Below are 57,671 nucleotides of genomic sequence, written 5' to 3' on the forward strand. Positions count from 1 at the left end.
AGTAGCTCCGCTACGAGGGCTTCCGCCCGGCACGCCGAGAGCACGCACCGAACGCCGCTCCTTCTCCCACGGAGATCCATCAGAAGGGCCCTAGCGGCCCGGTCCCGTGGGACGGCGGTCCGCCGGGAACCGGCGGGCCGCCGCGTTTCGTCACTCCAACGGACCGACGAGGAGGTGGGCGGGATGGGTGCCGGTGCGTGGCAGCCGCTGCCGGACGGGCTGCCGCCGGAGGTACGGAACTTCGTGGAGCGGCTGCGGCAGCTCAAGGACGGCACGGGCCTCAGTCTGGCCTCGCTCGGCGCCCGCACCGCGTACAGCAAGTCCTCCTGGCAGCGTTACCTCAACGCCGTCCAGCCCCCGCCCCTGCAGGCCGTCGCCGCGCTCTGCCAGGTGGCGGGCCTGACGGGCCCGGACGCCGAACGGCACGTCGTGCGCTGGGAACTGGCCGTCGAGGCCTGGCCGCGCCCGGCGGCGGCGACCCCGGGTGAGGGGTACGAGGACGACCCCACGGTCCCCTGGTGGGAGCGCCTGGACGACGAGCCCCCGCCGCGCCCCGCCGGGCGGCTCCTCCTCTACGCGGTCCTGCTGCTGCTCGTCCTGCTGCTGACGGCGGTCGGGGGCGCGGTCGCGTTCGGGTGACGGGTGGTTGACAGGCGGGGGATGTGTCCCGAATCGTCAGTACATCGGTGTGGGGGTACTGATGGGGGGATTTCATGCCTCGTTGGCGGGAGTTGCCGGACGGACTCGACCCGCAGGTGCGGGTGTTCGCCGAGCAGTTGCGCGAGGTGGTGGACCGCGCGGGGCTGAGCGTCGCCTCGGTGGCGGACCGCACGGGATACGGCAGGTCCTCCTGGGAGCGGTACCTCGACGGCCGGCTCCTCGCCCCCAGGAGCGCGGTCGTCGCCCTCGCCGAGATCACCGGCACCCCGGTGATCCGTCTGACGACGATGCGGGAGCTGGCCGAGGCCGCCTGGAGCCGCTCCGAGACCCAGCGTGCGGAGAGCGTGGCGGCGGCCGCGGCGCCCCTGGGGGAGTTCGGGCCGCCGCCGCTGCCCGCGGGGCAGGGGGCCGCGCGGCGCGGCGGGCCGCTGCGGGTGACGCTGTTCCTCGCCGGGGTCGCGGGTGTGGCGCTGGTCGCCGTGGGCGCCTTCGTGCTGACCGGCGGCCGGGACGCGCGGCAGACGACGGTGCGCGCGGGCACGTCACCCGCCGCACCGGCCGCCCCGAGCACGTCCCTCCCCGCGGGGGTGCGGTGCAGCGGGTCCGGCTGCACGGGAAAGGACGCGGAGGAGATGGGGTGCGGCGGCGACCTGGTCACCACGGCGAAGAGCGCGATGATCGGCACGACCCGGGTCGAGGTCCGCTACAGCAGAACGTGCGGAGCCGCCTGGGGCCGGATCACCCAGGCCGCGCCCGGGGACGAGGTCCGGGTGAAGGCCGGCTCCCTCCAGCGGACCGCGGCGCTCACGACCGCCGGCGGGACGATCGCGTACACCCCGATGATCGCGGTGGGCCGCGCCGACCAGGCGAGGGCGTGCGCGGTACTGGCGTCGGGGGCGGAGGGCTGCACGCGCTAGAGATCTTCGGGCCCTGGTCTCCAAGGCCCCGGCGGTGCCCGTGGCCCGGCGGGGTGCGACCGAAACACATGGTGTGACTGTGGGGTGAACTGCCGCTCACTTGATGTAATGTCCATGCCATGACTGCCATGGTGAGCAGGTCCCTGATCGGTTCTGCTCTGACCGCCGTCGTGATCCTTCTCGCGCCCACGGTGCAGCAGCCGCAGGCCGCCGAACGGCCCGCCCCTGCCGCCCTTGCCGCTCCCGCCGCTCCCGCCGCCGAACCGGCCGCCGCCTGGACTCCGCCGCTGAGCACCAGGGGGCGCTACATCGTCGACGCAACCGGCAACCGCTTCAAGCTGAAGTCCGGCAACTGGCATGGCGCCAGCGGCACTTGGAACGGATCGGGGAACGCCGACGACAACGCGTCCCACCACGCGGGCGAGAACTCGGGCCGGATGCCCCTCGGTCTGGATCGTGCCGCGATCACCGACATCGTCTCCGGCTTCCGGGAACTCGGTGTCAACAGCGTCAGGCTGCCCTTCTCCAACGAGATGGTGCACGATGCCCGACCGGTCACGGACGCCTCCGTGGCGGCCAACCCGGGCCTGCGGGGCCGTACTCCGCTTCAGGTCTACGACGCGGTGGTCGCGGCACTCACCGATGCCGGGCTTGCCGTCATCCTCAACAACCACACCAACACCACGCGTTGGTGCTGCGCCGTGGACGGCAACGAACGGTGGAACGCCTCCCAGACCACCGAGGCGTGGGAGAACGACTGGCTGTTCATGGCGCGTCGCTACCGGGACAACAAGCGTGTCGTCGGCGCCGACCTCTACAACGAGGTCCGCCGCAACATCCTGGACGACCCCAACTGGGGCCTCGGCGACGACCACGACTGGTTCGCGGCGTCCCAGCACCTGGGGGACCGCATCCTCCAGGAGGCCGATCCGGACCTGCTGATCATCGTCGAGGGCATCAACTGGACCGGAATCCCCGTCGACGGACTCCCGCACGCCCGCCCCACACTGGAGCCGGTGCAACGGCTCTCACACACGCTGGTGAGGTCCGGCAAGCTGGTGTATTCCGCGCACTTCTACGACTACACGGGCCCCAACCACAGCGGCGCGACCGGCACCGGCGAGACCAGTGACCCCCGCTACCGCGACTTCACCCCGGCAGAACTGCGTGATGTGCTGTACCGGCAGGCGTTCTACGTCGCCGACCAGCCGGACCGGCACTTCACCGCGCCCGTGTGGATCAGCGAGTTCGGCATCGGCGGCCGCGACGAGACCGGAGCGGCACAGCGGGCCTGGTTCGAGAACTTCGTCGACCAGCTCATCGCGACCGACGCCGACTTCGCCTACTGGCCGCTGGTCGGCTGGCACGAGAACCGCAAGGGCAACGGCTGGGCCCTCCTCAGCTGGGACGCGGCCGGCAACCGCATGGGCCTGTACGACGGCGACGACTGGCGGGCCGCGGCCTGGACCCGGCTCGTCACCGCGGCCGGCCGGACCGGCCCCGTCGCGCCGACGAGTCACTGGTCGATGCTCAGTCCCGACCACGCGGACTTCGACCAGTCCCTGCGGATGCGCGCGCTGCCCGACTGGGACGCCGGAGCCCGCAAGGCGGTCTGCCCGGACGGTGAGCGTCTGATCGGCCTCGGCCACACCGGCAACCGGGGCCTGTGCACCGACACCACCGCAGGGGACCTCTGGGGCGCTTCAGCCCCCTACGAGGCCGTCGCCGACGAACGGTACGTCACCGCGGGCAACGACTGGGCCTCCGGATACACCAAGCTCCAGTGCCCGCCGAACGCCTTCCTCATCGGATACAGCGTCCGAGGTGCAGCCGTCTCCCGGGCCCTGTGCGCCGCCTCGGGCACGCCCCTGGGCGCGACCGGCCGCACGGTGTGGTTCGACCGGGGCGACAACCGGCCGGCCACCGGTAGGGGAGGTGACTTCGCGTACGGCCAGTACAAAGGGCAGTGCGCGGACGACGAGTACGCCGCCGGCATCGCGTACACCGGCCGGGTGGGATCCTCCCGGACACCGGACGCCCTGTACTGCCGCACCCTGCGCTGACCACCAACGGCAGCCGCCCGGGCCGAGAGAAAAAAGCCGACGCACAGGAATACCCAACCCGGGGGTGGGCACGCGAACGTTACCCCCACGGGAGTCCGGCCACGACCCGGTACCCCCACCAGGCGGCCGCCAGGTTCCACCTCTCCCGGACCGGCGGCCGCCGTTTCCCGTTCTGCGGAGCGCGCCGCTGGCCCGGCTGTGGGGCGGGCCACACAACCCCGGACGTCCGGGATCCCGGATGCGCGATAGCCTGACCGCTGGTTGGATCTCTTGATACCAAGAGATCGATCAAATGTACGGTCTGTACGTCTGTACGTCTCATCCGGGGCAGGGACGCCCCACCGACAGCTGTCATACGGAGAACGCCATGACCCGCACTCCCGTGAACGTCACCGTCACCGGCGCGGCCGGCCAGATCGGTTACGCCCTGCTCTTCCGCATCGCCTCCGGCCAGCTGCTCGGCGCGGACGTGCCGGTCAAGCTGCGCCTGCTGGAGATCACCCCCGCGCTGAAGGCCGCCGAGGGCACCGCGATGGAGCTCGACGACTGCGCCTTCCCGCTCCTTCAGGGCATCGACATCACGGACGACCCGAACGTCGCCTTCGACGGCACCAACGTCGCCCTCCTCGTGGGCGCCCGCCCCCGCACCAAGGGCATGGAGCGCGGTGACCTGCTGTCCGCCAACGGCGGCATCTTCAAGCCGCAGGGCAAGGCCATCAACGACCACGCCGCGGACGACATCAAGGTCCTCGTCGTCGGCAACCCGGCCAACACCAACGCTCTGATCGCCCAGGCCGCGGCCCCGGACGTACCGGCCGAGCGCTTCACCGCGATGACCCGCCTCGACCACAACCGCGCGCTGACCCAGCTCGCGAAGAAGACGGGCACCACGGTCGCCGACATCAAGCGCCTGACCATCTGGGGCAACCACTCCGCCACCCAGTACCCCGACATCTTCCACGCCACGGTCGCCGGCAAGAACGCGGCGGAGGTCGTGAACGACGAGCAGTGGCTCGCCGACGACTTCATCCCGACCGTCGCCAAGCGCGGCGCGGCCATCATCGAGGCCCGCGGCGCGTCCTCGGCCGCCTCCGCCGCCAACGCCGCGATCGACCACGTCCACACCTGGGTCAACGGCACGGCGGACGGCGACTGGACCTCCATGGGCATCCCGTCGGACGGCTCCTACGGCGTCCCCGAGGGCCTCATCTCGTCCTTCCCGGTCACCACGAAGGACGGCGTGTACGAGATCGTCCAGGGCCTGGACATCAACGAGTTCTCCCGCGCCCGCATCGACGCGTCGGTGAAGGAGCTCGAGGAGGAGCGCGAGGCGGTCCGCGGCCTCGGCCTCATCTGACCGGCGAACGGAGGAGGACCCCGGCATCTCTGCCGGGGTCCTCTTGTGTCAGTGCTTCACGGCACCCACGAAGGCCGCCCAGGCGGCGGCGCCGATGAGGAGGGTCCCCCGGGCGGGGTCCTTGCTGTCGCGCACGGGGACGAGGGTGGGGATGTGGTCGGCGACTTCGAGGCAGTTGCCGCCGTCGGGGTTGCTGTGGCTGGACTTGCGCCAGGTTGCGTGGCTCAGGTCGATGGCTCGCACGGCAGGTCCTCCAAGATCCGCGTGATGAACTCCTGTGACTCGGCCGGGGAAAATGCCAGGTCACGCGTAGCATCGTACGCACGCTGCAGTCGTTCGACCGCTGCGTTTTCCTCGATCAGCTCACCTCTGTGCGCGGTCTCGACGTACGCGACGATCGAGTTGAGCGGCAGCCGCAGGAACATCGTGTCGGTGTTGACCAGGTCGTACAACCCGGCACGGTGCGGGAGCACTTGCAGGGAGACGTGGTAGCGCTCCGACATCGCCAGCAGATGCTCCACCTGCTTCCGCCACTCCAGGGTGTCCCTCAGCGGTGTGCGCAGCACCGCCTCGGCGAGGATGGCCCGGAACCGGGGTGCGCCGTCCACGTCCAGCAACTTCTGTCGGCCAAGGCGGGCTTCGACCTGCTGCTCCAGTGCCTTGTCCTTGAGGCCGCCCAGTGAGAGAACCGCGCGTGCGTAACCGGCGGTCTGGAGGAGGCCCGGAATCGTACTCACGGAGAACTGGTACAGACTCGCCGCCTCTGCCTCCAGCTCCATGTACCTGCGGTACTGCTCCTTGAACTGGCCGTTGTCCCCCAGCGCCAGTTCCCACAGGGCGAGCAACAGGCCCGTCGGCAGCCCGTAGTGCGTCTCCAGCGCCTCCACGACCTCGGGGCTGCCCAAGCTGACGCCACTCTCCATCTTGCCCAGGGTCGAAGTGTCCCAGCCGAGCCGATCGCTCAGCTCCCGCAGGGTCTCCCCGCTCCGGTTCCGGAGTAACCGCAACTCCTCCGCGAACCGTTTCCGAGGCTGCTGACTCCGTCCGGTGACCACTCGTCTCGCGGGCATGCTGTGCTCCTCCACGCGGCTCTGTGTAACTGCCCTGACACGAAGAGTAGTTCAGTCCTCAGTGACTCAACCCACTTTCGGCCATGGATTGCGCATGCAACCTGAGGTCGGGGGCAGATGGACGCCCATGCTCGACGGAAACCAGCACGCAGCCGACACCGTCCACGCCGGAGGCGAGTGGCACCCGGCTCTCTCCGGCGACACCCGCGAGGTCGTCGACCCCGCCGACGGCCGCCCCTTCGCCGTGGTCGCCGAGGGCGACGAGCGGGACGCCGACCGTGCGGTCGGGGCTGCCCGGCGCGCCTTCGACCAGGGGGACTGGCCGCGCATCCCGGCCCGCGAGCGGGCCGCCCTGCTGCACCGCGTCGCCGACCTGCTCATACGCGACCGCGAACGGCTCGGTCTGCTGGAGAGCCGTGACGCCGGCAAGACCCTCGAAGAGGGCCGGGTCGACATCGACTGTGTCGCGGACGCCTTCCGCTACTTCGCCGACCTGGTGGCGTCGGAGGCGCCCGGTCGGGTCGTGGACGCGGGTTCGGCCGACATCCACAGCGTCGTCGTCCACGAACCCCTCGGCGTCTGCGCGCTGATCACGCCCTGGAACTACCCGCTTCTCCAGGCCAGTTGGAAGATCGCTCCGGCGCTCGCCGCCGGCAACACCTTTGTCGTCAAACCGAGCGAGATCACCCCGCTGAGCACCGTCGCGTTCATCGAACTGCTGGTGGAGGCCGGTCTGCCGGCCGGGGTCGCGAACCTCGTCACCGGTCCCGGGCACTCGGCCGGAGCCCGGCTTGCCGAGCACCCCGACGTGGACCTCGTGTCCTTCACCGGCGGCCTGGTCAGTGGCACCAAGGTCGCCCAGGCGGCCGCCCCGACCGTGAAGAAGGTCGCCCTCGAACTGGGCGGCAAGAACCCCAACGTCGTCTTCGCCGACGCCTGCGCCACCGACGAGGGCTTCGACACCGCCGTCGACCAGGCCCTCAACGCGGCCTTCATCCACAGCGGCCAGGTCTGCTCGGCCGGCTCCCGGCTGATCGTCGAGGAGTCCGTGAGGGACCGTTTCGTCGCCGAACTCGCCCGCCGGGCCGGGCTGATCCGGCTCGGCCGGGGCACCGAGGACGGCGTCGAGTGCGGACCGCTGGTCTCCGAGCAGCAGCGTGCCAAGGTCGAGGCGTACGTCGACTCCGCGCTCGCCGAGGGCGCCGTCCTGCGCGGCGGCGGCAAGCGCCCGGCCCCCGCTCCCGAGCGTCCCGAGTCCGGCTACTTCTATGAGCCGACCGTCCTCGACCGCTGCCACCGCGGGATGAGGATCGTCCGGGAAGAGGTCTTCGGCCCGGTCCTCACCGTCGAGACGTTCCGCACCGAGGACGAGGCGGTCGAACTCGCCAACGACACCGAGTACGGTCTCGCCGGCGCCGTCTGGACCGCCGACGCCGGACGCGCCCGCCGGGTCGCGGGGCGGCTGCGGCACGGCACCGTCTGGATCAACGACTTCCACCCCTACCTCCCCCAGGCGGAGTGGGGCGGCTTCGGAAAGAGCGGCGTGGGCCGCGAACTCGGGCCCGCCGGGCTCGCCGAGTACCGCGAGACCAAGCACGTCTACCAGAACCTCGCGCCGAAGCCCGTCCGCTGGTTCGCCGGCTGACCCACGCCCTCCTCCGCAAGCCCCTCCTGGAGTACCTCCATGCCCCCCATGCCTGAAAACCCGTACGAGTACGACTATGTGGTCGTCGGAGGCGGAACCGCCGGTTCCGTCATCGCCTCCCGGCTCACCGAGAACCCCGACCTCACGGTCGCCGTCATCGAGGGCGGCCCCACCGACGTGGGCCGGGACGACGTCCTCACCCTGCGCCGCTGGACGGGCCTGCTCGGCGGCGAGCTGGACTACGACTACCCGACCACCGAGCAGCCGCGCGGCAACTCCCACATCCGGCACAGCCGCGCCCGGGTGCTGGGCGGCTGTTCGTCGCACAACACCCTCATCGCCTTCAAGCCGCTGCCGTCCGACTGGGACGAGTGGGAGGCGGCCGGCGCCAAGGGCTGGGGCGCGGTGCCGATGGAGGCGTACTACGCCCGGCTGCTGAACAACATCGTCCCCGTCGACGAGAAGGACCGGAACGTCATCGCCCGCGACTTCGTCGACGCGGCGCAGACGGCCCTCGGGGTGCCGCACGTGGACGGCTTCAACAAGAAGCCCTTCACCGAGGGCGTCGGCTTCTTCGACCTCGCCTACCACCCCGAGAACAACAAGCGGTCCAGCGCGTCCGTCGCCTATCTGCACCCCGTGATGGACGACCGGCCCAACCTGACCATCCTGCTGGAGACCTGGGCGTACCGGCTGGAGCTGGACGGGAGCCGCGCGCAGGGCGTGCACGTCCGCACGAAGGACGGCGAGGAGATCCTCGTCCGCGCCCGCCGCGAGGTCGTGCTGTGCGCGGGCGCGGTCGACTCGCCCCGCCTCCTCCTGCACTCCGGCATCGGCCCGCGGGCCGACCTCGAGGCGCTCGGCATCCCCGTCGCGCACGACCTTCCGGGCGTCGGCGAGAACCTCCTCGACCACCCGGAGTCGGTGATCGTCTGGGAGACGAACGGCCCGATACCGGAGAACTCCGCGATGGACTCCGACGCCGGCCTGTTCGTCCGCCGCGACCCCGGAGAACCCGGCCCCGACCTGATGTTCCACTTCTACCAGGTCCCCTTCACCGACAACCCGGAACGCCTCGGCTACGAACGCCCGCGGTACGGCGTCTCCATGACCCCCAACATCCCCAAGCCCCGCAGCCGCGGCCGCCTCTACCTGACCAGCGCCGACCCGTCGGTCAAACCGGCCCTGGACTTCCGTTACTTCACCGACGAGGACGACTACGACGGCCGCACCCTCGTCGACGGCATCAGGATCGCCCGCCGGATCGCGCGCACCGAGCCGCTGGCCGACTGGCTGAAACGCGAGGTGTGCCCGGGGCCCTCGGTCACCGGCGACGAGGAGCTCGGCGAGTACGCCCGCAAGGTCGCGCACACCGTGTACCACCCCGCGGGCACCTGCCGGATGGGCGCCGACGACGACCGGCTCGCCGTCGTCGACCCCGAGTTGCGGATCCGGGGCCTCGACGGCATCCGGATCGCCGACGCGTCCGTGTTCCCCACCATGACCGCGGTGAACCCGATGATCGGCGTGCTGATGGTCGGGGAACGAGCCGTTGACCTGATCGGAGGCGATGCCCGATGAGTACCCCCGTTTTCTCCGTCGAAGGGTTGTGGAAGGTCTTCGGTCCCAAGGCGGACCAAGTCCCCGGCGACGCCGACCTGACCGTCCTGCCGCCCGCCGAACTCCGCTCCCGCACCGGCTGCACCGCCGCCGTCCGGGACGTCTCCTTCGACGTCCGCAAGGGCGAGGTCTTCGTCGTCATGGGCCTGTCGGGGTCCGGCAAGTCCACCCTCGTCCGCTGCCTCACCCGGCTCATCGAGCCCACCGCGGGCAGCATCGCCATCGACGGCGAGGACGTCTGCGCCATGGACCGCACCCGGCTGCGCGAACTGCGCCGCCACCGCGCCGCGATGGTCTTCCAGCACTTCGGCCTCCTCCCGCACCGCACGGTCCTCGACAACGTGGCGTACGGCCTGGAGATCCAGGGCGTGGGCCGCGCCGAACGCCGCTCCCGGGCCCGGGAGGTCGTGGCCAAGGTCGGCCTGGACGGCATGGAGCAGCGCAGGCCCGGCCAGCTGTCCGGCGGCCAGCAGCAGCGCGTCGGGCTGGCGCGGGCGCTGGCCGTGGACCCCGAAGTCCTTCTTTTCGACGAGCCGTTCAGCGCGCTCGACCCGCTGATCCGGAGGGACATGCAGGAGGAGGTCGTCCGGCTGCACCGGGAGGAGGGCCGCACGATGGTCTTCATCACCCATGACCTCAGCGAGGCCCTCAAGCTCGGCGACCGCATCGCCCTGATGCGCGACGGGCAGGTCGTGCAGCTCGGCACCCCCGAGGAGATCGTCGGCAGTCCCGCCGACGACTACGTCCGCGAGTTCGTCAGGGACGTGCCGCGCGAGCAGGTCCTGACGGTACGCAGGGCCATGCGCCCGCCGACCGCGGGGGAGCAGGACAGCGGCCCGGCGCTCGTCCCGACGGCCACGGTCTCGGAGGCGATAGAGGCGGTGGCCCGCGCGGGCACGGCGGCGAGGGTGATGGACCAGGGCCGCTGTCTGGGGATCGTGGATCATGAACGGCTGATCGGAGTCGTGGCCGGGACGGAGCCGAGGATGCAGAAGGAGGCCGTCTGATGGCAACGGTCACCGCACTCACCCCCCGTCTGAGCCTCCCCGCGCCTCTCCGGCACCCCGCCGCCCGCAAGCTCGCCCTCCTCGCGCTCGCCGCCGCCGTCCTCGTCCCCCTCGCCAACGCCCTCTGGTCCAGCGGCAGTTGGCCGAAGGCGCTCACCGTCGACCTCACCAAACCGCTCACCTCCGCCGGCGACTGGATCATCGACAACCGGGACAGCCACCCCCTGTTCCTCTACTTCTTCGGCTACATCAGCAACGCGGTCGTCCTCTCCGTCCGCGCCGTCTACCTCGTCCTGCTGGCCGCGGGCTGGGCGGGCGTCACCGCGTTCGCCGCGCTGATCGCCTGGCGGACGGCCGGAGTCCGGCTCGCCGCCGGCACCGCCGCCGCGTTCCTCGCCTGCGGCCTGCTCGGCATGTGGGTGCCGACGATGCAGACCCTCGCGCTGATGGTCGTGGCCGTACTCGTCTCGGTGGTCGTGGGCGCCCTGCTGGGCCTCGCCGCCGGGCTCTCCGACCGGCTGGACCGCGCCCTGCGCCCGGTGCTGGACACCATGCAGGTGCTGCCCGCCTTCGCCTACCTCCTGCCCGTCGTCCTCGTCTTCGGCATCGGCGTCCCCGCGGCCGTCCTGGCCACCGTCGTCTATGCCGCGCCGCCCATGGCCCGCCTCACCTCGCTGGGCCTGCGCGGCGCGGACGGAGGCGTCCTGGAGGCCGTGGACTCGCTGGGCGCGACCGCGCGCCAGCGCCTGCTGACCGCCCGTATCCCCCTCGCCCGCAGGGAACTCCTCCTCGGCCTCAATCAGACGATCATGATGGCGCTGGGGATGGCGGTCATCGCGTCCGTCATCGGCGCGGGCGGCCTCGGCGACCGCGTCTACCAGGCGCTCGCCTCGGTCGACGTGGGCGCGGCCCTCGCCGCCGGCATCCCGATCGTGCTGCTCGCGGTCGTCCTGGACCGGGTCACCGGCGCGGCGGGCGGCGGTATGCCCCACATCCGCCCCGCGGTGTGGGGGTCCGTCCTCGCCGCCGCCCTGGCCGTCGCCGTCGCCGGACGGCTTGCGGGCCGCCAGGACTGGTCCGACGCCTGGACGCTGAACATCGCCGAGCCCGTCAACCGCGCCGTCGACTGGATGACCGACCACCTGTACTCGGGCGTCCCGGTGATCGGCGGCACCGCCGACTGGGCGGGCCACTTCACCACCTGGGTCCTGGACCCGGTCCGCGGCGGCCTGCAGTGGCTGCCCTGGTGGTCGCTGCTGCTCGTCGTCGCCGCCCTCGCCTGGGTGATCGGCACCTGGCGCACCGCGCTCACCGCCGTCCTCGCGATGGCCGCGACCGGCGTGCTGGGCGTGTGGACACCGGCCCTGGACACCCTCTCCCAGGTCCTCGCCGCCGTCGCCGTCACCCTCGTCCTGGGCTTCGCCACCGGCATCGCGGCGGCCCGCAGCGACCGGGTCGAGCGATGGCTGCGCCCCGTCCTCGACGTCTTCCAGACACTGCCGCAGTTCGTGTACCTGATCCCGGTCGTGGCGCTGTTCGGCGTGGGCCGCGCCCCGGCCGTCGCGGCGGCCGTCGTCTACGCCCTCCCCGCCGTCGTCCGCATCACCACCCAGGGCCTGCGCCAGGTCGACCCGGCCGCCCTGGAGTCGGCGCGCTCCCTCGGCGCCACCCCCGGCCAGCAACTGCGCCAGGTCCAGCTGCCGCTGGCCCGCCCCGCGCTGCTGCTCGCCGTCAACCAGGGGGTCGTCCTGGTCCTCGCCGTCGTCATCATCGGCGGTCTGGTCGGCGGCGGAGCGCTCGGCTACGACGCCGTCTTCGGCCTCGCGCAGGGCGATCTGGCCACCGGACTGGTCGCCGGTGCGGCCATCGTCTGCCTCGGTCTGATGCTCGACCGGGTGACCCAGCCGACCCAGCGCCGCGCGAGCAAGGGAGCCTGACATGCGACTCCGTACGACTGCCGCGGCCGGCGCCCTCCTGCTGCTCACCGGCTGCGGCGCCGCCGACATGACCAAACAGGCCTCGCCCTTCGCCAACGCGCAGGGCTCGAAGACCCTGACCCTGTCCATCCAGTCCTGGGTCGGCGCCCAGGCGAACGTGGCCGTCGCCCAGTACATCCTGGAACACGAGCTCCACTACCGCGTCGACACCGTCCAGGTCGACGAGGTCCCCGCCTGGGACGCGCTCAGCCAGGGCCGGGTCGACGCGATCCTGGAGGACTGGGGCCACCCCGACCAGGAGAAACGCTACGTCGACGACAAGAAGACCATCGCGCGCGGCGGCGACCTCGGCGTCACCGGGCACATCGGCTGGTTCGTCCCGACGTACCTCGTGAAGCAGCACCCGGACATCACGAACTGGAAGAACCTGAACAAGTACGCCTCCCTCTTCCGCACCCCGGAGAGCGGCGGCAAGGGCCAGCTGATGGACGGCTCCCCGTCCTACGTCACCAACGACAAGGCACTGGTGACGAACCTGCACCTGGACTACCAGGTGGTGTTCGCCGGCTCGGAGGCCGCGCAGATCACCCAGATCAGGCAGTTCGCCAAGGAGAAGAAGCCCTTCCTCACCTACTGGTACGCCCCCCAGTGGCTGTTCAAGAAGGTCCCGATGACCGAGGTGAAGCTGCCCGCCTACAAGGAGGGCTGCGACGCCGACCCGGCGAAGGTCGCCTGCGCCTACCCGCACACTCCCCTGAAGAAGTACCTCAACGCGGACTTCGCGAAGGACGGCGGCAAGGCGGCCGCGTTCCTGAAGAGGTTCAAGTGGACCACCGAGGACCAGAACGAGGTCTCCCTGATGATCGCCGACCAGAAGCTGTCCCCCGAGGACGCGGCGAAGAAGTGGGTGGACAGGCACCCCTCCACCTGGAAGGCGTGGCTGTCCTGACACGACTTCCGGTCACGACCCCTCCTCCTGAATTCGAATTCGCGGATATAGTCACCCCATGAGCAACAGCGATCAGATATCCCGTGTGGCCCTGAAGAAAATCACCCCCGACGTGTCCAAGGCGATGGGCTCCCTGCATGCCGCGGCCGTTTCCGCAGCGGCCGACGCCAAGGTCGACCCGGAGCTTCTCGAACTGGTCAGGATCCGCGCCTCCCAGCTCAACGGCTGCGCGTTCTGCCTCGACATGCACACCAAGGACGCCCGCGCCGAGGGCGAGACCGAACAGCGCATCTACGCGCTGAACGCCTGGCGGGAGACCCCGTTCTTCACCGAACGGGAGCGTGCCGCACTGGCGTTGACCGAGTCGGTGACCTTCGTCGCCGACGGCCATGTGCCGGACGACGTCTACGCCGAGGCCGCGGAGGTCTTCGACGAGCAGCAGGTGGCCGCGCTGATCTGGGCGGTGACCGTCATCAACGCGTACAACCGGATCGCCATTGCCACCCGCATGGCCCCCGGGGCCTACCAGCCCGCCAAGAAGTAATCAGGGAAACAATCGAAAAGTGCAGCAGAATTCGGGCATCGGCGTAATTCGCCGATGCCCGTCGTTTTATGTCTGCTATTGATTCGGCAGTGGCTCCGAAAGGTCCTCCAGCCAGTGCCGCCATTCGGCCGCCCGCACCGCGGGACCGGCATTCATCGCATCTCCCGTCCAGCCCGTCACCGGCCGGATCCCGTGCAGCGCGTTCACGAGCCACACCTCCCGCCCGGCCAGCTCCGCCACCGTCCGCTCCCGGTGGGCGACGGGGATCCCGGACCGCACGGCCCGCTCCTGGATCAGCCCGGCGGTGATCCCGGGAAGTACCGGCGACCCGGCCGGAGGCAGGCACAGACAGTCGTCCTCCCACCACAGCACGCTCGCCGTCGGCGACTCCAGCACCTTCCCCGCGGGGTCGACCAGGATCGCTTCCTGAGCGCCTTCCCCGACCGCCCGGCCGCGGACCCGGGCCAGCGTGTCCAGGTCCGGTCCCTTGCGGCGGGGCAGGGCCCGCGGGTCGGGCTGCCCGGCCGCCCACAGCCGTACCTCGGAGCCGAGCGGTGGCGCGTGCCGCAGCCGCAGCCGCAGTTCCAGCGATCCGGCCGCGAGTTCCACCCGGGGGAACCACTCACCCCTACGCGGAAGCACGGCCGTCATGTCGTGCCAGAACTCGACCAGCCGGCGCGGCCCCGGCCCGTCCGACTCGGCGCAGGCCCGCAGGAACCGCTCCCGGTGCCGCCCGTACCCGCGCACCCGGCCCTCGCTCACCAGCCACGAGTCCGCGACCAGCAGCGGACCGTCCGCCACCCGGTCCGCCCCCGGGGACAGCCCCCGGCTGGGTGTCCAGGCCAGCAGCCCTTCCTCGGCCGCCAGTTGTGCAGTCACCCGTACCTCCTCAGTACTTCCGGCCCGCCAGCGCCGGCGCCCCGTGCCGGGGACCGTACGGCGCGTGCTCCAGCCACGACCCGCACGACGGCAGCACCGGCGAGAGAGCGGCCGCCGCGCGCTGCCGGAGCCGTACGATCCGCCGCGTGGGCCGCAGATGGTCCAGGGCGACCCCGGCGGCCTCGCTGTTGAACAGGCCCGCGGCGCGCCGCACCTCCGCGAAGGCGTCCACCGCCTCCGGGGTGCCGGCGGCGACGGCCTCGGCGGCGGCCGCCGCGTCCGCGATCCCGCTGTTCATGCCCCGCGCGCCGAACGGCGGGAACAGATGCGCCGCCTCCCCGACGAGCAGCACCCGCCGGTGCGGGTCGGTGAAGGAGGCCGCGACCTTGCGCAGGAAACGGTACGTCGACACCCACAGGATCCGGTCGGCGTAGCCGTCGCCCACGACGCCGGGGAGCCAGCGCCGTACCGCCTCCTCGGTGCCGTAGGCCTCCTCCGCGTCGTCGTCCCGGCACTGCAGGTCCACCTGGAAGCCGCCGGTGAACGGCACCCGCATCACACTGCGGCCCCCGACACCCGGATGCTCGTAGTGGAAGACCCGCTCCAGCGGCAGTTCGGCGCCCGCCACGTCCGCCACGTCGACGACCACGTGGAAGCCCTCGCCCCGGGTCCCCTCCAGGGCGATGCCCAGCGCCTCCCGGACCGCCGAGCGGGCGCCGTCCGCGGCGACCACGTACGCGGCGTTCCACTCGCGCCCGTCCGCCCCGGTCAGCGACACCCCGGAGGCGGCGGTGCGGACCTCCGTGACGCGGGCGTCCCACACGAACTCCACGCCCTCCTGCTCGCAGGCGGCGCGCAGGAAGCGCTCGGTGTCCAGCTGGCGCAGGCTCGTGAACGGCGGCAGGCCCGACGGGGGCGGGAAGGTACGCGCGTACACCTCGCGGCCCCGGTAGAGAGTGCGCCGGGTGTGCCAGGTCCGGCCGTACGCCGTGATCTCGGCGGCCAGCCCCGGACACATCCCGTCCAGCAGCCGCAGGGTCTCCCGGTGCACGAACAGGGCCCGGCTGCCCGGCCGTTCGCGGTCCTCGGCGTCGGCCTCCAGCACCACCACCGGCAGCCCGCGCGCCCGCAGCCCGAGCGCCGCCGACAGACCGACCGGGCCGGCGCCGACGACCACGGCCGGCTTCACGCGCGGACGCCCTCGGCGAGCATGCGGGTGATCTCCACCCGCTTCACCTTCCAGGTCGCCGTCATCGGCAGCTCCTCGAACCGCCACTGCCGGGGCTCGGCCATCTCGGGCAGATCGGCCGTGGCCTCCCGCCACCTCTCCGGGTCCAGGGGCGCCTCGCCCCGTACGCACACCACCGGTACCGGCTCCCGGTCCGCCCCCGGCACGATGACCACCTCACGCAGCTCCTCGAGCCGGTCCATCAGCGTGTCCTCGACCTCCAGATTGCTGTGCACGGCGTCGATCTGGTCGATCTCCCGGTCGATCAGGTACAGCCCGCCGAGCCGGCTGCGGTAGCCCATGTCGCCCATCTGCCACCAGCCGTCGGTGAGCTGACGGTCGTACTGCTCCCGCGCGCCCAGGTAGGTGAGGATCCGGCCCCGGGTGCGGGCCTCGATCCGGCCGGGCGTGCCCGGCGCGAGCCGCTGTCCCTCCGGCCCGGTCACCCGCACCCGGGTGAAGCCGGGGATGCCGGTGCCGACCCGGCGGCCGTCCGCGCGGGCGGCCGAGCGCCGGGTGAACCACTGGAACGCCACAGGGCCGGTCTCGCTCTGCCCGTACAGCTGGATCAGCCAGGGCGTACGCCGCTTCGAGGCGTCGAGCAGCCGCCGGACCGTGCGCGGGTGGATCGCGTCGAACGTCGAGCCGTAGGACTTCACCCGCGACAGCGGCGCGCCGGGCGCGTCGGCCAACTCCTCCCACAGCACGAAGGTGTTGGGGTGGGTCTCGACGATGCCCGGGCGGTGGCGGACCAGAAGCGGGCCCACGGACGCCGGGTCCGGGTCGGTGATCAGCAGCAGCGGGCTGCCGAAGTGCAGCAGCACACCGAGCAGGTGGTAGAAGCGCGAGTGCACGAACGACATGTGCAGCGCCGCGACCTCGCCACGGGTCGGCCAGCCCATCGCCTTCTGCGGCACCAGCCGGTTCCACATGGTGTTCGCGCAGTGCACGGCCAGCTTGGGGATCCCCGTGGTGCCCGAGCTGTGGGTGATCAGGGCGGGCTCACGCGGATGCATCCGGACGGCCCTCGGCACCTCGGCGCCCGCGTACTTCTCCAGGGACTCGCCGCCCGGCGTGTCCGCCACGGTGAGGACCCGCCGTACGAGAGCGGAGTCCAGGCCGTCCAGCGGGCCGTCCAGCTTCGCCGAGTCGGTGACCAGCCAGGGCTGCTGGAGACGCTCGAGGAGCCGGACCACCACCGGGCCCGCCAGTGCCGGCGACAGCAGCACCGGCACCGCGCCGATCCGGGAGAGCGCACAGGTCAGCAGCACGATGTCGACGTTGTCCGTCTTGTGCACGACCACCTGTTCGGAGGGCCGCACCCCGGCCGCCCACAGGCGTCCCGACAGGTCCTCGACCACGTCGGCCAGGATCGCGTAGTTGAGCGCCGTGCCGAGGCCGGGATGGGTGTCCAGCGGCCGGTCCAGGGTGACGAACACGTTGCCGTGCCGGCCGGCGGCCTCCCGGAACATCGGCCCCAGGTAGAACCCGCGGTCGGCGAGGAGGGGTTGCTGTGACATGGGGGACTTCCTCTCGGACATGGTCACCACGCGCCCTGGCGGACCAGATGGCGGCGGAGCTTCCCGGTAGGGGTGCGGGGCAGGGACGGGACGAGACTGACGGTGCGGGGGACCTTGAACGCGGCCAGCCGCTCACGGGCGAGCCGCAGCAGGGACTCCTGGAGGCCGTCCGGGGCGGGCGCGGCGGTCGGGACGACGAAGGCACGCAGCCGGGCGGCGCCCCGCGCGTCGGTGACGGCGGCGACCGCGACCTCCTTCACCGCCGGATGGGTCCGCAGCACGGCCTCCACCTCCAGCGGGGAGACGGTGATCCCGCCGACCATCTCCATGTCGTCGGCGCGTCCCAGGTGCCGGTACGCGCCGTCCGGTTCGCGGACCGCCCGGTCGTGGGTGGCCAGCCAGCCGTCGACCAGCGTGCGGGCGGTGTCCTCCGGCCGGTTCAGGTAGCCGGGCGTCACCGTCGGTCCCCGCAGCCACAGTTCGCCCTCCGTGCCGTCCGGCACCGGCCGTCCGGCGCGGTCGCGCAGCTCCACCTCGAAGCCGGGCACGGGACGGCCGACGGTTCCGGGGTGGTCGTGGCCGAGGCTGTTGGCGCAGAAGGCGTGACCGGCCTCGGTGGAGCCGATCTGCTCGAGGACCGGAGCGCCCAGGAGTTCCGCGATCCGCCCGCCGAGCCCGTCCGGCATGCCCTCCCCGGCCGACACGGCGGCCCGCACGGAGGCGAAGCAGGCCTCGTGGCCGTTGCCCCGGTCGGCGACCAGCGCGGCGTAGGCGGACGGCACCGAGTACAGCAGCGTCACCCGGTGCCGGGCGACGAGCTCGTCCACGGCGGCCGGGGCCGGACGCCGGTCCACCAGGACGGCCGACGAACCGGAGAACAGGGGGAAGACGAAGGCGTTGCCGAAGCCGTAGGCGAAGTACAGCTTGGACACCGACAGGGTGACGTCGTCCTCGGTGACCCCGAGCAGCGGCCGCCCGATGAGCTCGTGGTACGCCCCCGGATCGGCGTGCGTGTGCACGACACCCTTGGGCCGGCCCGTCGTACCTGACGTGTACTGCACGTACAGCGGGGCCGTGGGGTCCACCGGGTGGGCGGGGGCCGGCTCGGTGGCGGAGGCGAGCGCGAGGAGCTGGTCCGCGCCGAGGCAGGCCCGGCCGGCGAACCGGCCGTCCTCGAGACCCGGGCCGGTCACGCACAGCACGGCGTCGGTGTCGGCGGCCATGAACGCGTGGTCGGCGGCGGGGAGTTCGGGGTTGACCAGGACGGCCACCGCGCCGAGCCGGGCGAGCCCCAGGAAGGCGGCCACCCAGGCGACCGAGTCGGGCAGCGCCAGCAGCACCCGGTCCCCGGCCCGCACCCCCTGCCCGGCCAGCACCCCGGCCGCCCGCGCCCCGAGGTCGTGCACCTCGCCGTGCGTCCAGGTCCGATGCCCCTGGTGGAACGCGGCCCGGCCGGTCCAGCCCCGCTCGACCGCGAGCTCGGCCAGGTGGGCGGCGAGGTTGGCGGTGAGGCCGGCGGGCGGTACCGGCGCGGTGGCCGGGACGGTCGCGGGCTCCGGGCTCGTGATCATCGGGCGCCCTCCTCGACGGCGCCCGGGAGCGCCACCGGCCCGGGTCGCAGGGCCCGCATCTGCGCGGCCGTCTTCAGCAGCATCTCGTCGTACTCGGCGACCGGATCGGAGTCCAGGACGATCGCCCCGCCCGCTCCCAGATGCATCCCGCCGTCGGCGAGCACGGCCGTACGGATCACGATGTTGAGGTCCGCGCCGCCGCTGCACCCCAGATAGCCCAGTGCGCCGGAGTACACGCCCCGCGCCTCGGTCTCCAGCCCGTCGATGATCTCCATCGTGCGCAGCTTCGGCGCCCCGGTCATCGAGCCGCCGGGGAAGCAGGCGCGCACGCAGTCCACCGCGTCGGTGTCGGCGCGCAGCCGTCCCTCCACGGTGGAGACCAGCTGGTGCACGGTCGCGTACGTCTCGGTGGCCATCAGCCGGGAGACCCGCACGCTGCCGGTCCGGCTGACCTGGCCGAGGTCGTTGCGGAGCAGGTCGACGATCATCAGGTTCTCCGCGCGGGTCTTGGCGTCCGCCGCCAGCTCGTCCCTGAGCCGGGCGTCCTCGGCCGGGCTGGTCCCGCGCGGCGCCGTGCCCTTGATCGGCTTGGCCTCGGCGACCCCGTCCCGGGTGATCCGCAGGAACCGCTCGGGCGAGGCGCCGGCCACGTCGAGGTCGCCGAACCGCAGGAACGCCGCGTACGGCGCCGGGTTGACGCGCCGCAGCTCCCGGTAGAAGGCGTAGCCGTCGGGCGGGGCGGGCAGCCGGGCCGCGTTGGTCAGACAGACCTCGTAGCTGGTGCCGGCCCGCAGCTCGCGCTGACAGGCCTCGATGTCCGCGAGATACGTGGCCCGGTCGCGCACCAGCCAGGGCTCGGCGGCGTCGATGCCGGGAGCGCCCGGTGCGGGCGGGGCCGTCTGGGTAGTGTCCGGAGCCACGAAGGTGAGCTGGGCGACCGTGCTCTCCAGCCAGTCGGCGGCCTCCCGCGCGGCCTGCGGGGTGTCCTCCGCCAGACAGACCGCGTAGGTGAAGTCCTCCTCGTGGTCCACCGCGATCAGCCGGTCGGCGAACAGCCAGCAGGCGTCGGGGGTGTCGGCGCGATGGCGGTTCGGGGAGCCGCAGTCGGCCTTGGTCTCGTACCCGAAGTAGCCGACGTACCCGCCGGTGAAGTCGAAGGGCAGCCCGGTCGCGTCGACCCGACGGCTGGTCAGCTGCCGCTTGAGATAGTCGAAGACACTCGCCGTGACCTTTCTCGGCGGCCGTCCGGCCCGCTCGATCTCACAGCGGCCGGCCTCGACGTCGTAGCGGACGAACTCGGCGAGCGGGCCGCTGTCGTCGCCGAGGAACGAGAAGCGCGACAACCCTCGCTCGACCCGTGAGCTGTCCAGCCAGAACGAGCGGGGGGAGGAGGCGAACATCCGGGTGAACGCGGCCTCGGTGTCCACCGCGCCGGCGATCCGGCGGGTGTGCAGCCGGTAGGCGGGCCGGTTGCCCTGCCGGGGCCGGGGAATCGCCGACCCCACGGCGGCCGCCGACGGGACCGCGGTGTTCTTCGTCCGTGGCCTGCGGGCGCGCTCGGCGGTGAGGTTGCGGAAGTTCATCAGCATGCGGTGGCCGTACTCGGTGAGCACCGACTCCGGGTGGAACTGCACGCCCCACAGCGGCCGTTCGCGGTGCCTGATCCCCATCAGGACGCCGTCCTCGGCCCAGGCGGTGGCCTCCAGGGTGTCGGGCAGCGGCTCGTGCACGGCGAGGGAGTGGTAGCGGACCGCGGTGAACTGCTGGGGGAGCCCCTGGAACAGGTCCCGCCCGTCGTGCCGGACCCGGGTGAGATGCCCGTGCCGGGGCTGCGGGGCCGGCTCCACCAGGCCGCCCGCGCCGAGCGCGATGCCCTGGTGGCCGAGGCAGACGCCCAGGACGGGCACGGTGGCCCCGGCGATCACGGCGGCACTGATACCGAAGTCACGCGGGGTCCCCGGGTGCCCGGGCCCCGGCGAGATCACCACATTGTCGAAACCGCTTAAATTGTCGAAACCGTCGGAACCATCGGAACCGTCGCGGCCCCTGAAAGCACCGAACGCCTCGAGAGTCCCGGCCCCCGTGTCGTTGCGGATCACCACCGGCTCCTCGCCGTTGACCTCGGCGATCAGCTGGAACAGGTTGTACGTGTACGAGTCATAATTGTCGATGAGCAGGGTCTTCACCCGCCCACCTCCTTCGTCGTTCACGAACCTAAACGGTCCGTCGTTTGTGCCGCCCACGCAGCGCCTGGAGCGGTGGATACAGCCATTTCTTGAAGAAACGCTGTAGGCGCGGCATGAGAATCCAGGTGACGAGAGCCGTCACACACAGGCAGAGCAACAGCGTACGAAGCAATGGATTGATGCCGCCGAGATAGGGCAGCACGATCAGATTGAACAGGAGCACCGGCGGAAACACCGCGCTCATATTCACGAACCACAGTTTCCATTTCGCCGGGGGGCTGGGCGGGGCCGGTGGGGGCGGGGGTGGCGGTGCGGGGGCCTGGGAGTCGAACCACTCCTTGGAACCCTCCACGCTCCTGCGGCCCGCCCGCTGGGCGATGCCCGCCGTCCGGACGTCCCACTGGGCCCAGGCGGCAGAGTCCTCCCAGGCCAGAGCCATGCCTTCGCTGGCGAAGCGATAGACGACATGCCACTCCGCCTCTCGGTCTACAAGGACGCCTCCCCCGAGGAAGCCCGGTTGCCGGGCACCGGCGCCCAGCATGGCCCACCCCCACGTGTGGAAGTCGGCCTCTCGGCCCGGCACCACGTGATAGGCCACGGTGACGGTGACGGGATTACTGGTCACGGGGTCAGATACGGAGCCCCGGAGCCCCCCGTTCAAAGATTCAATGAGATTTTTCGGGCTGTCCGGATCGTGACTCTTTATCTCCGTTTCGGGCTCTTGATGTCATCTGTCGGCGGATGGCCGCTGATACTCCGAGTAACTTTCCCCTAATTCCCGGAACCGCTTGCCGCAGTACCGAAAAAAGTTGGACGATCGTGATCCGAGAACGAAGGAGATTCATCATGCCCAGGTACGACTGGAATCTGACCGCAGAGGGAAACCAGGCAATCGATCGGGCGCGTTCCGTGATCGAATCCTCCCGGAAAGAGGTCACCTCCCACCCCATTTACCAGCGGATTTCCGGTCGGGAACACCTGGCGACGTTCATGACCCACCACGTGTTCGCGGTATGGGACTTCATGTCCCTGTTGAAATCGCTCCAACGGGAGCTGACCTGTGTCGACGTGCCCTGGGTGCCGCGCGGCTCGGCGGTGGCTCGGCGGCTCATCAACGACATCACGCTGGTCGAGGAGAGCGACGAGCTGAACGGCGGCTTCATCAGCCACTTCGAGCTGTACCGCGAGGCCATGGCCGAGGCGGGAGCGGACACGAACGGCATCGACACGTTCATCGACCTGCTCTCCGAGGGCCACGACGTCCCCGCCGCCCTCAAGGTGGCCCAGGTCCCGCCGGCGGCCGCCGAGTTCGTCCGCACCACCTTCGACATCATCGAGAACCGCCCGCTGCACTGCCGGGCCGCCGTCTTCGCCTTCTCCCGCGAGGACCTGATCCCGGACATGTTCGACCAGGTCATCCGCGAGGAGGGCACCGACCGCTTCCCCCTCTTCCGCGACTACCTCGCCCGCCACATCGAGGTCGACGGCGAGGAACACACCCCCATGGCCCTCCAGATGGTCGCCGACCTGTGCGGCACCAACGACGCGCACTGGCAGGAGGCGGTGGAGACGGTGAGGCTGGCGCTGGAGGCGCGATCACGCCTGTGGGACGGCATCGTGGCGCAGATGGACTGAGGCACGGGACTCAGAGGCGTCCCGCTTCCACCTCGACCTCCACCTCCGGCGCCTCCCCGAACCGGGCCAGGGCAAGCGCGCCCGCCACCGCGACGGCGAACCCCAGCACCGCGAGCCACGCCTGCCCCTCCCGCGTACGGTCGCCCAGCCACACCACGCCCACCACCGCCGGCCCGATGGTCTCCCCGATCACCATCCCGGCGGTGGCCGTCGTCACCGAACCCCGCTGCAGGGCGGAGGTGAGCGACAGAAACGCGGCGCCTCCCCCCATCACCAGCGCGTACACCGCCGGATCGGCGACCAGCCCCCCGGGCGCCGACGAGTCGACCAGCCGCACCGCCACCTCCACCACCCCGAACCCGAACCCCGCCCCCAACCCCAGCGCGAGCCCCCGCCCCCGCTCGGGCAGCCGCCCGCCCAGCAACCCCAGCACCAGCACCCCGACGGCCACCGCCACCATCACCCACGGCAGCACCGCCGGACCGGTCTCCTCCCCTTCCGTCCCCGAGGCCGCCCCCAGCATCGCGAGCCCCGCGCACACCACCCCCACGGCCGTCCACTCCGTCCGGCTCAACCGCACCCGCAGCAGCCGCGCCGCAACCACCGCGGTCACCGCGAGGGACGAGGCGAGCGCCGCCGCCACCGCGTAGATCGGAATCGACCGCAGCGCGGCGACCTGCAGCACGAACCCCAGCCCGTCCAGCCCCAGCCCCGCGAGGTACCGCCAGTGCCGCAACGCCCGCAGCAACAGCGCGGCCTCCTCACCACCCCCACCGGCCGCCGCCCGCGCGGCCACCGCCTGCAACACGGTCGCCACCCCGAAACACACGGCCGCCCCGAGCGCACACACCATTCCGAACAGCACAGACGGACTCTAGGGGGGAGACGTCCGGCGGGGGCGGGTGGGGTACTAACTTCCGGAGCGAGGAATGGCCGAAAGGATGTCGTCGATGCGGCCATTGGCCCGCTCGTATCCTTCTCCGCCGTCTTCCAGCAGCATGATCGCGCGTATCTCCTCCGGGCTGAGTCCGCGGTCGTGCAGGGCGATGACCTGATCCCGCCAGGCGATGGCGGCCGCGGCTCCCTCGATGGCGTAGTGCGCGCTCATGGCTCGTTCCGAGATGTCGGCGGCCTGTACGAGAGCCTGGTCGGCGCGACGGAGAGACAGAACCGCGACGATCACGGCGATCACGTTGCCGACTACGGCGGTGATGGTGGCGATTGCGTCCCAGGCGAGCTCGCTCAAGGGTCCCCCACGGCCTGATCCGAACGACAGTGATCAGAGTCTTTGGACGAGAGGCGCCGGGGGTACAGGCGATTTTCGGTCGCGTGGGGCTCCGTCTCATGGTCGCTCGCATGGTGGACGCGGAGTCCTCACGTTGTGGTCCGCCCGGTAGGCTCTGAGCGGGTCGTGACTGGCGCGCTGGGATGGGACGGACCATCGGGGAGCGGCCCTGGAGTGACAAGAGTGCCGTGCGCCTGGGCCGAACCGAACACGCCGAACGCCACGTCCGGAGGTCCCCGATGCCCGAGAATCTCTCCACCGAGTCCACCGCCTACCGTGCCGCCCTCGATGTGATTCGTGCCGTCGAGCCGCGGGTCGCCGATGCCATCGGGCAGGAGGTCGCCGATCAGCGCGAGATGCTCAAGCTGATCGCCTCCGAGAACTACGCCTCCCCGGCCACCCTTCTCGCGATGGGCAACTGGTTCAGCGACAAGTACGCCGAGGGCACCGTCGGCCGCCGCTTCTACGCCGGCTGCCGCAACGTCGACACCGTGGAGTCCCTCGCCGCCGAGCACGCCCGCGAGCTCTTCGGTGCCCGTCACGCCTACGTCCAGCCGCACTCCGGCATCGACGCCAACCTCGTCGCCTTCTGGGCCGTCCTCGCCGACCGGGTCGAGGTGCCCTTCCTGGAGAAGGCCGGCGCCCGCCAGGTCAACGACCTCTCCGAGGCCGACTGGGCGGAGCTGCGCCAGGCCTTCGGCAACCAGCGCATGCTCGGCATGTCCCTGGACGCCGGCGGCCACCTCACCCACGGCTTCCGCCCGAACATCTCCGGCAAGATGTTCGACCAGCGGTCGTACGGGACGGACCCCGCCACCGGTCTGATCGACTACGACGCGATGCGCGCCCAGGCCCGCGAGTTCAAGCCGCTGATCATCGTCGCGGGCTACTCGGCGTACCCCCGGCTGGTGAACTTCCGGATCGTCCGCGAGATCGCCGACGAGGTCGGGGCGACCCTGATGGTGGACATGGCGCACTTCGCGGGGCTCGTCGCCGGCAAGGTCCTCACCGGCGACTTCGACCCGGTCCCGCACGCCCAGATCGTCACGACCACCACCCACAAGTCCCTGCGCGGCCCGCGCGGCGGCATGGTCCTGTGCGACGACTCCCTCAAGGACCAGGTCGACCGCGGCTGCCCGATGGTCCTCGGCGGCCCCCTCCCGCACGTGATGGCCGCCAAGGCCGTCGCCCTCGCCGAGGCCCGGCAGCCCGCCTTCCAGGACTACGCCCAGCGCATCGTCGACAACTCGCGCGCGCTGGCCGAGGGCCTGATGAGCCGCGGCGCGACGCTCGTCACCGGCGGCACCGACAACCACCTCAACCTGATCGACGTCGCCTCGTCCTACGGCCTCACCGGCCGCCAGGCCGAGGCCGCCCTCCTCGACTCGGGCATCGTCACCAACCGCAACGCCATCCCCGCCGACCCGAACGGCGCCTGGTACACCTCCGGCATCCGCATCGGCACCCCGGCGCTCACCACCCGGGGCCTCGGCACGGCGGAGATGGACGAGGTGGCGTCCCTGATCGACCGGGTGCTGACGACCACCGAGCCCGGCACCACCAAGTCCGGCGCCCCGTCCAAGGCGGCCCACGTGCTGGACGCGAAGATCGCCGACGAGATCGCCCAGCGGGCGACGGACCTGGTCGCGGGCTTCCCGCTGTACCCGGAGATCGACCTCGGCTGACAGCCGCGCCCCCGGGCAGCCGCACGGCTGCCCGGGAGGCCGTTCCGGGCGGGCTCCGCGCTCTGAGACAATGATGAGCATGGCTTCTGACCGACCCCGCGTGCTCTCCGGAATCCAGCCCACGGCAGGCTCGTTCCACCTCGGCAACTACCTGGGCGCCGTCCGCCAGTGGGTGGCCCTGCAGGAGTCCCACGACGCCTTCTACATGGTCGTCGACCTGCACGCCCTCACGGTCCCGCAGGACCCGAAGGAGCTCACGGCCAACACCCGGCTCGCCGCGGCCCAGCTCTTCGCGGCCGGTCTCGACCCCGAGCGCTGCACCCTCTTCGTCCAGAGCCATGTCCCCGAGCACGCCCAGCTGGCGTGGGTCATGAACTGCCTCACCGGCTTCGGCGAGGCCAGCCGGATGACCCAGTTCAAGGACAAGTCCGCCAAGCAGGGCGCCGACCGCGCGAGCGTCGGCCTCTTCACGTACCCGATCCTCCAGGTCGCCGACATCCTGCTCTACCAGGCCGACGAGGTCCCGGTGGGCGAGGACCAGCGCCAGCACATCGAGCTGACCCGCGACCTCGCCGAGCGTTTCAACGGCCGTTTCGGCGACACCTTCACGGTCCCGAAGCCCTACATCCTGAAGGAGACGGGCAAGATCTACGACCTCCAGGACCCGTCGATCAAGATGAGCAAGTCGGCGTCCACGCCGAAGGGCCTCATCAATCTCCTCGACGACCCGAAGGCGACGGCCAAGAAGGTCAGGAGCGCGGTCACGGACACCGACACGGTCGTCCGCTACGACACCGAGAACAAGCCGGGTGTCAGCAACCTCCTCGGCATCTACTCCACGCTCACCGGCAGGAGCGTCCCGGAGCTGGAGCAGGCTTACGAGGGCAAGCTCTACGGCGCCCTCAAGACGGACCTCGCGGAGGTCGTCGTCGACTTCGTCACGCCGTTCCGGGACCGCACCCAGCAGTACCTGGACGACCCCGAGACGCTGGACTCGCTCCTGGCCAAGGGCGCGGAGAAGGCACGCGTGGTGGCCGCGGAGACCCTGGCCCAGGCGTACGAGAGGGTCGGCTTCCTGCCCGCGAAGCACTGAGCGGCGCCAAGAAGCACACAGGAGCGCCGACGCGCACCGACAGGCACCGACGAGCGCCGAGGGCGCACGCCGCACACATGTTCCACGCGGCAGAGCGCTGCACATCACTTCGCTTGCGCCTGCCCAGAGCACAGCCGTGGCCGTACAGTCGATAGCCGTACGTCTGAGTACGAACCCGGCACGACCCCGGCACGAACCCGGCGCGAAACCGCCACGACCCCGGTATGACACCGGCACGACGACAACGGATGAAAACAGAGGAGAAGACGTGGGGACCGTAACGATCGGCGTGTCGATCGCGGTCCCGGAGCCTCACGGCAGCCTGCTCCAGGAGCGGCGCGCGGGCTTCGGCGACGCCGCGGCTCACGGCATCCCCAGCCACGTCACGCTGCTGCCGCCGACCGAGATCGAGGTGAGCGCGCTGCCGGCCGTGGAAGCCCATCTCACCGAGGTCGCGGCGAGCGGCCGCCCCTTTCCGATGCGGCTGTCCGGCACCGGCACCTTCCGCCCGCTGTCGCCGGTGGTGTACGTGAAGGTCGTCGAGGGCGCCGGGGCCTGCGCCTGGCTCCAGCAGCGGGTCCGGGACTCCTCCGGTCCCCTCGTGCGCGAGCTGCAGTTCCCGTACCACCCGCATGTCACCGTCGCGCACGGCATCGACGAGGCGGCCATGGACCGGGCCTTCGAGGAACTCGCCGACTACGAGGCCGAGTGGTCCTGCACCGGCTTCTCCCTCCACGAGCAGGGCGCCGACGCCGTCTGGCGCAAACTCCGCGAGTACACCTTCGGCGGCTCGGTGGTCCCCCCGCAGGCGGCCCGCGTCGACCGCGGCACGCTGCCCACGCGCTGAGCAGGGCCCTACACCGGCAGCCTGCGGTACACCGCGCGCGGCAGGTGTCGTAGCGTCGCCGTCACCGTCCGCAGCAGTCCGGGCACCCACACCGTCTCCGAGCGCCGCCGCAGCCCCAGTTCGATCGCCGTCGCGACCGCCTCCGGCGTGGTGGCCAGGTGCGGTGTGCCCCGCCGGACGGCCGTCCCCCTGGTACGGACGAAGCCGGGGCGTACGACCATGACGTGCGCCCCGGTGCCGTGCAGCGCGTCGCCCAGGCCCTGGGCGAAGGTGTCGAGGCCGGCCTTGCTGGAGCCGTAGATGAAGTCCGAGCGGCGGGCACGCTCCCCGGCGACGGAGGAGAGGACGACCAGCGAGCCGTGGCCCTGCGCCTGGAGCGCGCGGGCGCTCACCAGCCCCGCCGACACCGCTCCGGTGTAGTTGGTCCGCGCGACGCGCACGGCGGCCGACGGGTCGCGTTCGTCGTACGCCTGGTCGCCGAGGACACCGAAGGCGAGCAGGACGACGTCGATGCCGCCCTCGGCGAAGACCTTGTCGAGGACCGTCTCGTGGGAGTCGGTGTCGAGCGCGTCGAAGGCGACCGTGCGGACCTCGGCGCCCAGCGCGCGCAGCCCGTCGGCGGCCTCCTCCAGGGCGGGGGAGGGACGGCCGGCCAGCCACACTTCGCGGGTGCGCCGGGCGATCAGCCGGCGCGCGGTGGCCAGCGCGATCTCCGACGTACCGCCGAGGACGAGAAGGGACCGGGGGAGGCCGGAGGCGTCAGCGGGCATGGAGACGACCGTATCGCCCGTATCACCCCGTTGTGTCGCGTCGCTTTCCTGACATTCGCCCGCTACCCGGAATGGGCGAGCGCTTCCGGGTACTCGCACATCCGCTTTCGGGTACTCGCACATCGGTCCATCACACGTGGGGCAGAGTCGGATCATGGACTGGCTGAAGAAGCTTCCCGGAATCGGGCCGGTGGTCGCCCGGCTCACGGCCACGCACGCGTGGCGGTCGTACGAGCGCCTCGACCGCGTCAAGTGGACCCGGCTCGCCGCCGCGATGACGTTCGTCAGCTTCGTCGCGCTGTTCCCGCTGATCACCCTCGCCGCCGCGATCGCCGCCGCCACCCTCAGCGAGTCCCAGCAGAACAACCTCCAGAACAAGATCACCGACCAGGTTCCCGGCATCTCCGACCAGCTCGACATCGACGGCCTCATCCAGAACGCCGGCACCGTCGGCCTCATCGCCGGCGCCGTCCTGCTGTTCACCGGCATGGGCTGGGTCGGTCAGATGCGGGACTGTCTGCGCGCGGTGTGGGAGCTGCCCGACAAGGACGACAACCCGGTCCTGGCCAAGGCCAAGGACGCGGGCATCCTCGTCGGCTTCGGCGGCGCCGTCCTGACCACCCTCGCCATCTCCACCGTCGCCTCCGCCCTGGTCGGCCGGATCGCCGACGGACTCGGCATCGACAAGGCGGGCTGGGGCGGCATCCTGCTGCGCGTCGCCGCCTTCGCCATCGCGGTTCTCGCCGACTTCCTGCTCCTGCTGTACGTCCTCACCCTGCTGCCCGGCGTCGAGCCGGCCCGCCGCCGCCTCTTCGTCGCCGCGCTGATCGGCGCGATCGGCTTCGAACTGCTGAAGCTGCTGCTGAGCGGCTACATGCAGGGTGTGGCGGCGAAGAGCATGTACGGCGCGTTCGGCGTGCCCATCGCCCTGCTGCTGTGGATCAACTTCACCTCGAAGCTGGTCCTGTACTGCGCCGCGTGGACCGCGACGGGCAGCGCCCCGGACACCGCCTTCGACGAGGACGTCAGCGGCGACGGCGCCAACGGCGACAGCGTCAGCGGCGGCGGCGTACCAGATCCGGCAGCGGCCAGCGGCGGTTGACGAGGAACGCGCCGGCGGCCAGCACCACCACCACCCCGCCGGCGATCCCGAGCGCCGTCCACATCCCGCGCGAGCCGTCCCGGCCGACCGCGCCGGCGACGGGCTGCTGCGAGGTGCCGCCCTGCCCGGCCTTCGCGCCGCTTCCCGACGAGGGGTCCGCCCCGGCCTGGGCGCTGGCCTGCGGGCTGGCCTGCGCGGCGCCCTTCGGGGCGACCAGCTCGCCCACGGGCGTCACCTTGCCGACCGCCTTGAAACCCCAGTCGAACAGCTTGGCGGTCTCCTTGTAGACCTCGTTGTGGTCGCTCTTCTCCGGGTTCATCACCGTGACGAGCAGCACCCGCCCGTTCCGCTCGGCGACGCCGGTGAAGGTGGCGCCCGCGTTGGTGGTGTTTCCGTTCTTTACGCCGGCGATGCCCGGGTACTGCGAGATGTCGTAGTCCCCGCTCAGCAGCCGGTTGGTGTTCTGGATCTCGAAGGACCCACGGACCTTCTTGCCCTTCTTGTTCTTCTTCGTCTCCCCGGGGAACTTGGCCGTGACGGTCGAGCAGTACTCCCGGAAGTCCTTCTTCTGCAGCCCCGAACGGGCGACCAGTGTCAGGTCGTACGCCGACGACACCTGGCCCGGGGCGTCGTAGCCGTCCGGGGAGACCACGTGCGTGTCGAGGGCCTGGAGCTCCTCGGCGTGCTCGTTCATCTCCGCGACCGTGTTGGCGACGCCCTCGTTCATCGCGGACAGCACGTGCACGGCGTCGTTGCCGGAGCGCAGGAAGACGCCGAGCCACAGGTCGTGGACGGTGTACGTCTCGCCCTCCTTTATCCCGACCAGGCTGGACCCCGAGCCCATGCCCTCCAGTTCCTTCGGCGCGACCTTGTGCGTGGTGGTCCGCGGGAACTTCGGCAGCACGGTGTCGGCGAACAGCATCTTCATCGTGCTCGCCGGGGGCAGCCGCCAGTGCGCGTTGTGCGAGGCCAGCACCTGGCCGGACTCGGCGTCCGCGACGATCCACGACCGGGCGGTGAGGTCCTTCGGCACCACCGGCGCGCCGCCCGCGAGCGCCACCTGCGTCCCGGCCTGGCCGAGCCGGGCACCGCCGACGGTGGACATGTTCGCCGGGGGAGTGGTCGACGGACTGCTCGACGGGCTGCCCGACGGCGACGGCGCCGCCGCCGAGACGGGCGCGGTCAGCGCGAGGGACGCGAGAGACGTGACGGAGGCTGCGGTGACCAGCAGGGATCGCCTGACGGTCTGTTTCATGGGTGCGGGCACGACGGAGAACGTACCCGGCAGGTGGCGGGAAGTCCCATCACCCTCCCCACCCCCGTCATTGAACCGGACACCCGACGGCGATACTGGGAACATGAAGCTCAGCCGCCCCCTCTCCTGGTTCCTGCTCGCCTTCGGGGTGTGGAGCTGGGTCATCTGGGTCACTTTCGTCAAAAACCTGGTCAAGGACAGCAGCGGGCTCGCCTTCGACGACGGCCACCCCACGGCGTACTTCTGGGTCCACCTGACGCTCGCCGTCGTTTCCTTCGTATTGGGGACGGCCATCGGGGCCATCGGGTTGCGTGGGCTGCGCGCACTGCGCCGGACGTCATAGCCCGGTGGTGATCCTCTTCGCACTGTTCGCGCCGGCGATCCTGGTCGCGGCCAACTGGTACCTGTGGCGGCGCCTGTTCCGCGACACGACGCGGGGCCCCGGCCGGGCCCGCCGCGGCGGCGCCGTACTGATCGCGGGCGGCTGGGTCCTGGCGATCGGCGCCCTCGTCACCGAGCGCGCCGGTGCCCCCTTCTGGCTCCAGCGCACCCTGGCCTGGCCGGGCTTCCTGTGGCTGGCCCTGTCGATCTACCTGCTGCTCGGGGTGGTGGCGGGCGAGGCCGTACGGCCCCTGCTGCGGCGGTTCCTGGACAGACGCACACCGGCCGAGCGGCCCGCTCCGCGGCCGGAGCCGGTCCCGGCGGGAGCATCGCGCCCGGGGGAGGCGGTCACGCCCCCGAGCTCGTCCGAAAAGCAGCCCCCCTCACGCCGTCTCTTCGTCTCCCGGGTCGTCGGCGGCGCTGCCGCCGCGGCTGCCGTCGGCACGGTCGGCTACGGCACCTACGGCGTGCTGCGCGGCCCGAGGGTCAAGCGGGTGACCGTCCCACTCGCGAAGCTGCCGCGGGCCGCCCACGGGTACCGGATCGCCGTCGTCAGCGACATCCACCTCGGCCCGGTCCTCGGCAGGGACTTCGCGCGGAAGGTCGTCGACACGATCAACGCGACCCAGCCCGACCTGATCGCCCTCGTCGGCGACCTGGTCGACGGCAGCGTGAAGGACCTCGGCCCCGCCGCCGCGCCGCTCTCCCGACTCCGCGCCCGCCACGGCAGCTTCTTCGTCACCGGCAACCACGAGTACTTCTCCGGCGCCGGACAATGGGTCGAAGAAGTGCGGCGGCTCGGCCTCGACCCCCTGGAGAACGCCCGTACCGAACTCCCCTGGTTCGACCTCGCCGGTGTCAACGACCTCGCGGGCGAGAGCGAGGGCCAGGGCCCCGACTTCTCCCGCGCCCTCGGCGACCGCGACACCACACGCGCGTGCGTGCTCCTCGCCCACCAGCCGGTCCAGATCCACGACGCCGTACGCCACGGCGTCGACCTCCAGCTCTCCGGTCACACGCACGGCGGCCAGCTCTGGCCCGGCAGCCTGATCGCCGAGGCCGCGAACCCGACCGTGGCCGGCCTGGAGCGCTACGGGGACACCCAGTTGTACGTCTCCCGGGGCGCCGGCGCCTGGGGCCCTCCCACGCGCGTGGGAGCCCCGTCGGACATCACGGTGATCGAGCTGGAGTCAGGCGCGGCCTGACGCGGAGAAACCGCGGAAAATACCTGTGCGCGAGATGTGAAACCCGGCAGAAACGTTGCGTCAGGTAAGGAGCGGTAAGTTCTTTCTCATCTACCCAGAATCCTCTTCCGCCACGAGAAACACGTGTGATTAGGTGAGCCCGCCACACAAGGGGAGTGGCTTTCTGTGTATTACTGGGCTCTTCAGTGTGCCCGGGGAGGGCAGGACATCACCATGCGATCAGTTCGCATGCGGATCCTCGTGACGCTGCTGGTTCTCGCGGTCATCGGGGTGGGCGGCTGGCAGTTGCTGCCGTCGGATCATGACAGCGAGGCGACCATCACGGTCGGCACGACGGACACCATCACCTCACTCGACCCGGCGGGCGCCTACGACGCCGGTTCCTGGGCGCTGTTCAGCAACGTCTACCAGTCGCTGCTGACCTACGCACCCGGCGGGGTCGCACCCGTCCCGGACGCCGCCAAGAGCTGCTCCTTCGCCAAGGGCGGCCTGACGACGTACACCTGCGAACTCCGCGACGACCTCACCTTTCCCAGCGGCCGCAAGGTGACCGCCGAGGACGTGAAGTTCTCCTTCGACCGCGTCAAGAAGATCAACTCCGATGTCGGTCCGTCCTCACTGCTCTCCACCCTGAAGTCGGTGGACGCCAAGGACCTCAAGGTCACCTTCCACCTGACCACACCGGACGCCACCTTCCCGTTCAAGGTGGCCACCGGCGCCGGCTCGATCGTGGACGACACCCGTTATCCCGCGGACGGCCTGCGCAGCGGCAACTCCGTCGACGGCACCGGCCCGTACACGCTGAAGTCGTACACGAAGGGCAAGCGGGTCGACCTGGAGCCCAACTCGCGCTACAAGGGCGCGGTGAAGTCCGGTGCGCCGATCGCGCTGCGCTACTACGCAGACCCCGACGCCCTGGAGAAGGCCTGGGAGGGCAAGCAGGTCGACGTGGCCACCCGTCAGCTGCCGCCGACGGTCCTGTCCTCCCTCAACGCAAGTGACCCCGACCAGCGGGTCAGCGAGGCCGACAGCTCCGATACCCGCAACCTGTACTTCAACACCCGTGCCTCCTCGCCGCTGCACCTGACCGCCGTCCGCAAGGCGATGGCCTGGCTGATCGACCGCGAGCAACTGGCCACGAAGGTGTACGACGGCACCGTCGACCCGCTGTACTCGCTCATCCCGGCGGGCCTCACCGGCCACACCACCTCCTTCTTCGACAACTACCCGGACCAGAACTCCGAGAAGGCCCGCAAGCTCCTGGAGGGGGCCGGCGTCAGCATCCCGGTCAAGTTCACCTACGGCTACGGCATCGGCAGCGGCGCCGCCGCGGACGAGGCGAAGGAGCTCAAGCGGCAACTGGAGGCCAGCGGACTGTTCCAGGTGAACGTCAAGGGTTACGAGTGGACCGACTTCCAGAAGCGCTGGGCCGGCGGCAAGCTCGACGCGTACGCCGTCGGCTGGGTCGCCGACTACCCCGACCCCGACACCTTCGCGGGACCGCTCGTCGGCACCGACTCCACGATGAACACCGGCTTCAGCAGCAAGCGCGTCGACGGGTACATCAAGGAGAGCCAGCAGTACGCCGACCGCAGCCAGGTCACCGACGACTTCAAGAACCTCCAGCAGGTCATCGCCGAGGACGTGCCGGTGATCCCGCTGTGGCAGCGCAAGGAGTACGTCGTCACCACGTCGGACGTCGGCGGCGGCCAGTACCTGGCGGATGGCAACGGTGTCTTCCGGCTGTGGTCGCTGAACTGGATCTGACCGACCCGCGTCGGTCCACCGAACCGGTTCCGAGCCATCCAGGACCCGGCCGACGGGCTTGATCCCGTCGGTCGGGCATGCGCCCCCGTGCCACCGGGCAGGCACCCGACGCGCCACCATGTGGCGGCGGTGTGCACGGGGTGAGGAGCAGACGTGCTGAGACGCAACTCCTTCCGGCTGCCCCGGCACCCGGCATCCGTCGGCCTGGCCCGGCGCCGGGTCCGGGACCATCTGGCCGAGTGGGGCCACGCCCCGGACGATCCGGCGCTGGCCGACGCCTGCCTCCTGGTGTCCGAGCTCGCCACCAACGTCATCCGCCACAGCCCGCCCCAGGAGCGGGAGTTCGAGGTGGCGGTCACCGCGCTCGCGGACGGCTCCTGTCTCGTCGAGGTCTCCGACGAGGGCCGGCAGGAGCCCCTGCCCCGGTCGGTCACCGAGTGGGACGAACAGGGCCGCGGCCTGCACCTCGTGGAACACATCGCGACCGCATGGGGCGTGTGGAGCAGGGGCCGGCACGGCAAGACCGTCTGGGCCCTGGTGGTGGCCGGCCGTTCCTGACCGGTGAGCAGGAACGAGGCATCGTGTGCGCGAAGCCCGCGCTCCTCCCCGGCGATGCCCTACCGCCCTCCGGGCCTCGGACGCGGGCTTCAGACGCAGGCCTTCGGCCGGGGCGGCAGTTCCACCGTCACCTCGAGCCCCTCGCCCGGTGCCGTCCGCACACCCACCTCGCCGCCGTGCGCCCGCACCACCCCCTGCACGATCGCCAGGCCCAGCCCGCTGCCCGCGCCGCCGCCCGCGCGGAAGAACCGGTCGAAGACCCGCGCCGACTCCTCCTTCCCGAGCCCCGGCCCCTCGTCCGCCACCGACAGCCGTACGACGTCGTCGGAGCGCGACACGGCGAGCCGGACCGGGACCTCGGCGGGCGTGTGCGTCCGCACGTTGGCCACCAGGTTCCCCAGCACCTGCCGCAGCCCCGACTCGTCCGCCCACACCAGCAGCGACCCCGCCGCGTCCACCGTGACCGGCCGCCCGGGCTGCTGCGCCCGCAGGTCCTCGGCGGCGTCCCGCACCAGCCGGCTCACGTCCACGTTCCGCAGCCGCAGTTCGGGCCGCTGGTCGAGACGGGCCAGGGTGAGCAGCTCGTCGACCAGCCGGCCCATGCGGTCCACCTCGCCGTTCATCCGGTCCCAGGCCCGCTTGCGCTCCTCCGGCTCCCGCAGCATCCCCTGGTCGTACAGCTGGAGATAGCCGCGGATCGCGGACAGCGGGGTGCGCAGCTCGTGCGAGGCGTCCGCGACGAACCGGCGCAGCTGGGCCGCGCTGTCCTCGCGAGTCCGGTACGCGGTCTCCACCTGGTGGAGCATGGAGTTCAGGGCCAGCCGCAGCTGTTCGACCTCCAGCGTGGCCTCCCGGCTGGAGGGCACCCGCCGGGTCAGGTCGCCCTCGGCTATCGCCGACGACGTCTCCACCATGTCCTCCAGCGGCCGCATCCGCCGCCGCACACTGAACAGCGTGAGACAGGCCAGCAGCGCCAGCAGCAGGGTGCCCACGGCGAGATCGAGCCGGAGGGCCTTGGCTATGCCCCGGTGCAGGGCCTCGGTGGAGGTGGCGAGCAGTACATAGGGTCCGTCGGCGAGCCGTGTCGCGGTCACCCGGTACGCCGCCCCGTGCACCGTCACATCGCGTGGTGCGGGGGCGGCGGCGAGGGCCCGTGGGTCGGCCACCGCCTTCGCGAGGGCGCGTTGGGCCGCGGTGGGTTCGACGTCGAAGAGGGTGAGGGCCGTGCCGCGGGCGTCGACGGCGGTGAAGATCGAGTCCGGGGCCGGCCGGTCGTCCGGGCCGTTCGGCGCGATCCGGTCGCGGACCACGCCCAGCACGCTCAGCGAGTCGATGTCCCGCAGCGTGAGCCGCGAACTGCCCAGAGAGTCACGCATCTTGGTCAGCTCGGTGTCGATCTGGCCGACCAGGTAGTGCCGCATCCCCATCAGGCTGACGGCGGTCGCCGCGACCACGCCGATGGCGAGCAACGCCACATTGGCCAGCGTCAGCTTCACGCGCAGGGAATGCAGCCCCCGGCCACGGTGCGGGAACCTCACACCAGCCCGTATCCCACGCCGCGCCGCGTGGTGATCACCGGCGCTCCCAGAGCGTCCAGCTTGCGGCGCAGATAGCTGATGTAGGTCTCGACGACGGTGGACTCCGGCGGGGTGTGCTCGTACTGCCACACGTGGCGCAGGAGTTGCTCCTTGGGCACGATCCGGCCGCCGTTGCGCACCAGGAAGCGCAGCAGCGCGTACTCCGTGGGGGTCAGCTCGACCGTGCGGCCCGCGCGGTGCACGCTGTACGTCGTCTCGTCCAGCTCCATGTCGGCGTAGCGCAGGGGCGGACGCTGCGGCAGGACGTCCGCCGTGGGGGTGTCCCCGCGCGAGCCGGTGCGAGCCTGGGGGAGGGTGCGGCGCAGGACCGCGGTGATCCTGGCGACGACCACGTCGATGTCGAACGGCTTGGTGATGTAGTCGTCGCCGAAGCCGAGCGCGCCGACGATCTCCCCGGGCGCGTCCCGCGCGGTGAGGAACACCACCGCCAGTTCCGGTCTGCGCGCGCGCAGTTCCCGCCCGAGCGCCCGCCCGTCGCCGTCCGGCAGCATGACGTCGAGCAGCGCGACGTCGGGCCGGGTGCGGCCGGCGAGGGCGAGGGCGTCACGGACCGTGCCCGCGGTCATGACCTCGAAGCGGTGGTAGCGCAGCGCGATGGCGAGGACGTCCGCGATGCTCGGCTCGTCCTCCACGACCAGCACGGTGCCGGGAGCCGTCGACATGCACCCAGTATCGGCGGCCCCACTGACAATCGGTCCGGTCCGCGCTTTGGAGTTCCTTGAGAGTCATGGAACTTCGGGCCCACGCACGCGTGCCGCCGTCGATGCTGTTGCCCAGGACCTGGGGGGACCGACCGATTCGGCGTGAGGAGTTTGATCGTGGCGGCATTGGCACGCTGGTGCTACCGGCACCGGCTGGTGGTCCTGTTGGTGTGGTTGGGGGCACTGTTCGGACTGGGATTCTCGGCCTCGTCGGCCGGAACGGACTACGCGAACGTCTTCTCCCTCCCCGACACGGACTCCAAGAAGGCATACGACCTGATGGAGAAGGCGTTCCCCGCGCGCGCGGGTGACACCGACACGGTCGTCTGGAAGGTCGACGAGGGCACGGTCCGGGACCAGGCGGTACGGGCCCGCATCCAGCCCGCACTGGACGAGATAGCGGGCATGAAGGGCGTCGGCGGGGTGACCAGCCCCTACGCGGGCGAGCAGGGCGCGGGGCAGATCAGCCCGGACGGCTCGATCGCGTACGCCCAGATCACCTTCGCCGACCAGGCGAACGCCGTACCCAAGGAACTCGTGCAGGACGTGGTCGACACCGCGCGGGACGCCGGACGCGACGGCCTGGAGGTCGAACTCGGCGGCCAGGCCATCCAGCGAGTACAGGAGCCGCCCACCGGGCTCGCCGAGATGGTCGGCCTCGCCGCCGCCGCGGTCGTCCTGTTCCTGGCCTTCGGCTCGCTCTTCGCGATGCTGCTGCCGCTCGCCGTGGCGGTCTTCGGCGTCGGCATGGGCCTGTTCGGCACCCAGCTGCTCAGCCATGTCACCGACATCCCCGACCTGGCGCCGCTGCTGTCCTCCCTGATCGGCCTGGGCGTCGGCATCGACTACGCCCTGTTCATCGTCACCCGGCACCGCAAGGGCATCCTGCGCGGCGCCGACCCCGAGGAGTCCGCGGTCACCGCCCTCAACACCTCCGGCCGGGCCGTGCTGTTCGCGGGCGGCACGGTCTGCATCGCCCTCGCCGGCATGCTGGTGACCAACCTGCGCTTCCTGGACGGCGTCGTCATCGGCACCTCCCTGACGGTCGTCCTGAGCGTCCTCGCCGCCACCACCCTGCTGCCCGCCCTGCTGGGCTTCCTCGGCACGCGCGTGCTCAGCCGCAGGCAGCGCCGGCGGCTGGCCGCCGAGGGACCCGAGGAGGAGAAGACGAGCGGCCCGGCGGCCCGCTGGTCGGCGGGCGTGCAGCGGCGTCCCCGCACGATCGCGGCGCTCGCGCTGGCCGTCATGGCCGTCCTCGCGATCCCCGTGCTGTCGCTGCACCTGGGCGCCACCGACCAGGGCAACGACGACGCCTCCACCACCACCCGCAAGGCCTACGACCTGCTCGCCGAGGGCTTCGGGCCGGGCTTCAACGGCCCCCTCCAGGTCGTGGTCCAGGGCGGTGACACCAACGCCCTGGTCAAGGGCATCGAGGACACCTCCGGCGTGGCCCGGGCCACCGCGCTGCCGCCCGCCGGTGGCGTCACCGTCATCCAGGTGGTCCCCACGACCTCGCCCCAGTCCGAACAGACGGACACCCTCATCGACCGGCTGCGTGACGACGTCATCCCCGGGGCGGGAGCCGAGGCGCACGTCGGCGGGGTCACCGCGGTCTCCAAGGACTTCGCCACGGTCACCGGCGACCGCCTCCCCCTCTTCATCGCGACGATCATCGGCCTGGGCTTCCTGCTCCTGCTGATCGCCTTCCGCTCCCTGGTGGTGCCGCTGACGGCCGCCGTGATGAACCTGGTCGCGGCCGCCGCCTCCTTCGGCGTCCTCGTCGCCGTATTCCAGTGGGGCTGGGGCCTGAACCTGCTCGGCCTCGGCAAGGAGGGCCCGATCAACGCCTTCCTGCCCGTCATCATGCTCTCGCTCCTCTTCGGCCTGTCCATGGACTACCAGGTGTTCCTGGTCAGCCGGATGCACGAGGAATGGGTGCACACGAGGGACAACGCGCGCGCGGTGCGCGTCGGTCTGGCGGAGACCAGCCGGGTCATCAACTCCGCGGCTCTGATCATGGTCTGTGTGTTCCTCGCGTTCGTCCTGAGCGGCAACTCCGGCGGTGCGATGGCGGGCGTGGGCCTCGCGGCGGCGGTCGCGCTGGACGCGTTCATCCTGCGCACCGCACTGGTACCGGCCGCGATGCACCTCCTGGGCGCCTCCAACTGGTGGCTGCCGGTCTGGCTGGAGAAGCGGCTGCCGCACCTGGCGGTGGAGCCGAAGGAGGAGGCGGCGGCGGTGGCCGAGCGGGACACGGTCACCGCGGGCGACGGTTCCTCCACGGTCGTCCACGGCCTGGTTCGGGACACGTCCGGCGACCCGGTGGAGGGCGCCTCGGTCACCCTTCTGACCACGGGCGGCCGGCAGTTGGACCGCGTCACCTCCCTGGCCGACGGCTCCTACATCCTCTCCGTCCCGGCACCGGGCACCTATCTCCTGTCGACGACGGCATCGTCGTATGCCGCGCATGCCCGCCAGGTGACGGTGGACGGCGAGCCGCTGGTGTACGACGTGGAGCTGCCGGAGGTGTCCGAGGTGAACTGAGGGCCCCGGAAGAAGAGGGCGGGAGTCGTTCTCGCCGACTCCCGCCCTCTCTCGTCGTCTCTCGCCGCTCGTGCGGTGCCGATCAGTTCGGGCGCTGCACGCGCCGCCGCCACCACGCCAGACCCATGCCGATCAGCAGGATCCCCACCGCGCCCGAGGCCGCCGACGCGGCGATCAGGCCGGTGTTGCGCATGCCGTCGGCGGAGCCGGCCGGCTGCAGGGCGTCGCCCACCTGGTTGAGGACGTCGTTGCCACCGGTCGTGCCCTTCGCGAGCGGGCCTCGCGAACCCGCCACGGGCTCGGCCAGGTAGGGGAAGGAGTCGCCGAACCGCTGGTCGTTGGCGTCGACCGCGTCACCCAGGTCGTTCTCGGAACCGACCAGCTCGCCCTCGACGACCTGCAGCGCGATGTCCACGACGTCATCGGTGAGCCGGCGCCCGTTCGGGAAGCCCGCCTTGTCGCCGTCGAGCACACCGAGCCGTTTCGGCTCGGCGGCCGGCTTGATCGAGGTGTTCAGGCGCAGCATCTCCGCCGGTCGCACGTTCGGCGGCCGGTTGAGGCCCTTGACGCCCTTGAGGAAGACGTCGACGAGATCGTTGCGCGGTTCCGCGGGCGCCTTGATCTTGTAGACGGCCTCGATGAGCTTCGGCAGCTCGGGGTTGGTCACGTTCTTCAGGAACTGGCCGTCGTTCCACGGCGAGGACGCGTTGAACGTGTCCTTGTCCTTCAGCGGGTTGACGACTTCGTTGACCAGCGGGTTGCCCAGGCGCGAGACCTGCTCGTAGTAGCCCTGGGCGTTCTTTCGCTGGGTGGTCGACCAGATGCCGACGACCGGCTGGTGCGCCGACTCGGTGATCATGTCGGTGGGCAGTTGCAGGGCGACCGAGTTGACGTTGTAGCCCTTGAGGGTGTCGTTGCCGACCTCGGAGAGGTCCCCGCCGTACAGCAGGTCGAACACGCGCAGGTCCAGGAAGAACGGGTCGTCTGCCTGGCCGGCGAACGTCCGGGCGCCGTCGGCGAGCCTACGGACGGCCTGCCGGCGCAGCGTGCCGTAGTCCGGCATCGACGCCTTGCCGACGTTCGACGGTGCCACCGGGATGTCGTCGGCGAGCTTCGTCTTCGACACGACACTCTGGTTGTGCAGCTTGAACAGCTCGATGTCGTAGGTCTGCGTGACGTTCAGGTCCGGGTCGTCCAGGCTGGTGACCGGGCCCGTGTTGTACAGGAACGTCTTCTTCGACTTCGTGTGCGTCTTGAAGGTGTAGCGCAGCAGCAGTTCGCCCTGCGCGTCACCGTTGTTGTCGATGTGGATGTCGTACTGGGCGTCGTCCGCGAACGTGTAGAAGTTCGGGCCGCCCGCCGGGTCCTCGAAGGGGATCCAGTTCGCGATGATCGTCGTCGTCTTCGGACTGTCCGGACTCACGAAGGCGTACACGTCCGTGTTGTCGTACCGGGGTTGTCCCGAGATCAGCGGGGCCTCCCGGTGACTGGAGGCGTAGGCCGCCCCCGGTTCCAGCGTGGCCACACCGGCGGCTGCGAGTCCCCCGGCGGCCAGTGCACCTGCGATGAGGGTCGCGAGGCCCCTGCGCCCCGTACCGCTCCTGGAGATAGGTGTCATACCGTCCGTCCTCCATGCCAACTTCCCTGACGCTGGAGGATTCGGAACGGTCGTCCCTGCGGATTGGTGAATATTGACTGATCTGACCGACCTATCGGTGGATCTGTCGATTGATCTCGACCAGGCCTGCCCTTAGGGCAGACGACGCTACTTTCGAAACACGCCCTAGGTCCGCTTCTTCTTCGGGTCCGGAAGGGCGTTGGTCATGCCGGGCAGGAAGTCCGTGAACAGCTCGTGGACCTCCAGGACGAGGGGGCGCAGCACGCGGAACCGGGACAGCGCCACACCCCGCGCGGTGAGGCGCGCGCCCCGGTCCGCGAGCCGGTAGCTGCGCTCGCGGCCCTCCGTACGGTCGTAGATCCAGTACATGACGAGACCCATCTGCGAGAGCCACATCAACTCGGGCAGCACCTCGCGCAGTTCCTCCGGCACCTTCGCCTTCGAACCCGCGAGCACCTCCTTGTGGACGGCGATCGCCTCCAGGCGCGCGTGCTCCGACTCCGCCGAGAAGGGACTGAGGGGGCTGTCCGGGTCGGCGGCGTTCTTGAAGAACTGCACCGCGAACTCGTGGTACGGCTCCGCCACGTCCAGCCAGGTCCGCAGGACGCCCGACAGCCGGGCCTCCAAGCCGGTCTCCCGCGCCAGGATGCCGCGGACCGCCTCCCGGTGCTCGGCGGCGAGGCGGTCGTAGAAGCCCTGGATCAGCCACTCCTTGCCGGCGAAGTAGTAGTAGGCGTTCCCTACCGAGACCCCGGCCTCCTTCGCGATGGCCCGCATCGTCGTCTTGTCGTACCCGCGCTCCTGGAACAGCCGCATCGCCGTCTCCAGGATCAGGGCGCGGGTCTGCTCGGACTTGGAGACGGGCGACGCGTGCGACGCGGGGTGCGGCTCGGCGGGGCCCCTGGTGCCGGGGCTCTCGCCGCCGGGCGACTCGTCGTCGGCGGGCTGCTCGTTGGCGGTGTTGGCGGACACGGACGAGAGCCTAGTCAGTGGCGCAGGCGCCGTCGGCACAGGAGGGCGGGGTGAACGTCCAGCCGTGGTGCGGGTCGAAGGACCACCCGTCCGCCGCGTGGTACGCGCCTCCGCCCCACCCGGGGCCGCCGCCCCGCTGCGCCCCGCGCCACCTCGCGGCGGCCAGCACCGCGCCCCTGGCGAGTTTCGCCCCGGCGGGGGTGCTGAGGCGGTGGGCGAGGGGCCGGTGTTCGCGCAGCGCCCACAGGGTGACGATCCAGGCGGCGGGGCCCCGGTAGACCTGGCCGCCGTCCCCCACGACGGTGATCTCCTCGAGGGTGGCGCGGTGGTCGAGCCCGGGAAACCGCGCGCCGGCCTCCTCGGACCCGGCCGCGACCAGATCCAGCGGCACCAGCTGCGGCTGCCGCTCCAGCCAGTCCCGTACGAAGCCGCACAGCGCGCAGCCGGCGTCGTAGAGGACGGTGAGCCGGCGAACCGGGACGCGGACGGCGTCCCGGTCGACGGTCTTCGGTGCGTGGGCCATGCCGGTCACGCGCCGGCCGAAGGGGCGGTCCAGGCCTGCGGGGCGACCGGCGGGACCTGCTCCCGCTCCATGACACCGCGCCGCCGGATCTTGTTGAGCAGGTACACGTTGCCCAGGTGCATCACGCCGAGGACGAGCAGCACCACGCCCAGCTTGGTCGACAGGGCCTCGAAGACGCCGCGGGTGTCCTCGAGGTGGTCGTCGCCGCTCAGGTAGAGGGCGACGAAACCGAGGTTGACGAGGTAGAAGCCGACCACCAGGAGGTGGTTGACGGCGTCGGCGAGCTTCTCGTTCCCTCGCAGCACGTCGGAGAGGAAGACCCGTCCGTTGTGGCTGAGCGTGCGGGCGACCCAGATGGTCAGTCCGATGCTGACGATCAGGTAGATGACGTAGGCGATGACCGTGAGGTCCATGTTCCCACCCCTTTTGAACGCGTTCAAAAGCTGACGGGAGTGACTGTAGCCCCTGCTTTTGAACGTGTTCAACTCACCGGCGTGGGAGGTGCGTCACGTCCTCCGCCCGAGCTCCGGCCGCTTGGTGTAGTCCGTGAAGCCGAGCACGTTCCCCCACGGGTCCGCGACCTCGACCGTCCATCCGGTCGTGACGGAGGACGGCGGATCGAGCGGCGCGATCCCGGCGGCGGCCAGCCGCCGGGCCGCCACGCGCGCGTCCGGCACCTCCAGCCACACCCGGGGCGAAGCCCACGGCGGCGGCCGATGCCCGAGCGCCTCCTCCCGGCGGAGCAGGATCCCCGGCGTCTCGCCCCCGACCTTCAGCAGCGCGATCCCGCCCTCGTCGAAGCGGAACGCCACCGCGAACCCGGCCCGCTCGTAGAAGCTCACGGCCTCGGCGAGGTCACCCACGGGCAGCAGCACGTTGTCGAACCCGAGCAGTTCGTAGGACTCGTCATCTGACATACCGTCAGAATAGGTGCTCGGCGGACGCGAGCCGGTGATTGTCGGCGGCGGCTCGTACGGTTGGCGCAGGAGGTTGCGCGGGGGCAGAAAAACATGCCAAACCCACCCTGGCTTCACCAGGGCCGGTTTTCTGCTGCAAGATGACTTGCACTCGTCCTGCAAGCCGCTCATCCGCTCATCCGAAACGAACCGATACGGGGAGAACTCGCCTTGTCCGAACAGCCGCAGCAGCCCCAGCAGCCGCCCCAGCCCGGGTACGGCTACCCCAACGCCGGCGGCCCCGGCCCGTACGGCGGTCAGCCGGGCGGCCAGGCCGGCCCCTACGGCTACCCCCAGCAGGGTCAGCAGCCCCCGCCGCAGGGCGGCTACCCGCAGGGCGGCTACGCCGCTCCCGGTTACGCCCCGCCCGGCACCTACACCGGCGACCCCAACGCCCCGTACGGCTACGACCCCTACGGGCGCCCCTACTCCGACAAGTCCAAGATCGTCGCCGGCATCCTGCAGCTGACCCTGGGCACCCTGGGCGTCGGCCGGTTCTACATCGGCAACGTCGGCATCGGCCTCGCCCAGCTGTTCACCTGCGGCGGCCTCGGCATCTGGGCGCTGATCGACGGGATCATGCTCCTGACCGGCAACAACACGACCGACGGCAACGGCCGGATCCTGCGTGGCTGAAGCGGCCCGCCCGTTCACACCGCGGCACCCGGCGGCGGCACCCCTCGCGGTGCTCGCCGCCGGGGCGGCGGGCTCCGCCTACCTCTACGTCACCAACCCGCACGACGGCGGCCACATCCTGCCCCAGTGCCCGTTCCGCCTGGTGACCGGCCTGCTCTGCCCGGCCTGCGGCGGCACCCGCATGGCGTACGACCTGATGCACGGCGACTTCGCCCAGGCCTGGCTGGACAACCGCGTCCTGCTCCTGGCCTCCCCGTACGCGCTCGCACTCCTGGCCCGTTGGATCTGGGAGGGCCTGCACGGCCGCAGCTGGCACCCGAAGCTCAGCCGACGGGGCCTGGCGGTCGTCCTCGGCATCGCGGTCACCTGGACGGCAGTGCGCAACGTCTTCTAGCGGCCCCGGGTTTACACCCCATCCCCGGACGTCTCGAACGAAGCGGGAGTTGGCGGATTTTGATCACGGAACAGGAACGATCAGTCCCAGCTACTCCCTTTTGCCTCACCGGTCTCCCTAGGCTCTCGGACCACAGGGGGGAAGTCCGCGCGTGGTCGACGCCATGCACGGGCTTGCGCGTCGACGTCGATCGACGCAGGTGAACATCGCGTCGCATCCCTCCTGGACTCCCCGTCCGGAGCAAGCCGGCTCCGGTCTCTCGAAGTCACCCAGGAGCAGTTCTCATGACCGTCCCCACCCCCGAGGCCCCCTACGGCGTCGACCCGCTGGGCCGCCCGTACTCCGACAAGTCCAAGATCGTGGCCGGTATCCTCCAGATCTTCCTGGGCGGCCTCGGCATCGGACGCTTCTACGTCGGTTCGGTCGGCGTGGGCATCGCCCAGCTGTTCACCTGCGGCGGCCTCGGCCTCTGGTCCCTGATCGACGGCATCCTGTTCCTCACGAGCAACGACCGCACGGACAAGCAGGGCCGCATCCTGCGCGGCTGACACCGCCACGCCTTCCACGGCGAGGGCCCCTCTCCTCCAGGACCACCTCCTGGGAGCGGGGCCCTCGCCGTACCCGTACACGTGCACCGGCCGGAACGGACCATCCCCCCATGAGCGAAGACATCCTCTCCGTCATCCCCACGGACCCGCACTGGCAGCCCACCCAGCAGGCGGCCGACCGCACGGTGACCCTCGCCCGGCAGCTGAGCCACGAGGACCCGGACGGCCTCGCCCCCGGCAACGCCCCCGCCCCCGACCCCGACCTCCAGATCGATGTCGACTGGTACGACGCCCCCACCCCCGTCGACGCGGGCGACAACCTGGAACGCATCACCTGCCCCCACTGCGCCGCGCAGATCCCCGTCACCTGGTTCCTGGACCTCCTCGAGACCCACTGCGAAACAGGCTTCCCCACCCTCGCCACCGTCGTCCCCTGCTGCGACACGGCCACCACCCTGGACGCCCTCCACTACGACTGGCCCTGCGGCTTCGCCCGCTTCGAGATAGCCGTGTGGAACCCGGAACACGTGTGGTTCACCGACGAGCAACTGACCGCCCTGGGCGCCGTCCTCGGACACCCGGTACGCCAGATCAGGGCACACATCTGACCGGACCACGCCGCAGGGGCCCGCACTCCAGCGGAGTCCGGGCCCCTGCACGGTGTGTTGCGCCGCTGCGCCACGTCAGCCGATGGCGATGCGCTTCTGCCAGTAGTCGTTCACACCGATGATCTCCGACCCGGATCCGGACAGCGCCGTCCTGCTGCCGGCGTACAGGCGGACCGACCCGTCGGACCGTACGGTCCAGACGTCGGGGATGCCGTCGTCGGTGACGTCGGGCGTGCCCATGAGGAACGGAATGTCGCTGCTGGCCCAGCCGGACGTGCCGTACACGGTGTCCGCACCGCCCGAGGAGTTCGCCGCGGCGGCCAGCGAGTTGAGATCGACACCGCCGCCGCTCGCGGCGATGCCCTTGCGCAGCAGCAGCCGTCCGGAGTCGTCGGACCGGTAGACGATGTCGGCGACCTTGTCACCGCTGAGGTCCATGACGGTGACGAGGTCCCGGTTCGCCCAGGGGGTGGTGGTCAGGCGGACGGCCTGGTCGACGGTGGCCCCGTGGTAGCCGGTGAACGCCCACAGCGCATCCCCGACGGTGGCGAGGAAGTCGGTGCGACCGTCGCCCGTGATGTCGCCGGCGGCGACGATCTGGGTGAAGGTGTCCGGGCTAGGGGCGTTGGACGGCAGCAGGATCTGCTGGCGCCTGTCGATGTCGACCGCGCCGTACCCGTCGCCCGGATACACCCACAGCTTGTCCTTGAGGCGCACGACGAGGTCCTGGAGGCCGTCGCCGCCGTAGATGTCGCCGTTGTGGGTGATCAGGGCGCCGTTGAAGTGCCCCTTGGGTGCCGGAACGTACGGCGGCAGGTCGTCACCGTTGGGATCCTTGTCGGGGTTGGCCTGGTAGGCGCCCGCCATGGAGTAGTCCAGGTCCCCGATGCCCTTGTCAGGATCGTCCTTGTCCGCCTGCGACGGGTACAGCGCGAGCATCCCGGCGTCGGTGACCGCCATCATGTCCGGCAGGCCGTCACCGGTGAAGTCCCCGGCGCTGTCGGCCTGGTCGCGCGGGGTGACGTAGAAGAAGTACTTGGTGGCCTCGGAGACGTTGCCCGCGCTGTCGACGGTCCGGACGTAGAGCACGTTGGGGCCGGCGGTCGGCGGCTTGGCGTTGGTGACGGTGCCCTTGACGGTGACCGCCGCCCCGTTGGTGCGGGCCAGACTGCCGGTGTACGTGGCGGAGTTGAACCCGTACTCGTAGCGGACGACGTCGACGTCGAGGGCGCGGAAGGTGAAGGAGCCGGGGGTGCCGAACTTCTTGGTGGACCACTGGCTGTCGTCGGTGCCCACGCCGAAGCCGTTGTGTTCGCTGTCCGCGTCGGGGTAATCCGCGGACTCGACCACCGGCGACTTGGGAGCGGTGGTGTCGAGGACGAACCGGCAGGGAGTCTTCGGGTACCAAGGCGAGGTCACGCCTGCGTCGTCCACGGCGCGGACACGCCACGAGTAGGTGGTTCCGGCCTTGAGACTGCTGGTGGAGAATTTTTGGGTGGTCCGCAGAGCGACACCGCCGTCCGCCCCGGTCGACACCTTGCCGGTGGTCTTCAGCAGGTCACCGGTAGTGTCCCACTTGCCGGTGGGCCACAGGTCGAAGTCGAAGTAGTTGAGGTTGCCGTCCTTGTCGGTGGCCTTCGAGGTGAAGGTCAGATCGCCGGAGCCCATGCGGACGTACGGTGTGCTGGTGGTGCACCTGCCGTCCGGATCGAGGTCGAGGGAGTTGCTGACGATCACCGGGGCGCGGTTGTAGACCAGTTGCAGGTAGGGCGGGTAGTCACCGTTGGCCTGGAACTTCTTCCATGCGTACTGCGACTTCTCGTCGCGGGCCCGCAGGCCGAAGGTGATCGTGTCCTGGCCCTTGTCGACGGCCTTCTGGGCGCCGCTCTTGACGTCGAAACTCTCGTAGGCGTTCTGGCAGCTGGACTTGTAGCCGTGCGCGAAGCTCTTGGTGACCAGCTTGTTGCCGTCGTGCAGCTTGGGCGCGTTCTTCCAGTTGGTGTGGCTGTTGATGGCGCCGGTGAGGTGCACGCTCATCGAGCGGTCCTGGCAGGACCAGGAGTAGGTCTCCAGCATGTACAGCTTGGCGCTGGTGATCTTGGTGCCCTTGAGGTCCTTGTCGAAGTCGATGTTGAAGAAGGACCGGGAGGTGCCCCAGGTGTCGGACTCGAAGCCGACGCGGGCCTCCTGGGTTCCGCCCTTGTTGAAGCCCTTGCCGTTGTAGAAGGTGGCGTTGGGGTGCCGGTCGTAGGCGGTGGTCCAGTTCTGGACGTGCTTCTTGACCGACGGGTCGACGAAGACGGGGTAGGTGGTCGCCGGGTCGTTCAGGAAATCCTGATCGGGAGTGAGGGCCCACTGCCCCGAGGACAGATCGGCCTCGACCAACTCGCCACGGGAGTCGGGCGACGGGCCGTTCAGCGACGGCAGGGACAGGGTCGCGGCCGATCCGGTCTGCGAGGGCGCCGGTGTGGGTGCCGCGGGAGCGGACGGCAGCGGCGACTCCGACACGGTCACGGGATCGTCGGTGGCCGGGGGGAGACTCTCCTCGTCGCCGTCACTCTGCTCGTCCGATTCGGGCACCTCTTCCTCGGACGCGCTGGGAGTGGCGGAAGCCGATGTCCCTGCGGTGACGGTCGGCTCCGGAGATTCCGGGGCGGTCGGCTGGGCGCTCGCGCCCACCCCGCCGTCGGTGACGGCGGGTGCGCCGCTGCTGTCCCACATCAGGGGAGTCGGTGAGAGCGCGACCTCGTCGCCGTCCGCGTCCAGGGCGCTGACCACACCCGTCAGCGGATCCAGCCGGAACGTCAGATCGGCGGAGTGCAGACCGTAGACGAGCTGCCGCACATGCGGATCCGCGGCCGCCTGACGGTTCTTCAGCACGACCACCTGGCCGAACCCGTCGTCATCAGCCGTCAGCACCAGGTCGCCGCCCGGGAACACCTCGGGGTACAGGATCCGCTCACCGTCGACGATCGGGGTCGGCACCGGGCCGGGCCAGGTCAGCTGGATCGCGGCGCCGCCGTCGACGTACAGCGTGACCAGCGGAGTTCCGGAGTCCGCGGCCGCGGACTTCACCAGGGAGACGCGCTGCACACCCGAGCGCGAGGCCCGAGCCTCGGACGACTCCCCGCCGCTCCTGCCGGAGCCGGCCGAGAACACCATCCGGGTGTTGGTGGCCTTCGGCTCCCAGCCGTCCTTCGTCCGCTGCAGGGTGGAGTCGATGGGCTTCCACTCGCCGTCGACCCTGGCGCGGACCGGGGAGGAGTACAGCCGCTTCTCCATCTGGGCGTCAGGCCGGGCCCATGTCGTGGAGTTGGCTGTGCGAGCGGCCGTCACCTCGACCTTCCGGCCGGTCCGGGCGGCCTGTGCGAGCGCGGCGGTCTCGGTGACCGTCTTCGGGCCCCGGCCGGCCGCCTCGTGTGGCCCATCGTCGTCCAGCCGGAACCCGGCATAGACGATTCCCGTCGTGGCGACCGCGGTCGCGAGCAGGGTCGCAGTGGCCCGTCGGCCGGGTCTGCGACGCCAGGTGCGCGTCATCGGGCGAGTTCCCCTTCCCCCATCCAGGCAGCCGATGATGACTTATGAAGGTCCTGTCGTCACCCTGTGATGAACATGCGGCGGTTACCGGACGTACTTGAACGGGGGCAGCAGTGAATCACCGGGAAACGACGCCAAATGGCCCAAGTCGCCGGAGACTTTGCCTAGTTGAAGGTAAGAAACGCATAAGAAGCCTCACCTGCGGGATATTGGGCCGTTACGTACAGTGACGATGATCACATGAGTACTCGTAACCTGGCGTTCGTTCACAGATCGACCACAGAATCTGCGCTGTTCAGTAACTCAACGCGCGTGGTCCGTCACCGGTCCCGCTTGGACGGTCCGGGGGGACCCCGTCGTGTTCGGTCGACTGCCGCAGGCCCATCGCCACCGTCGTCGCGTCGCACGCACCGTCGTGCCGACCGTGGCGGCCGCGCTGCTGGTCGCGTTGCTGCCCGCCCAGGCGCTGGCGGTGCCACCCGACCCCGACCCCTCCCACGAGGAGACCGGCCGCGAGACGGTCCAGCTGGAGCCGCTGGAGACCGAAGAGCCCCTGCCGGGCACGGTGTTCTCCCCCGACCTCGACACCCTGAAGCAGGAGGACCCCGCGCCGCAGGACGTGGCGCCGTCGGGCACCACACCTGCGTCGGCCGGCACGGCCCCGGTGAACTTCGGCACGACCACCACGCCCGCCGCCCTGCGCACCGGCACCTCCGCCGTCCAGGCGGCCATGCTGCCGGCGGGTTCCCTCCCCGTCAGCCTCGGCCAGGCCCCCGACCAGGCCCAGCCGACCGGCACCTGGCAGGTCACGGTCTCGGACCGCACCTCCTCCGTCGGCCAGGGCGTCGACGGCGCGGTCGTCAAGGTCCAGGCACCCACGACCGGCGCGGTCCCCGTCTCCGTCAAGCTCGACTACACCAGGTTCGAGAGCCTCTACGGCGCCGACTGGGCCTCCCGTCTGCGCTTCGTGCAGTTCCCCGACTGCTACCTGGACACTCCGGACGACGAGGCGTGCCAGACGTACGAGGAACTTCAGACCACGAACGACGTCGACGGCAACTCCATCACCGCGACGGTCGACCCGGCCGCCGGCGACACGGTGACACCGGCCTCGGCGAAGAGCGACGCGAACGTCGTACAGGCCGCTTACCGCACCTCGGCCTCCGCCGCCCCGGCCGCCGCCTCCGGCAGCACGGCCGTCGTCGGCGCGGTCGACTCGGGCGCCGGCAAGGGCGGCGACTTCAAGGCGACCCCGCTCGCCTCCGACGGCAAGTGGGAGGCGGGCGGCTCGTCCGGCGCCTTCACCTGGTCGTATCCGCTGACCGTGCCGTCCCCGCCCGCGGGCCCCGCCCCCCAGATCACCTTCGGCTACAACTCCCAGACGGTGGACGGCCGCACCGCCGTCTCCTCCCCGCAGGCCTCCTGGATCGGCGAGGGCTGGAGCTACGACCCGGGCTACATCGAGCGCCGGTACCGCTCCTGCCAGGACGACCGCAAGAAACTCGACGCGGGCACGCCGAACAACACCGCCAAGAAGGACAAGACGTCCGACCTGTGCTGGGTGTCGTACAACGCGGTGATGTCCCTGGGCGGCAAGACCGTCGAACTGGTCCGGGACGCCGCCGCCGGCAGCGACCCGGAGAAGGACACCGAGCGCTACCGCCCCGTGCAGGACGACGGCACCCGCGTCGAGCACAAGGTCGGCGCGGACAACGACGACGACAACGGCGAGTACTGGCTCGTCACGACCCGGGACGGCACCAAGTACTACTACGGCCTGAACAAGGTCGAAGGCGGCCACGCGAACACCGGCTCCGTCTCCACCGTCCCCGTCTTCGGCAACCACCCCGGCGAACCCTGCCACGCCGACGCCTTCGCCGACTCGCGCTGCGGCTCGGGCAAGCAGCAGGCCTGGCGCTGGGGCCTGGACAAGATCGCCGACGTCAACGGCAACACGATGATCGTCAACTGGAAGCAGGAGACGAACAACTACGCCGTCCGCAAGAAGTTCAAGACGCCCGAGCAGTACGACCGTTACGCGTACCCGACGTCCATCGAGTACGGCATGCGCAGCGAGTCGACCGGCTTCACGGCGCCCTCCGCGACCGTCGAGTTCGGCGTCAAGGAACGCTGCACGGAATCGACGACCGCCTGCGACGCCGCCAACTTCGCCAAGACCGACGACCCCGGTGCCTACCGCGTCTGGTGGGACACCCCCGGCAACCTCAACTGCAAGTCCACGTCGAAACTGTGCCCGGCCTTCCCCTCCTTCTGGACGCAGAAGCGCCTGGAGACGGTGACGACCAAGGCGGCGCGCGCAGGCCAGACGGGCCTGGGCAAGGTGGACGTCTACACGCTCCACCAGGCCTTCCCGAAGGACTGGTACGACACCGCGCCCGGCCTGTGGCTCAACTCCGTCACCCGCACCGGCTTCGCCCCCGGCGACACCGTCGGCACCCTCCAGTCCGACGCCGGCGTCAGTTTCGCCCCGTACACCGTCGGAGACGACTCACCGCTCCGAGCCCGTCTCACCGACCGCCAGCTGCCCAACCTGGTCCTGAACGGCAACAAGGACCAGCGCCCCGGCTTCACCCGCCCCCGCATCGGCGTCGTCTCCACCGAGTACGGCGGCGACATCGAGGTGGAGTACACCGGCGGCTGCGCGAGCGAGCCCGCCGAGGACAAGGGCAAGGACAACGGCACCTGCTACCCCGTCCGCTGGTCGCCCGACGGAGACGAGAAGACACCCGCGAAGGCCTGGTTCAACAAGTACGTCGTCGCGACCGTCACCGAGACCGACAAGATCAGCTCCCACGGCCGGCCCGTCACCACGCAGTACAAGTACGAGGACCCGGCCTGGGCCAAGAGCGACGACGAGTTCACCCGCCCCGCGCTGCGCACCTTCAGCGACTGGAAGGGCTATCGGACCGTCACCACCCTCAAGGGCGCCAAGAGCACGTCGGAAGTCGTGGACGGCGTCCGCGCGGTCAACGCGCAGTCGAAGACCGTCACCCGCTACTTCCGCGGCACCGGCGGCACGGTCAAGGACTCCACGGGCACATACACCCTCCTCGACGAGGACGCGGAGCAGTACGCGGGCATGACCGCGGAGACCCTCACGTACGAGAACTCCGACGGCAGGATCCTCAAGCGCACCCTGAACTACCCCTGGTCCAAGCAGACGGCCTCCCGCGCCCGCGAGAACGAGGACGGCACCGCGGGCGATCCCCTGCGCGCCTACCGCACCGGCGTGAAGCGCACGGACGACATCCAGACCGTCGGCTCCTCCTGGCGCGCCGTGCGCACCCTCACCGAGGTCGACGACACCTACGGTCTGCCGACCGAGGCAGAGACGTACGTCGTCAAACCGGCCGGCGACGGCGAGGCGATCTCCGACCGGACCTGCACCACGACGACGTACCTCCACAACACCTCGGTCTGGCTGATCGGCCTGCCGAAGGAACAGCGGACGACGGCGACGTCCTGCGCCGCCCAGGCGACGGCGGACCCGGCGACCCAGCTGAAGTCCGCGACACGCAACAGCTACGACCAGCTGTCCTACGGCGAGACACCCACCAAGGGCATGGTCACCTCGGTCGCCGAGACCGACGGAAAGGGCACCTCGTACTCGCTGGTCACCGACACGACGTACGACGCGCTCGGGCGTGCCCTCACGGTCACCAAGCCGAAGGCGGGCACCACCAGGACGAAGTACACCCCTGCCGAGGGCGGCCCGGTGACCTCCACGGAGACGATCGACGCCCTGGACCGCTCCACCACGACCACGTTCGACCCGGGGCGCGGTCTGCCCCTGACCGTGACCGACCCCAACGGCCGCGTCACCCGCAGCGAGTACGACGCCCTCGGCCGCCTGGTGAAGGGCTGGTCCCCGTCGGCCACGAGCTCGCCCACCGTGCAGATCACGTACCAGATGGCACTGGCGACGTCCGACGTGACCCGTCCGGCCGCCGTGAGCCTCCGCTCCCTCAAGGACGACGGCACCTACTCCACCCTGGTCACCCTCTACGACGGCCTCCAGCGCGAGGTCCAGACGCAGAGCGAGGCCCACGGACCCGGCCGGATCATCGTCGACACGAACTACGACGATCACGGCCTGGTCATCGAGAAGACCAGCGGCTACCTGGCGAAGGGCGAGCCCACCACCGACCTGTTCAGCCCCAAGGGCTATACGGTCATCCCCAGTTCCGTCCGCTACACGTACGACGGTCTGGAACGCGAACTCCGCGCCGACACCTACCACTCCGAGGTCAGGAAGTACTCCGCGACCAAGGCGTACGGCGACACCACCACGACCGTGAACCCGGCGGGCTCGACGTCCCCGCGCACCCGCACGGAGACCGACGCCCTCGGCCGGGTCACCTCGATCCGCTACTTCAGCCAGGCCGCCGCCACCTCCACCACCGGCCGCGACACGACCTACGAGTACGACGCCCGCGGCAACCGCAGCAGGGTCACCGACGCGGCAGGCAACGTCTGGTCGTACGTGTACGACGCCCGCGGCCGGGTGAAGTCCGCCACCGACCCCGACACCGGCACCACGGAGACGGGGTACGACGACGCCGACCGCCCGAACTACACCAAGAACTCCCGCGCCCAGGCGACGTACACCGAGTACGACCTCCTGGGCCGGGTGCGCTACGTACGCCAGGGCACGGACACGTCGAGCCCGGTCAAGGAGTACGTCTACGACAAGGCGTCCGGCGGAATCGGCAACCTGTACGAATCCATCCGCCACACCTCCTCCGACGGCGACTACGTCAACCGCGTCACCGGCTACAACGCCGACGGCAACGTCACCGGCACGGAAACCGTCATCCCGGCGAACGCGATGACGACGGGCCTGTCCGGGACCTACGCCTACTCCTACACGTACACCCCCACCGGCAAACAGCAGTCGGTCACACTCCCCGCGGTGGGCGGACTGGCGAGCGAGAAGGTCGTCACCCGCTACAACAGCGACGGCCTGCCGGACACCACCTCGGGCGCGACCTGGTACACCTCGGACGCCACCTACTCCCCGTACGGCGAGGTCCTGCGCACGGTCTCCGCCGCCCAGCCCTACCGCGTCTGGACGACGAACTTCGTCGACCCCCACACCGGCCGCCTCCAGCGCACGGTGACCGACCGGGAGACCGACGCCCCGCACCGCATCACGGACGCCTACTACTCCTACGACACCTCCGGCACGATCACGTCCAACAGCAGGGCGATGGCCGACGCGACCGGGACGACGTGGGACACCCAGTGCTTCACGTACGACGTCATGGGCGAACTGGTCAACGCCTGGACGTCGAACATCACCCCGAACGGGGCCGGGACCGGCTGCACGGCGGCCAACGGCACGACCTGGGGCTACGACACCGACTACACGACGTCCTCGGGCCCGGTGGCCGACGCCCCGTACTCCACCACCGCCGACGAGACGCTGAAGTCGTCCCTCGCGGCCACGGCCCCGGCTGCCACCACCGTCTCGACAGGCACGACGGGCTACCACCAGTCCTTCACCTTCGACTGGCTGGGCAACCGGGCGACCCTTGTCGAGCACGACCCGACCGACGCGACGAAGAACGTCACCTACACGTACGGCTACGGCCTGGCCGGAACCCAGCCGCACACGATGACGTCGATCACCTCCCCGACGTCCGGCAAGAGCAGCACGTACACGTACGACGCCACGGGCAACACCACGGACCGCGACCTGACGGGCACGACGCAGGACCTGGTCTGGTCACCGGAGAACAAGCCCGAGTCGATCACGACCAACGGCACGAAGACGACGTACGTCTACGACGCCGACGGCAACCGCATCCTCGAGAACTCCTCTTCCGGCTCGACCCTCTACCTGGGCGAGACGGAACTGACGACGAACGCCACGGGCAGCATCACGAAGGCGTCCCGCGCCTACACCCAGGCCGGCGCGCCGACGGTCGTCCGCACCACGACGAACGGCGCGACGACAGGCCACAAACTGAGCGTCCTCCTGGCGGACCACCTCGGCACCGCCGACACCTCGGTGGACGTGGCCTCGGGCCAAGCGGTCACCCGCCGCGCCTTCAAGCCGTACGGCGAGGTACGAGGCACGAAGCCGACGTCCTGGCCCAACAAGCGCGGCTACCTGGGCGTGGGCATCGACGACACGGGAACCGGCCTCACACACATCGGCGCCCGCGAATACGACCAGACCTCCGGTCACTTCCTCTCGGCCGATCCTGTCCTCGACATCGCCGACCCGCTCCAGATGAACGGGTACGCCTATTCCAAGAACGGCCCGGTCTCACAGTCCGACCCGACAGGTCTGCGCCCGGACGGCATTTGCGGCGGGAACACCTCGACCTGCGTCCCGAGTGACTCTCTCTCCGGACAGAGCGTCCATTACAACGAATCGTGGGAGCGCAAGCAGAACGGGTGGAAGTGGCAAACCTACACCGAGGGCAGTAAGGGCAAGCGGTACTACACCGTTGCCGGCGTCAACTGGGGTCATGCCATTTATCTGGCTCGCCCGGGGGTGACGGTGATGGACTGGGCCGACGTCATCGGCACAATCACTGGCGTCAACGCCCCCGCAGATGTCGCGCATGGCTATCAGGACGTGAAGAACGGGGACTACGAGAACGCGATCTGGGACGCCTTGGCGCTGCTCCCGGATGTCCCCAACTTCCGGTCACCAAGGCCCAAGGGCTGCAAATGCTTCCTGGCAGGAACCGATGTCCTCATGGGGGACGGTTCAACCAAGGACATTGAAGACGTAAAGATCGGCGACGAGGTCCAGGCGACCGACCCGGAAACCGGCAAGTCCGGAAAGCGCAAGGTCACTCGCCTCATCGTCACCGACAGCGACAAAGAGTTCAACGAACTCACCCTCAAGACGAAGAACGGCCTGGAGAAGCTCACCGCCACCCGCGAGCACCCGTTCTGGTCCGAGTCCGAGCACCGCTGGATGGAGGCCGGCGAGCTCACCCCCGGCATGAAGCTCCGCTCCAACGACGGAAGCCTCGTCACGGTCAAGGGCAACCGCGCCTATGTCCAGCGGGCCCGGACGTACAACCTGACTGTCGACGACCTGCACACGTACTATGTGCTGGCGGGCGCCACTCCGGTACTGGTTCACAATTCCAACTGCCCCCTCACAACGATGTCTTCTGTCATTGGCGAGGATTCAGCGCTGACGAAGGCCGCACAGCAGGCAGGGAAGAATCAGAAGGTTCAGGCCGATCTGGACAGCCTGTTTCAGCAGCTGTCGCGCGGAAATATGAATCCGGGCCTCGGAAGTAAGGCGTTGGCCGGAACGGATGTCACCTACGCGCGAGGAAGGAACGGCGGTCGCCTGTTCTTCCGGAACGTTGACGGAGGGATCCAGGTCGTCGGGAAGTCCGATAAAGCGAACGAGTCCAAGGTGATTGCGAGGCTGAATCAGCTCTATGGCCAGTGATCCTCTCTACCGCGTAGAGAACCAGCAGTTCAGCGCGCTCTTCATGTTGGGTGCAGAGGACGACAAGGAAACCGTTGAGAATGTAGACGCGGAACTCACCCTCCCGGATGGGACACGGTGGAGTGCCACGTTCATGACGCTGCGCGCGATCGCGCAAGTGATGGATCGATGGAAGGAGACTGGAGAATGCTCCGGCGGGGCATATTTTCAGTGTCCCGATCTCGTGATCATTCCGGAGGGGGGTCTGGCTGCGATGCTGGATTCCTTCAAGGGGATTATCGATTCAGGCGGACCTGAAGGAGTCTTGCAGTTCCTGGACGAAAGCTAGCTCGCTCGTAGGCGCTGTCGAATAGTGAGGCAGGATGCCCCTTTCCCGATTGGTGGAGAAAGGGGCATCCTGGTCTTTGACGGCAACGCTGACGGCAACGTCAGCGGACGACGGCTGCGGCAGGTGGGTCTTCGGGGCCGTCGTCCGCTGAGCCGAGGGTGTTGCCGAGGGTGTCGATGGCTTGGCGTTGGAGGCGGAGTCGGACGTGCGCGTAGACGCCGGCGGTGACGCCGATGTGGGCGTGGCCGAGGAGTTCCTTGATCACGACGAGGTCGACGCCCTGTTCCAGGAGCAGGGTGGCGGTCGAGTGTCGGAGGTCGTGGAAGCGGATGCGTCGGAGTCCGGCCCGGTCGAGGAAGCTGCGGAAGCGGCGGGTGAGGTTGGCCGGGTCGAGAGGCCGGCCGGTAGGGGTGGTGAAGACGAGGCCGCTGTCCTGCCAGGCTGACCCTGCTGTCCCGCGCTCCTTGTCCTGCTGCTGTTTGTGCTCCTTGAGGGAGTGGAGGCATTCGGTCGGGAGCGCGA

At 70.4% G+C, this 57,671-nt stretch carries 47 protein-coding genes and 1 riboswitch (1 of these 48 running past the window's edge); of the genes, 26 read left to right on the forward strand and 21 right to left on the reverse strand.

Translation table 11 applies throughout. The features are described 5' to 3' along the window. Positions 1-183 precede the first annotated feature (183 nt). From ABT057_RS10695 to ABT057_RS10710, 4 genes are all read left to right on the forward strand, one after another. Positions 184-639, forward strand: coding sequence for a helix-turn-helix domain-containing protein (locus ABT057_RS10695; RefSeq protein ID WP_352342174.1), 456 nt, complete (start codon positions 184-186; stop codon positions 637-639). 74 nt (positions 640-713) lie between these two features. Beyond that, on the forward strand, positions 714-1,577 hold the full coding sequence (locus tag ABT057_RS10700) for a helix-turn-helix domain-containing protein (protein ID WP_352342175.1): 864 nt from the start codon (positions 714-716) through the stop codon (positions 1,575-1,577). A gap of 119 nt (positions 1,578-1,696) precedes the next feature. Further along, positions 1,697-3,640: a glycoside hydrolase family 5 protein gene (locus ABT057_RS10705; protein ID WP_352342176.1), complete on the forward strand. Its 1,944-nt coding sequence runs from the start codon at positions 1,697-1,699 to the stop codon at positions 3,638-3,640. Positions 3,641-4,007: 367 nt separating this feature from the next. Then, positions 4,008-4,997 carry a malate dehydrogenase gene (locus ABT057_RS10710; RefSeq protein ID WP_352342178.1) on the forward strand — a complete coding sequence of 330 codons (990 nt, stop codon included), beginning with the start codon at positions 4,008-4,010 and terminating at the stop codon, positions 4,995-4,997. A gap of 48 nt (positions 4,998-5,045) precedes the next feature. Here ABT057_RS10710 and ABT057_RS10715 read toward each other — a convergent pair whose 3' ends face one another. Together ABT057_RS10715 and ABT057_RS10720 are read right to left on the reverse strand one after the other, a co-directional pair. Beyond that, the gene (locus tag ABT057_RS10715; protein ID WP_352342180.1) at positions 5,046-5,240 is read right to left on the reverse strand and encodes a DUF397 domain-containing protein; all 195 of its coding nucleotides are present in this window, start codon (positions 5,238-5,240) and stop codon (positions 5,046-5,048) included. Continuing rightward, a complete protein-coding gene (locus ABT057_RS10720; protein ID WP_352342182.1) occupies positions 5,222-6,067 on the reverse strand; it encodes a helix-turn-helix domain-containing protein in 846 nt (281 codons plus the stop codon). The genes ABT057_RS10715 and ABT057_RS10720 overlap by 19 nt, the downstream gene beginning before the upstream one ends. Before the next feature lie 127 nt (positions 6,068-6,194). On the opposite strand from ABT057_RS10720, the gene ABT057_RS10725 reads away from it, so the two are divergent. Genes ABT057_RS10725 through ABT057_RS10750 form a run of 6 tightly spaced genes read left to right on the forward strand, consistent with a single transcriptional unit; the run spans position 6,195 to position 13,769 of the window. Next, positions 6,195-7,712, forward strand: coding sequence for an aldehyde dehydrogenase family protein (locus tag ABT057_RS10725; RefSeq protein WP_352342509.1), 1,518 nt, complete (start codon positions 6,195-6,197; stop codon positions 7,710-7,712). Positions 7,713-7,760: 48 nt separating this feature from the next. Then, positions 7,761-9,293: a GMC family oxidoreductase gene (locus tag ABT057_RS10730; protein ID WP_352342184.1), complete on the forward strand. Its 1,533-nt coding sequence runs from the start codon at positions 7,761-7,763 to the stop codon at positions 9,291-9,293. After that, positions 9,290-10,339 carry a quaternary amine ABC transporter ATP-binding protein gene (locus ABT057_RS10735; RefSeq protein ID WP_352342185.1) on the forward strand — a complete coding sequence of 350 codons (1,050 nt, stop codon included), beginning with the start codon at positions 9,290-9,292 and terminating at the stop codon, positions 10,337-10,339. The genes ABT057_RS10730 and ABT057_RS10735 overlap by 4 nt, the downstream gene beginning before the upstream one ends. Next, a complete protein-coding gene (locus ABT057_RS10740) occupies positions 10,339-12,276 on the forward strand; it encodes an ABC transporter permease (RefSeq protein ID WP_352342186.1) in 1,938 nt (645 codons plus the stop codon). Before ABT057_RS10735 ends, ABT057_RS10740 begins: the two co-directional genes overlap by 1 nt. 1 nt (position 12,277) lies before the next feature. Beyond that, positions 12,278-13,225, forward strand: a complete 948-nt coding sequence (locus tag ABT057_RS10745; RefSeq protein WP_352342187.1) for an ABC transporter substrate-binding protein — start codon at positions 12,278-12,280, stop codon at positions 13,223-13,225. Between the two features lie 58 nt (positions 13,226-13,283). Continuing rightward, positions 13,284-13,769, forward strand: coding sequence for a carboxymuconolactone decarboxylase family protein (locus ABT057_RS10750; protein WP_352342189.1), 486 nt, complete (start codon positions 13,284-13,286; stop codon positions 13,767-13,769). Positions 13,770-13,844: 75 nt separating this feature from the next. Here ABT057_RS10750 and ABT057_RS10755 read toward each other — a convergent pair whose 3' ends face one another. From ABT057_RS10755 to ABT057_RS10780, 6 genes are read right to left on the reverse strand one after another with little or no spacing between them, the layout of a single operon-like run. Further along, entirely contained in the window at positions 13,845-14,648 is an 804-nt protein-coding gene (locus ABT057_RS10755; protein WP_352342190.1) for an aminotransferase class IV, read from the reverse strand. 10 nt (positions 14,649-14,658) lie between these two features. Further along, positions 14,659-15,837 carry an FAD-dependent monooxygenase gene (locus ABT057_RS10760; protein WP_352342191.1) on the reverse strand — a complete coding sequence of 393 codons (1,179 nt, stop codon included), beginning with the start codon at positions 15,835-15,837 and terminating at the stop codon, positions 14,659-14,661. Further along, on the reverse strand, positions 15,834-17,396 hold the full coding sequence (locus tag ABT057_RS10765; RefSeq protein WP_352342193.1) for a class I adenylate-forming enzyme family protein: 1,563 nt from the start codon (positions 17,394-17,396) through the stop codon (positions 15,834-15,836). The genes ABT057_RS10760 and ABT057_RS10765 overlap by 4 nt, the downstream gene beginning before the upstream one ends. Positions 17,397-17,419: 23 nt before the next feature. Beyond that, positions 17,420-18,967, reverse strand: a complete 1,548-nt coding sequence (locus ABT057_RS10770) for a benzoate-CoA ligase family protein (RefSeq protein WP_352342194.1) — start codon at positions 18,965-18,967, stop codon at positions 17,420-17,422. Continuing rightward, a complete protein-coding gene (gene pabB / locus ABT057_RS10775; protein WP_352342195.1) occupies positions 18,964-21,153 on the reverse strand; it encodes an aminodeoxychorismate synthase component I in 2,190 nt (729 codons plus the stop codon). The genes ABT057_RS10770 and pabB overlap by 4 nt, the downstream gene beginning before the upstream one ends. Before the next feature lie 28 nt (positions 21,154-21,181). Continuing rightward, positions 21,182-21,778: a putative antibiotic biosynthesis monooxygenase gene (locus ABT057_RS10780; RefSeq protein WP_352342196.1), complete on the reverse strand. Its 597-nt coding sequence runs from the start codon at positions 21,776-21,778 to the stop codon at positions 21,182-21,184. 221 nt (positions 21,779-21,999) lie between these two features. On the opposite strand from ABT057_RS10780, the gene ABT057_RS10785 reads away from it, so the two are divergent. After that, positions 22,000-22,788 carry a DUF3050 domain-containing protein gene (locus ABT057_RS10785; RefSeq protein WP_352342197.1) on the forward strand — a complete coding sequence of 263 codons (789 nt, stop codon included), beginning with the start codon at positions 22,000-22,002 and terminating at the stop codon, positions 22,786-22,788. Positions 22,789-22,798: 10 nt separating this feature from the next. Here ABT057_RS10785 and ABT057_RS10790 read toward each other — a convergent pair whose 3' ends face one another. Then, entirely contained in the window at positions 22,799-23,641 is an 843-nt protein-coding gene (locus ABT057_RS10790) for a DMT family transporter (RefSeq protein ID WP_352342511.1), read from the reverse strand. Positions 23,642-23,698: 57 nt separating this feature from the next. Beyond that, positions 23,699-24,034: a hypothetical protein gene (locus ABT057_RS10795; RefSeq protein WP_352342198.1), complete on the reverse strand. Its 336-nt coding sequence runs from the start codon at positions 24,032-24,034 to the stop codon at positions 23,699-23,701. Between the two features lie 155 nt (positions 24,035-24,189). Beyond that, positions 24,190-24,280: riboswitch (ZMP/ZTP riboswitch) on the forward strand. Here ABT057_RS10795 and ABT057_RS10800 point away from each other — a divergent pair. The 3 genes from ABT057_RS10800 to ABT057_RS10810 all read left to right on the forward strand — a co-directional run bounded on the left by ABT057_RS10800 (position 24,262) and on the right by ABT057_RS10810 (position 27,698). Further along, on the forward strand, positions 24,262-25,758 hold the full coding sequence (locus ABT057_RS10800) for a glycine hydroxymethyltransferase (protein WP_352342200.1): 1,497 nt from the start codon (positions 24,262-24,264) through the stop codon (positions 25,756-25,758). (Overlaps the previous riboswitch by 19 nt.) A gap of 79 nt (positions 25,759-25,837) precedes the next feature. Next, a complete protein-coding gene (trpS, locus tag ABT057_RS10805) occupies positions 25,838-26,851 on the forward strand; it encodes a tryptophan--tRNA ligase (RefSeq protein WP_352342201.1) in 1,014 nt (337 codons plus the stop codon). Between the two features lie 268 nt (positions 26,852-27,119). Next, a complete protein-coding gene (locus ABT057_RS10810; protein ID WP_352342202.1) occupies positions 27,120-27,698 on the forward strand; it encodes a 2'-5' RNA ligase family protein in 579 nt (192 codons plus the stop codon). Between the two features lie 8 nt (positions 27,699-27,706). On the opposite strand, the gene dprE2 is transcribed toward ABT057_RS10810, so the two are convergent. After that, positions 27,707-28,468 carry a decaprenylphospho-beta-D-erythro-pentofuranosid-2-ulose 2-reductase gene (gene dprE2 / locus ABT057_RS10815; RefSeq protein WP_352342204.1) on the reverse strand — a complete coding sequence of 254 codons (762 nt, stop codon included), beginning with the start codon at positions 28,466-28,468 and terminating at the stop codon, positions 27,707-27,709. 154 nt (positions 28,469-28,622) lie between these two features. Here dprE2 and ABT057_RS10820 point away from each other — a divergent pair, with 154 nt between their 5' ends. Next, entirely contained in the window at positions 28,623-29,570 is a 948-nt protein-coding gene (locus ABT057_RS10820; RefSeq protein WP_352342205.1) for a YihY/virulence factor BrkB family protein, read from the forward strand. Here the strand turns inward: ABT057_RS10820 and ABT057_RS10825 are convergent. Next, positions 29,524-30,990 (reverse strand): D-alanyl-D-alanine carboxypeptidase, encoded by a 1,467-nt coding sequence (locus tag ABT057_RS10825; RefSeq protein WP_502973853.1) that lies wholly within the window; start codon positions 30,988-30,990, stop codon positions 29,524-29,526. The two genes, ABT057_RS10820 and ABT057_RS10825, sit on opposite strands and share 47 nt — an antisense overlap. Between ABT057_RS10825 and ABT057_RS10830 the strand changes: the two genes are divergently transcribed. The 4 genes from ABT057_RS10830 to ABT057_RS10845 all read left to right on the forward strand — a co-directional run bounded on the left by ABT057_RS10830 (position 30,929) and on the right by ABT057_RS10845 (position 34,736). Further along, the gene (locus ABT057_RS10830) at positions 30,929-31,168 is read left to right on the forward strand and encodes an SCO4848 family membrane protein (RefSeq protein ID WP_352342209.1); all 240 of its coding nucleotides are present in this window, start codon (positions 30,929-30,931) and stop codon (positions 31,166-31,168) included. The genes ABT057_RS10825 and ABT057_RS10830 overlap by 62 nt on opposite strands. 4 nt (positions 31,169-31,172) lie before the next feature. Beyond that, the gene (locus ABT057_RS10835; RefSeq protein WP_352342210.1) at positions 31,173-32,411 is read left to right on the forward strand and encodes a metallophosphoesterase; all 1,239 of its coding nucleotides are present in this window, start codon (positions 31,173-31,175) and stop codon (positions 32,409-32,411) included. Positions 32,412-32,624: 213 nt separating this feature from the next. After that, positions 32,625-34,178 carry an ABC transporter substrate-binding protein gene (locus ABT057_RS10840; RefSeq protein WP_352342211.1) on the forward strand — a complete coding sequence of 518 codons (1,554 nt, stop codon included), beginning with the start codon at positions 32,625-32,627 and terminating at the stop codon, positions 34,176-34,178. A 153-nt stretch (positions 34,179-34,331) separates the two neighbouring features. After that, positions 34,332-34,736 (forward strand): ATP-binding protein, encoded by a 405-nt coding sequence (locus tag ABT057_RS10845; RefSeq protein ID WP_352342213.1) that lies wholly within the window; start codon positions 34,332-34,334, stop codon positions 34,734-34,736. 89 nt (positions 34,737-34,825) lie between these two features. Here ABT057_RS10845 and ABT057_RS10850 read toward each other — a convergent pair whose 3' ends face one another. Then, positions 34,826-36,274, reverse strand: a complete 1,449-nt coding sequence (locus tag ABT057_RS10850) for a sensor histidine kinase (protein WP_352342214.1) — start codon at positions 36,272-36,274, stop codon at positions 34,826-34,828. Then, positions 36,271-36,996: a response regulator transcription factor gene (locus ABT057_RS10855; protein ID WP_352342216.1), complete on the reverse strand. Its 726-nt coding sequence runs from the start codon at positions 36,994-36,996 to the stop codon at positions 36,271-36,273. The genes ABT057_RS10850 and ABT057_RS10855 overlap by 4 nt, the downstream gene beginning before the upstream one ends. 165 nt (positions 36,997-37,161) lie before the next feature. Here ABT057_RS10855 and ABT057_RS10860 point away from each other — a divergent pair, with 165 nt between their 5' ends. Beyond that, positions 37,162-39,579, forward strand: coding sequence for an MMPL family transporter (locus ABT057_RS10860; protein WP_352342512.1), 2,418 nt, complete (start codon positions 37,162-37,164; stop codon positions 39,577-39,579). An 82-nt stretch (positions 39,580-39,661) separates the two neighbouring features. Here ABT057_RS10860 and ABT057_RS10865 read toward each other — a convergent pair whose 3' ends face one another. The 5 genes from ABT057_RS10865 to ABT057_RS10885 form a co-directional block, all read right to left on the reverse strand. After that, the gene (locus tag ABT057_RS10865) at positions 39,662-41,197 is read right to left on the reverse strand and encodes a DUF4331 domain-containing protein (RefSeq protein WP_352342218.1); all 1,536 of its coding nucleotides are present in this window, start codon (positions 41,195-41,197) and stop codon (positions 39,662-39,664) included. Positions 41,198-41,362: 165 nt separating this feature from the next. Further along, complete coding sequence (locus ABT057_RS10870) at positions 41,363-42,169, reverse strand: TetR/AcrR family transcriptional regulator (protein WP_352342219.1); 807 nt, start codon at positions 42,167-42,169, stop codon at positions 41,363-41,365. 10 nt (positions 42,170-42,179) lie between these two features. After that, positions 42,180-42,692: a thiol-disulfide oxidoreductase DCC family protein gene (locus ABT057_RS10875; RefSeq protein ID WP_352342221.1), complete on the reverse strand. Its 513-nt coding sequence runs from the start codon at positions 42,690-42,692 to the stop codon at positions 42,180-42,182. Positions 42,693-42,697: 5 nt separating this feature from the next. Beyond that, positions 42,698-43,105, reverse strand: coding sequence for a hypothetical protein (locus ABT057_RS10880; protein WP_352342223.1), 408 nt, complete (start codon positions 43,103-43,105; stop codon positions 42,698-42,700). A gap of 93 nt (positions 43,106-43,198) precedes the next feature. Next, entirely contained in the window at positions 43,199-43,609 is a 411-nt protein-coding gene (locus ABT057_RS10885) for a VOC family protein (RefSeq protein WP_352342225.1), read from the reverse strand. Between the two features lie 210 nt (positions 43,610-43,819). Here ABT057_RS10885 and ABT057_RS10890 point away from each other — a divergent pair, with 210 nt between their 5' ends. The 4 genes from ABT057_RS10890 to ABT057_RS10905 all read left to right on the forward strand — a co-directional run bounded on the left by ABT057_RS10890 (position 43,820) and on the right by ABT057_RS10905 (position 45,834). Continuing rightward, on the forward strand, positions 43,820-44,284 hold the full coding sequence (locus tag ABT057_RS10890; protein ID WP_352342227.1) for a TM2 domain-containing protein: 465 nt from the start codon (positions 43,820-43,822) through the stop codon (positions 44,282-44,284). Continuing rightward, complete coding sequence (locus ABT057_RS10895; protein WP_352342229.1) at positions 44,277-44,678, forward strand: DUF2752 domain-containing protein; 402 nt, start codon at positions 44,277-44,279, stop codon at positions 44,676-44,678. Before ABT057_RS10890 ends, ABT057_RS10895 begins: the two co-directional genes overlap by 8 nt. Before the next feature lie 284 nt (positions 44,679-44,962). Further along, complete coding sequence (locus ABT057_RS10900; RefSeq protein WP_352342230.1) at positions 44,963-45,226, forward strand: TM2 domain-containing protein; 264 nt, start codon at positions 44,963-44,965, stop codon at positions 45,224-45,226. Positions 45,227-45,336: 110 nt separating this feature from the next. After that, the gene (locus tag ABT057_RS10905; RefSeq protein WP_352342232.1) at positions 45,337-45,834 is read left to right on the forward strand and encodes a hypothetical protein; all 498 of its coding nucleotides are present in this window, start codon (positions 45,337-45,339) and stop codon (positions 45,832-45,834) included. Positions 45,835-45,909: 75 nt separating this feature from the next. Here ABT057_RS10905 and ABT057_RS10910 read toward each other — a convergent pair whose 3' ends face one another. Then, on the reverse strand, positions 45,910-49,371 hold the full coding sequence (locus ABT057_RS10910) for a DNRLRE domain-containing protein (RefSeq protein WP_352342233.1): 3,462 nt from the start codon (positions 49,369-49,371) through the stop codon (positions 45,910-45,912). A 358-nt stretch (positions 49,372-49,729) separates the two neighbouring features. Between ABT057_RS10910 and ABT057_RS10915 the strand changes: the two genes are divergently transcribed. Together ABT057_RS10915 and ABT057_RS10920 are read left to right on the forward strand one after the other, a co-directional pair. Beyond that, positions 49,730-56,821, forward strand: a complete 7,092-nt coding sequence (locus ABT057_RS10915; protein WP_352342235.1) for a polymorphic toxin-type HINT domain-containing protein — start codon at positions 49,730-49,732, stop codon at positions 56,819-56,821. Further along, positions 56,811-57,149, forward strand: coding sequence for a hypothetical protein (locus tag ABT057_RS10920; RefSeq protein WP_210990285.1), 339 nt, complete (start codon positions 56,811-56,813; stop codon positions 57,147-57,149). The genes ABT057_RS10915 and ABT057_RS10920 overlap by 11 nt, the downstream gene beginning before the upstream one ends. A gap of 100 nt (positions 57,150-57,249) precedes the next feature. Here ABT057_RS10920 and ABT057_RS10925 read toward each other — a convergent pair whose 3' ends face one another. Beyond that, positions 57,250-57,671: the end of a tyrosine-type recombinase/integrase gene (locus ABT057_RS10925; RefSeq protein WP_352342237.1), read on the reverse strand. It continues 847 nt past the right edge of the window; only the last 422 of its 1,269 coding nucleotides appear in the window; its start codon lies off the right edge, out of view; its stop codon occupies positions 57,250-57,252.

Source organism: Streptomyces sp. NPDC002588, assembly GCF_040295925.1.
In the GTDB taxonomy this organism is placed as follows: Bacteria; Actinomycetota; Actinomycetes; order Streptomycetales; family Streptomycetaceae; genus Streptomyces.

Coding starts and splice junctions, on each gene's coding strand:
- ABT057_RS10695 (WP_352342174.1), top strand. CDS start 184: ATGGGTGCCGGTGCGTGGCAGCCGCTGCCGGACGGGCTGCCGCCGGAG.
- ABT057_RS10700 (WP_352342175.1), top strand. CDS start 714: ATGCCTCGTTGGCGGGAGTTGCCGGACGGACTCGACCCGCAGGTGCGG.
- ABT057_RS10705 (WP_352342176.1), top strand. CDS start 1,697: ATGACTGCCATGGTGAGCAGGTCCCTGATCGGTTCTGCTCTGACCGCC.
- ABT057_RS10710 (WP_352342178.1), top strand. CDS start 4,008: ATGACCCGCACTCCCGTGAACGTCACCGTCACCGGCGCGGCCGGCCAG.
- ABT057_RS10720 (WP_352342182.1), bottom strand. CDS start 6,067: ATGCCCGCGAGACGAGTGGTCACCGGACGGAGTCAGCAGCCTCGGAAA.
- ABT057_RS10725 (WP_352342509.1), top strand. CDS start 6,195: ATGCTCGACGGAAACCAGCACGCAGCCGACACCGTCCACGCCGGAGGC.
- ABT057_RS10730 (WP_352342184.1), top strand. CDS start 7,761: ATGCCTGAAAACCCGTACGAGTACGACTATGTGGTCGTCGGAGGCGGA.
- ABT057_RS10735 (WP_352342185.1), top strand. CDS start 9,290: ATGAGTACCCCCGTTTTCTCCGTCGAAGGGTTGTGGAAGGTCTTCGGT.
- ABT057_RS10740 (WP_352342186.1), top strand. CDS start 10,339: ATGGCAACGGTCACCGCACTCACCCCCCGTCTGAGCCTCCCCGCGCCT.
- ABT057_RS10745 (WP_352342187.1), top strand. CDS start 12,278: ATGCGACTCCGTACGACTGCCGCGGCCGGCGCCCTCCTGCTGCTCACC.
- ABT057_RS10750 (WP_352342189.1), top strand. CDS start 13,284: ATGAGCAACAGCGATCAGATATCCCGTGTGGCCCTGAAGAAAATCACC.
- ABT057_RS10765 (WP_352342193.1), bottom strand. CDS start 17,396: ATGTCACAGCAACCCCTCCTCGCCGACCGCGGGTTCTACCTGGGGCCG.
- ABT057_RS10770 (WP_352342194.1), bottom strand. CDS start 18,967: ATGATCACGAGCCCGGAGCCCGCGACCGTCCCGGCCACCGCGCCGGTA.
- ABT057_RS10785 (WP_352342197.1), top strand. CDS start 22,000: ATGCCCAGGTACGACTGGAATCTGACCGCAGAGGGAAACCAGGCAATC.
- ABT057_RS10790 (WP_352342511.1), bottom strand. CDS start 23,641: ATGGTGTGTGCGCTCGGGGCGGCCGTGTGTTTCGGGGTGGCGACCGTG.
- trpS (WP_352342201.1), top strand. CDS start 25,838: ATGGCTTCTGACCGACCCCGCGTGCTCTCCGGAATCCAGCCCACGGCA.
- dprE2 (WP_352342204.1), bottom strand. CDS start 28,468: ATGCCCGCTGACGCCTCCGGCCTCCCCCGGTCCCTTCTCGTCCTCGGC.
- ABT057_RS10820 (WP_352342205.1), top strand. CDS start 28,623: ATGGACTGGCTGAAGAAGCTTCCCGGAATCGGGCCGGTGGTCGCCCGG.
- ABT057_RS10830 (WP_352342209.1), top strand. CDS start 30,929: ATGAAGCTCAGCCGCCCCCTCTCCTGGTTCCTGCTCGCCTTCGGGGTG.
- ABT057_RS10825 (WP_502973853.1), bottom strand. CDS start 30,990: ATGACCCAGCTCCACACCCCGAAGGCGAGCAGGAACCAGGAGAGGGGG.
- ABT057_RS10840 (WP_352342211.1), top strand. CDS start 32,625: ATGCGATCAGTTCGCATGCGGATCCTCGTGACGCTGCTGGTTCTCGCG.
- ABT057_RS10855 (WP_352342216.1), bottom strand. CDS start 36,996: ATGTCGACGGCTCCCGGCACCGTGCTGGTCGTGGAGGACGAGCCGAGC.
- ABT057_RS10865 (WP_352342218.1), bottom strand. CDS start 41,197: ATGACACCTATCTCCAGGAGCGGTACGGGGCGCAGGGGCCTCGCGACC.
- ABT057_RS10875 (WP_352342221.1), bottom strand. CDS start 42,692: ATGGCCCACGCACCGAAGACCGTCGACCGGGACGCCGTCCGCGTCCCG.
- ABT057_RS10880 (WP_352342223.1), bottom strand. CDS start 43,105: ATGGACCTCACGGTCATCGCCTACGTCATCTACCTGATCGTCAGCATC.
- ABT057_RS10885 (WP_352342225.1), bottom strand. CDS start 43,609: ATGTCAGATGACGAGTCCTACGAACTGCTCGGGTTCGACAACGTGCTG.
- ABT057_RS10900 (WP_352342230.1), top strand. CDS start 44,963: ATGACCGTCCCCACCCCCGAGGCCCCCTACGGCGTCGACCCGCTGGGC.
- ABT057_RS10905 (WP_352342232.1), top strand. CDS start 45,337: ATGAGCGAAGACATCCTCTCCGTCATCCCCACGGACCCGCACTGGCAG.
- ABT057_RS10910 (WP_352342233.1), bottom strand. CDS start 49,371: ATGACGCGCACCTGGCGTCGCAGACCCGGCCGACGGGCCACTGCGACC.
- ABT057_RS10920 (WP_210990285.1), top strand. CDS start 56,811: ATGGCCAGTGATCCTCTCTACCGCGTAGAGAACCAGCAGTTCAGCGCG.